Annotated in this window: 37 protein-coding genes and 3 pseudogenes; 17 read left to right on the top strand and 23 right to left on the bottom strand. The window is 64.1% G+C overall.

What is annotated here, in order from left to right:
• Positions 1 to 347: 347 nt before the first annotated feature.
• The 5 genes from AC07UK_RS35715 to AC07UK_RS35695 form a co-directional block, all read right to left on the bottom strand.
• Positions 348 to 1,967 (bottom strand): ABC transporter substrate-binding protein, encoded by a 1,620-nt coding sequence (locus AC07UK_RS35715; RefSeq protein WP_494693911.1) that lies wholly within the window; start codon positions 1,965 to 1,967, stop codon positions 348 to 350.
• Positions 1,968 to 2,038: 71 nt separating this feature from the next.
• Positions 2,039 to 3,328, bottom strand: a complete 1,290-nt coding sequence (locus AC07UK_RS35710) for an NAD(P)/FAD-dependent oxidoreductase (RefSeq protein ID WP_436221682.1) — start codon at positions 3,326 to 3,328, stop codon at positions 2,039 to 2,041.
• A 28-nt stretch (positions 3,329 to 3,356) separates the two neighbouring features.
• The gene (locus AC07UK_RS35705; RefSeq protein WP_013956691.1) at positions 3,357 to 4,022 is read right to left on the bottom strand and encodes a haloacid dehalogenase type II; all 666 of its coding nucleotides are present in this window, start codon (positions 4,020 to 4,022) and stop codon (positions 3,357 to 3,359) included.
• Positions 4,023 to 4,244: 222 nt separating this feature from the next.
• Positions 4,245 to 5,768: an aldehyde dehydrogenase family protein gene (locus tag AC07UK_RS35700; RefSeq protein ID WP_436221681.1), complete on the bottom strand. Its 1,524-nt coding sequence runs from the start codon at positions 5,766 to 5,768 to the stop codon at positions 4,245 to 4,247.
• A 289-nt stretch (positions 5,769 to 6,057) separates the two neighbouring features.
• A complete protein-coding gene (locus AC07UK_RS35695) occupies positions 6,058 to 7,479 on the bottom strand; it encodes an aspartate ammonia-lyase (RefSeq protein WP_494687929.1) in 1,422 nt (473 codons plus the stop codon).
• Between the two features lie 489 nt (positions 7,480 to 7,968).
• Here AC07UK_RS35695 and AC07UK_RS35690 point away from each other — a divergent pair, with 489 nt between their 5' ends.
• On the top strand, positions 7,969 to 9,054 hold the full coding sequence (locus tag AC07UK_RS35690; RefSeq protein WP_436221680.1) for a tartrate dehydrogenase: 1,086 nt from the start codon (positions 7,969 to 7,971) through the stop codon (positions 9,052 to 9,054).
• 1,133 nt (positions 9,055 to 10,187) lie between these two features.
• Here AC07UK_RS35690 and AC07UK_RS35685 read toward each other — a convergent pair.
• The 8 genes from AC07UK_RS35685 to AC07UK_RS35650 all read right to left on the bottom strand — a co-directional run bounded on the left by AC07UK_RS35685 (position 10,188) and on the right by AC07UK_RS35650 (position 20,949).
• Positions 10,188 to 11,183: a 2-hydroxyacid dehydrogenase gene (locus AC07UK_RS35685; RefSeq protein WP_494687928.1), complete on the bottom strand. Its 996-nt coding sequence runs from the start codon at positions 11,181 to 11,183 to the stop codon at positions 10,188 to 10,190.
• 52 nt (positions 11,184 to 11,235) lie between these two features.
• Positions 11,236 to 12,828 (bottom strand): aspartate:alanine exchanger family transporter, encoded by a 1,593-nt coding sequence (locus tag AC07UK_RS35680; protein WP_436221678.1) that lies wholly within the window; start codon positions 12,826 to 12,828, stop codon positions 11,236 to 11,238.
• 332 nt (positions 12,829 to 13,160) lie between these two features.
• Positions 13,161 to 14,351 carry an acetate/propionate family kinase gene (locus AC07UK_RS35675; protein ID WP_494687927.1) on the bottom strand — a complete coding sequence of 397 codons (1,191 nt, stop codon included), beginning with the start codon at positions 14,349 to 14,351 and terminating at the stop codon, positions 13,161 to 13,163.
• A gap of 4 nt (positions 14,352 to 14,355) precedes the next feature.
• Positions 14,356 to 15,318 carry a phosphate acetyltransferase gene (locus AC07UK_RS35670; protein WP_436221676.1) on the bottom strand — a complete coding sequence of 321 codons (963 nt, stop codon included), beginning with the start codon at positions 15,316 to 15,318 and terminating at the stop codon, positions 14,356 to 14,358.
• 39 nt (positions 15,319 to 15,357) lie between these two features.
• Positions 15,358 to 17,679 (bottom strand): DUF3141 domain-containing protein, encoded by a 2,322-nt coding sequence (locus AC07UK_RS35665; RefSeq protein ID WP_494687926.1) that lies wholly within the window; start codon positions 17,677 to 17,679, stop codon positions 15,358 to 15,360.
• 145 nt (positions 17,680 to 17,824) lie between these two features.
• Positions 17,825 to 18,412 (bottom strand): hypothetical protein, encoded by a 588-nt coding sequence (locus AC07UK_RS35660; protein WP_436221674.1) that lies wholly within the window; start codon positions 18,410 to 18,412, stop codon positions 17,825 to 17,827.
• Between the two features lie 58 nt (positions 18,413 to 18,470).
• A complete protein-coding gene (locus AC07UK_RS35655) occupies positions 18,471 to 18,725 on the bottom strand; it encodes an RNA recognition motif domain-containing protein (protein WP_436221673.1) in 255 nt (84 codons plus the stop codon).
• A gap of 1,687 nt (positions 18,726 to 20,412) precedes the next feature.
• Complete coding sequence (locus tag AC07UK_RS35650; RefSeq protein WP_436221672.1) at positions 20,413 to 20,949, bottom strand: GNAT family N-acetyltransferase; 537 nt, start codon at positions 20,947 to 20,949, stop codon at positions 20,413 to 20,415.
• A 697-nt stretch (positions 20,950 to 21,646) separates the two neighbouring features.
• Here AC07UK_RS35650 and AC07UK_RS35645 point away from each other — a divergent pair.
• Positions 21,647 to 22,708: a beta-keto acid cleavage family enzyme gene (locus AC07UK_RS35645; protein WP_202281647.1), complete on the top strand. Its 1,062-nt coding sequence runs from the start codon at positions 21,647 to 21,649 to the stop codon at positions 22,706 to 22,708.
• Positions 22,709 to 23,089: 381 nt separating this feature from the next.
• Positions 23,090 to 24,079, top strand: a complete 990-nt coding sequence (locus AC07UK_RS35640) for a Bug family tripartite tricarboxylate transporter substrate binding protein (protein WP_436221671.1) — start codon at positions 23,090 to 23,092, stop codon at positions 24,077 to 24,079.
• A 307-nt stretch (positions 24,080 to 24,386) separates the two neighbouring features.
• On the opposite strand, the gene AC07UK_RS35635 is transcribed toward AC07UK_RS35640, so the two are convergent.
• The 4 genes from AC07UK_RS35635 to AC07UK_RS35620 all read right to left on the bottom strand — a co-directional run bounded on the left by AC07UK_RS35635 (position 24,387) and on the right by AC07UK_RS35620 (position 28,202).
• Positions 24,387 to 25,442 carry an AraC family transcriptional regulator gene (locus AC07UK_RS35635; protein ID WP_436221670.1) on the bottom strand — a complete coding sequence of 352 codons (1,056 nt, stop codon included), beginning with the start codon at positions 25,440 to 25,442 and terminating at the stop codon, positions 24,387 to 24,389.
• Positions 25,443 to 25,579: 137 nt separating this feature from the next.
• Positions 25,580 to 26,149 (bottom strand): RBBP9/YdeN family alpha/beta hydrolase, encoded by a 570-nt coding sequence (locus AC07UK_RS35630; protein ID WP_436221669.1) that lies wholly within the window; start codon positions 26,147 to 26,149, stop codon positions 25,580 to 25,582.
• Positions 26,150 to 26,300: 151 nt separating this feature from the next.
• Positions 26,301 to 27,296, bottom strand: coding sequence for an NADPH:quinone reductase (locus AC07UK_RS35625; RefSeq protein WP_436221668.1), 996 nt, complete (start codon positions 27,294 to 27,296; stop codon positions 26,301 to 26,303).
• 60 nt (positions 27,297 to 27,356) lie between these two features.
• Entirely contained in the window at positions 27,357 to 28,202 is an 846-nt protein-coding gene (locus AC07UK_RS35620) for a TauD/TfdA dioxygenase family protein (RefSeq protein WP_436221667.1), read from the bottom strand.
• Positions 28,203 to 28,427: 225 nt separating this feature from the next.
• Here AC07UK_RS35620 and kce point away from each other — a divergent pair, with 225 nt between their 5' ends.
• Positions 28,428 to 29,363 (top strand): 3,5-dioxohexanoate:acetyl-CoA acetone transferase, encoded by a 936-nt coding sequence (gene kce / locus AC07UK_RS35615; protein ID WP_436221666.1) that lies wholly within the window; start codon positions 28,428 to 28,430, stop codon positions 29,361 to 29,363.
• Between the two features lie 236 nt (positions 29,364 to 29,599).
• The gene (locus AC07UK_RS35610; RefSeq protein ID WP_436221665.1) at positions 29,600 to 30,346 is read left to right on the top strand and encodes an SDR family NAD(P)-dependent oxidoreductase; all 747 of its coding nucleotides are present in this window, start codon (positions 29,600 to 29,602) and stop codon (positions 30,344 to 30,346) included.
• Between the two features lie 170 nt (positions 30,347 to 30,516).
• Here the strand turns inward: AC07UK_RS35610 and AC07UK_RS35605 are convergent.
• Together AC07UK_RS35605 and AC07UK_RS35600 are read right to left on the bottom strand one after the other, a co-directional pair.
• Positions 30,517 to 30,741, bottom strand: a pseudogene (locus tag AC07UK_RS35605) (hypothetical protein); the annotation flags it as partial.
• Between the two features lie 136 nt (positions 30,742 to 30,877).
• Positions 30,878 to 32,035 carry a porin gene (locus AC07UK_RS35600; RefSeq protein ID WP_436221664.1) on the bottom strand — a complete coding sequence of 386 codons (1,158 nt, stop codon included), beginning with the start codon at positions 32,033 to 32,035 and terminating at the stop codon, positions 30,878 to 30,880.
• A gap of 438 nt (positions 32,036 to 32,473) precedes the next feature.
• Between AC07UK_RS35600 and AC07UK_RS35595 the strand changes: the two are divergent.
• The 7 genes and pseudogenes from AC07UK_RS35595 to tolA all read left to right on the top strand — a co-directional run.
• Positions 32,474 to 32,791, top strand: a pseudogene (locus tag AC07UK_RS35595) (transposase); the annotation flags it as partial.
• Between the two features lie 76 nt (positions 32,792 to 32,867).
• Positions 32,868 to 33,274, top strand: a pseudogene (locus AC07UK_RS35590) (CoA transferase).
• A complete protein-coding gene (locus AC07UK_RS35585) occupies positions 33,271 to 33,864 on the top strand; it encodes a CoA transferase (RefSeq protein WP_494687925.1) in 594 nt (197 codons plus the stop codon). Before AC07UK_RS35590 ends, AC07UK_RS35585 begins: the two are co-directional and overlap by 4 nt.
• Before the next feature lie 489 nt (positions 33,865 to 34,353).
• Positions 34,354 to 34,674, top strand: coding sequence for a high-potential iron-sulfur protein (locus AC07UK_RS35580; RefSeq protein ID WP_436221662.1), 321 nt, complete (start codon positions 34,354 to 34,356; stop codon positions 34,672 to 34,674).
• A 180-nt stretch (positions 34,675 to 34,854) separates the two neighbouring features.
• Complete coding sequence (locus AC07UK_RS35575; RefSeq protein ID WP_436221661.1) at positions 34,855 to 35,223, top strand: VOC family protein; 369 nt, start codon at positions 34,855 to 34,857, stop codon at positions 35,221 to 35,223.
• A gap of 168 nt (positions 35,224 to 35,391) precedes the next feature.
• On the top strand, positions 35,392 to 35,916 hold the full coding sequence (locus AC07UK_RS35570) for a hypothetical protein (RefSeq protein WP_153955773.1): 525 nt from the start codon (positions 35,392 to 35,394) through the stop codon (positions 35,914 to 35,916).
• A 41-nt stretch (positions 35,917 to 35,957) separates the two neighbouring features.
• Positions 35,958 to 36,710, top strand: a complete 753-nt coding sequence (tolA, locus tag AC07UK_RS35565; RefSeq protein WP_436221660.1) for a cell envelope integrity protein TolA — start codon at positions 35,958 to 35,960, stop codon at positions 36,708 to 36,710.
• A gap of 25 nt (positions 36,711 to 36,735) precedes the next feature.
• Here tolA and AC07UK_RS35560 read toward each other — a convergent pair whose 3' ends face one another.
• Together AC07UK_RS35560 and AC07UK_RS35555 are read right to left on the bottom strand one after the other, a co-directional pair.
• Positions 36,736 to 42,258, bottom strand: coding sequence for an AAA domain-containing protein (locus AC07UK_RS35560; RefSeq protein ID WP_494687924.1), 5,523 nt, complete (start codon positions 42,256 to 42,258; stop codon positions 36,736 to 36,738).
• On the bottom strand, positions 42,255 to 43,460 hold the full coding sequence (locus AC07UK_RS35555; protein ID WP_494687923.1) for a M48 family metalloprotease: 1,206 nt from the start codon (positions 43,458 to 43,460) through the stop codon (positions 42,255 to 42,257). The genes AC07UK_RS35560 and AC07UK_RS35555 overlap by 4 nt, the downstream gene beginning before the upstream one ends.
• Before the next feature lie 362 nt (positions 43,461 to 43,822).
• Between AC07UK_RS35555 and AC07UK_RS35550 the strand changes: the two genes are divergently transcribed.
• Positions 43,823 to 44,206, top strand: coding sequence for a hypothetical protein (locus tag AC07UK_RS35550; RefSeq protein ID WP_436221657.1), 384 nt, complete (start codon positions 43,823 to 43,825; stop codon positions 44,204 to 44,206).
• A 107-nt stretch (positions 44,207 to 44,313) separates the two neighbouring features.
• Here the strand turns inward: AC07UK_RS35550 and AC07UK_RS35545 are convergent, their stop codons facing one another.
• Entirely contained in the window at positions 44,314 to 45,423 is a 1,110-nt protein-coding gene (locus AC07UK_RS35545) for an alkene reductase (protein WP_436221656.1), read from the bottom strand.
• Positions 45,424 to 45,430: 7 nt separating this feature from the next.
• Positions 45,431 to 46,075: a TetR/AcrR family transcriptional regulator gene (locus AC07UK_RS35540; protein WP_436221655.1), complete on the bottom strand. Its 645-nt coding sequence runs from the start codon at positions 46,073 to 46,075 to the stop codon at positions 45,431 to 45,433.
• A 200-nt stretch (positions 46,076 to 46,275) separates the two neighbouring features.
• Between AC07UK_RS35540 and AC07UK_RS35535 the strand changes: the two genes are divergently transcribed.
• From AC07UK_RS35535 to AC07UK_RS35520, 4 genes are all read left to right on the top strand, one after another.
• On the top strand, positions 46,276 to 46,728 hold the full coding sequence (locus tag AC07UK_RS35535; protein WP_058698381.1) for an Ohr family peroxiredoxin: 453 nt from the start codon (positions 46,276 to 46,278) through the stop codon (positions 46,726 to 46,728).
• 87 nt (positions 46,729 to 46,815) lie between these two features.
• Positions 46,816 to 47,052, top strand: coding sequence for a hypothetical protein (locus tag AC07UK_RS35530; RefSeq protein ID WP_436221654.1), 237 nt, complete (start codon positions 46,816 to 46,818; stop codon positions 47,050 to 47,052).
• Between the two features lie 176 nt (positions 47,053 to 47,228).
• A complete protein-coding gene (locus AC07UK_RS35525) occupies positions 47,229 to 47,687 on the top strand; it encodes a MarR family winged helix-turn-helix transcriptional regulator (RefSeq protein WP_018314951.1) in 459 nt (152 codons plus the stop codon).
• A 23-nt stretch (positions 47,688 to 47,710) separates the two neighbouring features.
• Positions 47,711 to 47,962: a hypothetical protein gene (locus AC07UK_RS35520; protein ID WP_013956673.1), complete on the top strand. Its 252-nt coding sequence runs from the start codon at positions 47,711 to 47,713 to the stop codon at positions 47,960 to 47,962.
• Positions 47,963 to 48,103 lie beyond the last annotated feature (141 nt).

Here is a 48,103-nt window from a genome sequence, read left to right as displayed (position 1 = left end):
CCCAGGTCGCGCACGCGGACTACGACCGCGGGCCGCACCACCCCTACTACGCGCTGCTGGCACGCTCGGTGCCCGAGCTGCGCCGCGGCTGGATCGATGAAGTCGATCTGCACAGCGAAGGCGAAATCGCGGCTTCGCGATAACGCCAACCGGCCGGCGCGGTGCCAGCAGGCGCCGGCCGGGAACATCCACGCGAATTGCGCCGCCATCGGCGCGCGTGGCTTGTTCGGCAAGCCGCCTGGCGCTCAGGGCGCGCACAGGTGACGGGATTGCCGCGCGGGTTTCAAATGCAAAGCGGCCGGCTTACGCCGGCCCAAAGCTGACAAATCTGAAGCCCCCCTTCCAGGTCAGGCATCCAGCCAGACGTTCTCCGCAAACGAATAGCCCATCAGACCCCCCAGCGGGATCGGTGACAACCCTTTAAGCTTCGACGAATGTCCGTCGATGCTGGCCAGGAACAACGGGATACCGATGCCGGCGTCCTCATGGATCATGGACTGCATGTCGGCATACAGCTGCCTGCGTTTGCCGGTATCGGTCTCGGCCCGCGCCGCCAGCAGCAGCTGGTCGAACTTGGGGTTCTTCCAGCGCGATTCGTTCCACGGCGCATCGGACTTGAAGAACTGTGTGAGGATGGTATCGGCGCTGGGGCGCGGGTTGACGTTGCCGAAGCCCACCGGGCTGTTGAGCCAGTGGCTCGACCAGTAGCCGTCGGCAGGCATGCGCTTGATGTCGAGTTCCAGGCCCACACGCTGCGCAGTCTGCTGCATCACCATCGCGATCTCCACCGAATACATGGCGGCCGGCGAGGTCACCACCGGCACCTTGCCCGTCACGCCGGCTTTGCGGAAATGGAACTTCGCCTTTTCCGGGTCGAAGGGTCGCTGCGGCAGCTCCTTGAAGAAGAACCGGTTGGTGGGGTCGATGGGCTGGTCGTTGCCGACCACCGCATAGCCGAGCGCGATCGCCTTTTTCATCTGCTCGCGGTCCTGCAGGTACTTCATTCCCATCAAGAAGTCCGGGCTCACGCCAGGACCCACGTCCTTGCGCATGATCAGGTCTGAGTATTGCCCCGATTGCGTGACGAGGATGCCGTAGCCAGGCGTACCCTTGACGCGGGCCACGGAGCGCGGGTTGACAGAGGCCACCAGGTCCATCCCGCCGGACAACAGCGCGTTGACACGCGCACTGTCGTCGGCGATTCCGACGAACTCGATTTCGTCGAGATAGGGCTTGCCGGGCTTCCAGTAGGCGCCGTTGCGCACCACGAGCGTGCGCACGCCGGGCCTGAACTCCTTGATCTTGTAAGGTCCGGTACCGATTCCTGCGCTGAAGTCGGTGGTGCCGTCCTTGACGATGAGAAAGTGGAAGGTGCCCAGGATCACCGGCAGGTCGGCATTGGGGCTGGTCAGCACCACCGTGACCTCATTCGGGCCAGTGGCTTTCACGCTCTCGATCTGCTCGGCCAGCACCTTGGCCTTCGAAGCGGTGGCGGGGTCCTTGTGGCGCATGATCGAATACACCACGTCGGCCGGGGACAATGCCTTGCCGTCGTGGAAGGTCACTCCCTTGCGCAGCGTGAAGACCCAGGTCTTGGCGTCGGTGGTGTTGAACGACTCGGCCAGGGCAGCCCGCGGCGTCAGGCTTCTATCGAGCGAGGTCAGCCCGCTGTAGACCATGTTGCAGCGCACGTAGTCGTTCTGGTTCGACTGCTTGGCCGGATCGAGCGTATCGGAGGCAGCTGCCGTGGCGACGGCCACGCGGATACGGCCACCACGCTTCGGTGTCTCTGCATGGGCCTTGACGGCCACGCCGGCCAGGCTGCCGGCCAGCGTGGCCTGCATGCCGCCTGCCAGCAGCATCGCCAGCACGTCACGCCGCGTGGCGCCGCGCTTGAGCAGATCCATCACACGAAGGCTCTCGCCGGGGCCGACAAGGTTCTCGAACTCGTTACCGCTATCGTTCATGGTTGGTGTGCTCCTGATTATTCTGAGTGGGAAACAGAGGGATCGCGGCGAGCTCAGCAGGTGCGCAAAGCTCAGCCAAGCCGGTCCTTGAGCTGGTAGTACAGCCCTACCGCCGGCAGGAACCACGGCGGGCCGAAATGCCCGGGAATGGCGGGCCAGTCGCGCTCGCGCCATGGATTGGCAGCCGCGTCGCCGGCCATCACCGCAGCCATGCGTTCGCCCATGTGCACCGACATCTGCGTGCCGTGGCCGCTGTAGCCCATGGAGTAGAACAGCCCGTCGCGCTCGCCGGCATGCGGCAAGCGGTCCTGCGTCATGTCGACCAGTCCGCCCCAGCAATAGTCGAGCCTGATGTGGCCGAGCTGCGGGAAGATCTCGGCCAGGCCGGCGCGCAGGATCTCCCCGCTGGCAGCATCCTGCTGCGGGCTGGAGACCGCAAAGCGCGCCCTGCCGCCGAACACCAGCCGGTGGTCCGGCGTGAGGCGGAAGTAATGGTGAATGTTCGCCACCGTGACATAGGTGCGGCGTTTGGCCAGCAGCGCCCGCGCCCGTTCGGCGCCCAGCGGCTCCGTGGTCACGATGAAGCTGCCGATTGGCACGATGCGCCGGCGCAGCCAGCCGAAGCTGCCGTAGCCGCCGTGGCGCGAAGCCCCGGTGGCGAGCAGCACCTGCCGGGCCAGCACCGTGCCGCGCGCGGTGTGCAGGCGGTGCACCTGGCCTTGCACGCGCTCGATGCGGCGCACGCAGGTGCCAGTGTGGATCTGTGCGCCGTGGCGCTGCGCGGCCACGGCCAGGCCTTGCGCGAAGCGGCCCATATGCATCTGGCCGCTGCGCTTGTACAGCAGGCCGCCGTGAAAACGCTCGCTCTGCACCTCGGCACGCACGCGCGCCGCGTCGAGAATTTCCACGTCGGTATCCACGCCGTCGGCAACCAGGCGCTCGGCGCTGCGCCGCAGCGCTTCCATCTGGTGAGCCTTGGTGGCGAGCTTGAGCTTGCCGTTGCGCTGGAAGTCGCAGGCAATGCCCTCGTCGCGCACGATGCGCTCCACGGTATCGACCGCGTCGTCATAGGCGTGGTACCAGCCGCGGGCGCGCTCCACGCCCACCCGGGCGGCCAGCTCCGCGTAGTCCACCGCCAGCCCGTTGTTCACATGGCCGCCATTGCGCCCCGAGGCCTCGGGTGCCACGGTGGCCCCAGCCTCCAGCACCACCACGCTTGCCCCACGTCGGGCCAGCGCCAGTGCCGCCGAAAGCCCGGTGAAGCCACCGCCGACGATGGCCACATCGACCTGCGGCGGCAGTTCGTGCGCGTCCAGTGCCAGTATTGGCACCGAATCGTTCCAGTAGGATTCAAGCTTCATGGTGGGGACGGAATTGTGGAAGGTCAGTTCAAAGACCGACGACGCCGGGCAGGCCACCGATATCCTGGATCTCGGTGTAGCGGTACGCCGCGTTGCCCGGGCCGTGACCACGGTTCACGAAAACCTTGTTGACGATGCCGATATCGTCAGCCGACATCAGGTCGTAGCGCAGGCTCGACGACACATGCAGCACATCCTCCGGGTTGCAGCCCAGCGAGTCGAGCATGTACTCGAAGGCCTTCAGGCGCGGCTTGTACGCCTGGGCCTGCTGCGCGGTGTAGACGCGGTGGAACGGCGCGCCGAGCATGGCCACATTCTTCTGGATCTGGGCGTCCGAGGCGTTCGACAGGATCACCAGCGGAATCTCCTTGGCCACCTTGGCCAGGCCGGCGGGCACATCCTCATGCGGGCCCCACGTCGGCACGGCGTCATAGTATTGCTGGCCATCGGTGTCGAAGTACTGGATCTTCCACTTCTTGCACAGGCGGCGCACGGCGTTCTTCAGCACCACTTCGTAGGGCTGCCAGTCGCCGAGCACCTCGTCGAAACGGTAGGCGCTGAAGTCGGCGATGAACTGCTCCATCTGCTCGGCAGGGATGCGATCGGCGAACAGCTCGCGCGTCATTTCGCCCATGCGGAAACGTGTAAGCGTGCCATAGCAGTCGAAGGTCACGTACTTGGGACGGAAGGTCATGGTCTCTGATCCTCAGGGTTTTCCGGTCGGCGACCGGGGTGGAGCCGCGCATTGTCCGGCGCAGGCGACAGAATTATTTCGAAGGGATTAAAGCACGCGGCCGCACCGCGTTTATATGGAAATGAGGCCGGGGCACGCGGCGAAACTGCGGTTTGTCATGGGTCCCGCGGCATGTCATGCGGTGGGCACCGCGGGAGTGCGCAGGCGAGCGATGACGCACCGCTAACGCGCCGCAGCAAAATCGATCAGCACGCTTTTGAAGCGCAAATTCGCCTCTACGGCCTGGCGCCCCAGATCCTTGCCGATGCCCGACTGGTGGTAGCCGCCGGTGGGAATCACGAAATCCGAACTGCGCCCGTAGCGGTTGATCCACACCGTTCCGGCGGCGATGCCGCGCATGGCGCGCAACGCCCTTCCGATATCGGCCGTGTGTACGCCGGCGGCCAGGCCGTAACGCTCGTGCGAGGCCAGCGCCAGGCCCTCTTCTTCGTCGTCGAAGGTTTGCACCGTGAGCACCGGACCGAAGATTTCCTCCTGCACGGCAGGATTGTCCGCGCGCACGCCCTCGATCAGCGTGGGCTGGAAAAATGCGCCGCCCGGGCCGCCGTCGAACAGGCCGCCACCGCTGCGTACCCGCACGCCCGCGCCACGTGCGCGCTCGACGATGTCGAGGATGCGCGCCGCCTGCGCTGCCGAGATGATGGGCGGCAGCGTCGCCGCGTCATCCCAGGTCGCACCGGGCCGCTGCGCGGCAAAGCTTGCCGCGACGCGCTCGACCAGTGCCTCGGCGATGCCGCGCTGCACAATCAGGCGCGAGCCCGCGACGCATACCTGGCCCGCATTGCCGGTGATGGCGCCGGCAATGATGCCGGCCAGCCGATCGAGGTCCGGCGCGTCATCGAATACCAGTTGCGGACTCTTGCCGCCCAGCTCCAGCGTGACTGGTTTGGGGCCATGCAACGCGCAACTGGCCATGATCGCGGCGCCCGTTTGCGTCGATCCCGTAAAGGTCATTTTCGAGATCAGCGGGTGGCGCGTGAGCGCATCGCCCGTGGTCCGCCCATCGCCCTGCACCACGTTGAACAACCCCGGTGGCACGCCCGCCTCGATCGCCAGCTGAGCCAGGCGCACGGCCGAGAACGGCGTCATCTCGGAAGGCTTGAGCACTACTGCGTTGCCGGCGGCAAGCGCCGCGCCCACCTTCCACGACACCATCACCAACGGGAAATTCCACGGGGTGATCGCTCCCACCACGCCATACGGCTCGGCCACCACCATGCCCAGGTTATCGTGCTGCGTGGCCGCCACGTCTCCACCGATCTTGTCGGCGTATTCGGCGAAGAATCGCAGGCCTTCGGCGGTGAAAGGCACATCCCAGGCCGAGGCAGCGCGCACCGGCCGCGTGGAGCACACGGCTTCAAGCGGCGCCAGACACTGCACATCCGCTTCGATCAGATCCGCCCAGCGACGCAGCACGCGCGCCCGCTCGCGCGGGGCACGGCGCGCCCAGTCGCTGGTGCGCCACGCCTTCCATGCGTCCTGCACCGCCGCATCCACGGCGGCGGCGTCAGCCAGCGGCAGCTCGGCATGCACCTGGTTATCGGAGGGGCGCCGCACGGGGATGCGGCCGGCATCAGGTACGAGCCGTCCGCCAATGAAATGGCCCGAGGGAACGGAGACAGTCTGGGGGTCGAATATTTGCACGGAAGGCGGGGCGCCGCGGGTCGGCACCGTTAGTGGATTCATGACTAAATGCTAGACAAGAAGGCTCAGCATTTGTCTTCGTTACGGACCGCGCTACCGCATCGAATTGCGAAACTGCCACCTCAGGCGGACGATTCTTGCATCCTACGTATAAACCCGAGGGCGTTCGGGCTCCGGCGCGGGGAACTGATGCTGCCGCTCTCCCCCACCCCTCTTCCACTTCGCGGGAGAGGGGTGCGTTGCCGTGAGCTCTCGGCGCTGTCAGGTGCGCGAGCAGGCGATGCGTGACGGTTTGTTCCGTGGCATACCGACGCGGGTCACTTCGTTGTTATCAGGCTCTAGCAACCGCACGAGGCGCCACCATGTTCTCCGGGCGCAGGATATCGGCCAGCAGCTCATTGCTGATCAGCTGCTCGGATTGCACCAGCTCCACGACGGTGCGGCCAGTCTCCTGAGCGAGCCTGGCGATGCGCGTGGCATTCTCATATCCGATGTACGGATTCAACGCAGTCACAATGCCAATCGACCGCTGAACCAGTGCGGAACACTGATCCGGGTTGGCGGTAATGCCCTCGATGCACTCATGGTCCAGCATCCGCACCGCCCGATCGAGTAGCCGGATGGAGTCAAAGAGCTTGTAGGCAATCAGCGGCTCCATGGCATTGAGCTGCAACTGACCCGCCTCGGCGGCCAGGGTCAGCGCAGCATCGTTACCTGCTATTTCAAAGGCCACCTGGTTCATCGCTTCCGGAATGACCGGATTGACTTTGCCCGGCATGATGGAGCTACCGGGCTGGCGCGCAGGGAGGTTGATTTCCGCAAGGCCAGCCCGCGGTCCGCTCGACAGCAAACGCAGGTCATTGCTGATCTTCGAGAGCCTCAGCGCGGTTTTCTTGATCAGGCCTGAGAGCAGTACGAAGTCGCCCATGTCCGATGTCGCCGCAATAAGGTTGGCTGCGGATCGGATCGGGAAGCCGGAGAGCGCCGCCAGCTCCTCAATGGCGATCGCCTGATAGCGCGGGTCGGCGTTGATGCCGGTGCCGATCGCCGTACCCCCCAGATTCACGGCGCATAGCGCAGCCGGGATGAGCGTGCGAAGCTGCTCAAGGTCCGCGGATACGGTGTCGGCCATGGCACGGAACTCCTGTCCAAGCGTCATGGGAACCGCATCCTGGAGCTGGGTGCGGCCCATCTTCAGGATGGCGTCGAACTGCTCCCCCTTGCTCGCCAGGGTCGCGGCGAGGTGGCCAAGGCTCTCCGTCAGCGGGAGATGCGCAAGCAGCAGCCCCACGCGGATGGCGCTCGGATACGCATCATTGGTCGATTGCGACATATTGATGTCGTTGTTGGGATGGAGATGCTTGTAATCGCCCTTCTCCTGTCCCAGGTGTTCCAATGCACGGTTGGCCAGCACTTCATTGACATTCATGTTCGAGGAGGTGCCCGCGCCCCCCTGGATCATGTCAACGACAAACTCGTCATGTAACGCCCCGTCAATGACTTCCGCGCATGCCGTTGCAATGGCAGCATGCTTGACGGCGTCCAGCAGGCCGTTCCGGTGATTGGCATTGGCGGCCGCATGCTTGACAAGGGCCAGTGCTTTGACAAATTCGGGATACTCGCCAAGCCGGCGGCCGGAGAGGTGAAAATTCTCCTTTGCCCGCAGCGTCTGCACACCGTAGTACAAGCTGTTATCGAGGTTGCGGACGCCCAGGAAGTCCTTCTCCTGGCGAGTGGATTGCAGTGTGGTCATGGTTTGGCTGAAGTGCTGATGGGTTGGATTAGGGCGCAACAGCACAGTGGCGCAACCATGCTGCATGGCAACAAGCTTAAGAGCAGTCATAACGACGATGGTACCGATCGCAGCGCACCGTGCGGCAGTGAATTGCGTTTTGCCGCAGCGTACAAGCAGATTGTTGGGCCGCCTCGAAAGGCTTGGCCGGCCGCCTGCGTCGTGGGGCACCCTTGCGGTCATCCCAGGGCCAGGACGTCAATTTGTCGTCGGACTGCGATATCAGTTCTGATTTCGGATCGATGCCATCGGCAAGGGATGGCACGTCGACAGCCTGCAAGCCCGCCAGCGCACAGCGTGCCGAACGCGAGCATAAATAAAGAATTTCCTTCCGTTTTCCTGCCGGTTTACGCAAGCTCCCGTTGAATATCCCCGTCTAGAATTGGCCCCATTACCCGCAGCCCTGGTACCGACCATGGCGGAATCTCGTTATCTCTCAGGAAGATCGTCATGACGACCCGGACTTTCAACATCGCCGTGATCCCAGGTGATGGCATCGGCAAGGAAGTAATGCCCGAAGGCTTGCGCGTGCTCGATGCCGCCGCCAGTCGCTTTGGTATCCGCTTGAATTTCACCCATATCCAGTGGGCAAGCTGTGACTACTACGCCGCCACGGGAAAGATGCTGCCGGACGACTGGAAGACGCAACTTTCCAGCATGGATGCCATCTATTTCGGCGCTGTCGGCTGGCCGGATACCGTGCCGGACCATGTCTCGCTATGGGGGTCGCTGCTGAAGTTCCGCCGCGAGTTTGATCAATACATCAACCTGCGTCCCGCACGCTTGTTCGAAGGCGTGCCCTGCCCGCTTGCCGGCCGCAAGCCGGGCGATATCGACGCGATCATCGTGCGCGAGAACACCGAAGGCGAATATTCATCAGTCGGTGGTGTGATGTACGAAGGCACGGATCGGGAAGTGGTGATGCAGCAATCCGTCTATTCGCGGCTTGGGACCGATCGTGCGCTGCGTTTCGCGTTCGAGCTGGCGCGGCAGCGCCAGCGCAAGCACGTCACCGTTGCCACCAAGAGCAACGGCATCGCCATCAGCATGCCATGGTGGGACGGCCGGGCCGCAGCCATGGCCGAGCAGTATCCGGACGTGAGTTGGGACAAACAGCACATCGACATCCTTTGTGCCCGCTTCGTGCTGCAGCCCCAAAGGTTCGACGTGGTGGTGGCTTCCAATCTGTTTGGCGATATTTTGTCGGACCTCGGCCCTGCCTGCACCGGCACGCTCGGACTGGCGCCTTCAGCCAACCTGAATCCGGAGCGCAAGTTCCCGTCGCTGTTTGAGCCGGTGCATGGCTCTGCGCCGGACATCTATGGGAAGAATCTGGCGAACCCCATCGGGATGATCTGGTCAGGCGCCATGATGCTCGATTTCCTCGATGCCGATGCCGGGCGGAAGGCGCACGATGCCATTCTTGCCGCCATTCAGCGTGTGCTGATCCACGGTCCGCACACCGCCGACCTCGGCGGCAATGCGTCGACAACGGAAATGGGAAAGGCCATCGCTGCCGAACTGGAAAACGCTTGACTGTGACGCCAAACAAAACAACTGCATCAGTGGCCCCGGCGGCAACGTCCTGATTCCCTCGGCGTCAGGACAAATGCTCTTGCGGCTCTTTTGCCTGACGCCAATCCACCGTATCAAAGCCCTCCGTTCAATCGAGTTGCGGTGCGCGCTGAGCCTGGCCTGGCTTTGGCATAGCCAGGGCAGGAACCTTGCGGCGCGGCAGATCCCTTCATTGCCGACGAAGCGGGTGCCAAACCGGTCGCCCGCGCATCAGTTCGCCACCGAGGGATCCGTCAGCGCTCCAGAGTCCGTCGTGCAGTGAAGAGACTTTCCCGTCAGAATGCGGTCGGCGACAGATCCAAGCCGCCGCTCGAATCGATCGAAATGCGATAACGGATCGTCGAGGCTGGATTGAGCTTTACCTCCCTCTCCTTCAACCCACCGAGACACATTGCCGAAGTCTGAGCGCCAAGAATGATCGTCCCCGGCTTGGCGTAGAACCGAGCTACTTCACCCGATCTGAGTCGCCCCACTTCCTTCCCTTCAACTGATAGGACTGTATCGCAAGCGCTGCCGTAAAACCCTTGATCTCGGGTCACGACTAACGTCGTAAACTCGCCGGGTGGCGGGCTTTGCAAACCGCTAAGTCTTTCTGAGGGTACCGGCGTCGCCTCACTCGCCGGTATGGGCGTGGTCGAGCATGCGGACGCCAGCATTGTCACCACGCAGACAGAAAGGATTTTTCTTGGTATTAACACGTGGCTCTCCAGAATGTTCCACCGCATTGAGTGTAGGAACAAAGCGATGGTTGCGGGTCGGATTTTCGTATTTCCATGAAAATCCGGTTACCCCGCCGTCGTATCTGCGCCACGAATGGTAGGCCTCTCTCCGCGGCGCGTCGTCGCCCGGATGTTAGGTCCGGTGCTGTGTGCCAGTCCCGACTCGCTAGCCGCGCACGGCACGCCGCACGATCCGTGCTGGCCGGCTGGCCGCAGTTGTTGGCGCCGTGGCGGTGGCCAGATTTGCCGGTGGCGCTGTATTCGTTCCCCCGGCATCTGGCGTCTCATGTGCGCGTGATCGTGGATTGGGCGGCGGGCTTTTCGGGGAGCGGTTCAAGCCATTAGCGGGGCGCGACATGAGGCCGACAGCCGTGTTCAACTGGGGCCGACTTCGTTCGTGAGCGGCTTGCCGCTTTCGAACTCCGTCACGCTGCGCAAGGTTGTTTCGCAAATGGCCGTCACGGCCTCGCGCGTGAGGAAGGCTTGGTGCCCGGTCACGATCACGTTAGGAAAGGTGATTAGCTGCTGCAGCACGGAGTCGTCGACGATGGTGCCGGACAGGTCGCGGAAGAACAGCCCCGCCTCCTGCTCGTACACGTCGATCGCCAGCCCGCCGAGTTGCCCGCTCCTGAGCGCCTCGATGACTGCTTCCGTGTCGATCAGCCCGCCGCGACTGGTGTTGATCAGCAAGGCGCCTGGCTTGGCGCGAGACAGCGTTTCGGCGTTGATGATGTGATGAGTCTCGGGCGTGAGCGGGCAGTGCAGCGAGATGCAGTCCGCGCTTGCGCCGATTTCTCCCTCGTCCGCGTAGCGTCCGCCAAGGGCCTCGAATTCCGGGGATGGGTACTTGTCGTAGCCGATCACGTTGCAACCGAACCCGACCATGATCTTCGCAAACACGCGGCCGATCTTGCCGGTGCCGATCACGGCCACGGTCTTGCCGCACAGGTCGAAGCCCATCAGGCCTTCGAGCGAGAAATTGAAGTCCCGCGTGCGGTTGTAGGCCCGGTGGATCTTGCGGTTGACCGCCATCAGCAGGGCCACCGCGTGCTCGGCAACCGCGTTGGGCGAGTAGTCGACAACGCGCACTACCTTGATCCCGAGCGCCTGCGCGGCTTTCAGGTCGACGTTGTTGAACCCGGTGCAGCGCAGCGCGACCAGCCTGGTGCCACCGCGCCCGAGCGCTTCCAGCACGGTCGCATCGGCCCGGTCATTGACGAAGATGCACACTGCGCCGTGGCCCGCGGCGAGGCCCACCGTCTCACTGTCCAAGGGAACTTCGAAGTACTTGAGCTGATGGCCTTCGGCCGCATTCGCGGCATCGAGATGCTGACGATCGTAGGACTTTGCGCTGAAGACGGCGATTTCCATGATGTGTCTCCGCGGCGAATCGCATGGCGCGCTTCGCCCAGGTTGCCATGCACTATCCGCCAGCCAGTGTGGCGGCGACCTGTACGAACAGGATTTTCACGATGGTCATTGACGGGAAGATCATCGAGTAGCCGAGGTCCGGCCGGTCGGTGGGCGCGACGCGGTTGGCAAAGGCAAGGATGGCGGGATTGCCGGTCGCGCCGCAGATCACGCCCACCGCCAGGTCGAACGGCAGCCTGAAGACCCAGAGGCAGAAAACCGCAGTAATCAGCAGCAGGGCAAGCAGAATCACCACGCCATAGATCAGGAAGGACACCCCGGTCACGCCGATGGTGGCGAAGAACTTCGGCCCGGATGCAATGCCCACCTGTGCGAGGAAGATGGTCAGCCCGAAGTTGCGCAGGACCAGGTTGGCCGACAGCGGCATGGTCCAGACGAACGGCCCGAGACGGCGCACCCGGCCGAGCACGAGGGCGACCAGCAGCAACGCGGCGAGCCCCAGCGCCAGCGTGCCGACGCCGGGAATCGGCACCGGGATCAGCCCCACCAGCAGCCCGAGGGCCGCGCCGATGCCGATCGAGATAAAGCTCAGCTCGGCGGTGCCCTTGATGGAGTCGCCGAACAGCGCGCGAATCGGCTTCATGTGGGCGCGATTGACCAGCAGGCCGACGCGGTCACCGAACTCGAGGGTGAGGTCATCGCGGGGCATCAGGTCCGCATCGCCGCGCCGCACATGGGCGATCGAGCAGACCATGCCTTCGGGAAAACGGATATCGCGCAGCGTGTGCCCGACCACGAGCCGGCTTGAGGCGAACACGCGCATATAGTCCAGGTCTTCGCGATGGCTCGTCATGCGGCCCGGCTGCAGTTCCCCGCACAGCGAGGTGGCTTCACGCAGCACGGCCGGGTCGGTGGCGGTCGCGAGCAGCACGTCGTTGGCCTGCAGGACCAGGTCGTCGGCGGACGGGTGGTTGTGGTGGGCGCGACGCACGGCGGCAATCGCCACCCCGTCCGGTAGGCGCGCTACCACCTCCGACAGCCGCGCGCCGATAAACGCCGGGTTCGTCAGCGCAATCTCGGCGGTCTCGATCAGCTTTGGCGGCGGCCGCACGATATTCGGCTTGAGCAGCGCGGTGAGGGCATACAGAAACAGGATCGGCCCTGCCACGCCGACCGGGTATGCGACGCTGTAGCCCACCGCGGCGCCGTCGCTCTTCATCGCCGCCATCGCGGCCTGCAGGCTTGCCGTGCTGGTGCCCGCGCCGGCGAACATGCCTAGCGACTCGTCTAGCTTCACGCCGACCAGCGGCACCAACGCAACCGCGACCAGTCCGGAGCCAACCACGCCAAGGACCGCAGCGGCGTTGGCCTTGATGCCATCGGGGCTGGTCAGACCCTTAAAAAACTGCTCCCCGTACTGGATCCCAATGCCATAGAGAAAGAGCAGCAGCCCCAGGGTGCCAAGGATGGCAGGCGGCGCGGACTTCGGCGCGAACCCGCCGATCGCCAGCCCCACGAACAGCACCGCGCCCGAACCGAGCGACACGCCCTTGATATTGATCTCGCCGACGACATAGCCCAGTGCAACCGTGAGGAACAGCGTGAGCAGCGGCTGGGTTTCGAGCAATGTCCGGACTGCATCCATGGCAGCTCCTTTCTGATGGGCAGGAGCAAGGGGGCAGCGATAAGCAACTGCGCAGGGTCACGCGCGCACTGCGCGGACGGGGATGACAGCCCTTGTTCCGGGCATGCGTTATCGAGTGCGGCTTGTATGAACCCGATCATCTTGACAGGCACCGGCCGGCACGGCGGCAACCACCGGAATGCCCCTCGAAAATATACGATGCGCCGCACGAATTCAAGAATTGAAGCGGCGCGGCAGCGGGGCTACCAAACTTCCCAACTCTGCCAAACCTGCAATCGGCCCTCCGCCAGCCTGCGGCGGGACGCGCGAGCGGGTCGCTGCGGTTGTGGCGGTCATTGCGTCGGCGCCGCGATCGCCTCCCGGGTATGCCTGGCGATCATCAATTCCTCGTTGGTCGGAATAACCCAGACAGGCACACGTCCAGAGGCCGCGCTGATGCGCGGTCCGTCGCTGGCATTCGTCGCGGGATCGACGCTCACCCCGAGCCATGTTGCCAGCCGGCATACGCGTTCGCGGATTGGCGCAGCATGCTCGCCAATGCCGGCGGTGAAGACCAGCGCATCCAGTCCCTGGGCCGCGGCTGCCAGCGAACCAAGCTCCCGGGCAATACGGTATGCGTACAACTCGACGGCAAAGTGGGCTTGCGGATCGTCGCTGGCGAGCAGCGCGCGCATGTCGCTGGACAGGCCGGAGACACCGAGCAGGCCGGACTTGCGGTAGATAAGGTCCTCGATGGCGCGGGCATCCATCCCGAGTTCGCTGATCAGGTACAGGATCACACCCGGATCAAGGCTGCCGCAGCGCGTTCCCATCGGCAGGCCGTCCACCGCGGTAAAGCCCATGGTGCTGGCCACGCTGCGTCCCGCCACCAGCGCGCACATGCTGCTGCCATTGCCGAGGTGGGCCACAACAGTGCGGCCCGCCGCCGCGCGTGCATCGACCCTTGGCAGGACACTGGCGATGTACTCGTAGGACAGTCCATGGAAGCCGTAGCGCCTGATGCCTCGCGCGGTTACCTCCGCGGGCAATGCGAATGCCTGTGCCACTTCCGGCTGCGCCCGGTGGAAGGCGGTGTCGAAGCAGACCACTTGGGGCAGTTCCGGGCGCCTCTCGGCAAGGATGCGGATCGGTTTGAGATTGTGTGGCTGGTGCAGGGGTGCGAGCGCACATAGCGTGTCCAACTCTGCCAGCAGCGCGTCGGTCACCCTTTCCGGCTGGGTGAAGCGTACCCCGCCGTGCACCACCCGGTGCCCGACCGCGCTCAGCGTATGCCCTTCCCCATGGCCGCGCAGGAAGTCTGCCAGGAAGGCAATGGCACCCTCGTGCCCGAGCGCGGTACCGGCGTCCCACCGCCTGGTCTCGACCTCAGCGCCCACGGCGTCGGTGGCGTGGAATGCCGGTGCCGCGTAGAGCCCTTCGATGCTCCCGCGCAGCACCAGCCTCAGTGAGTCGTCATGGGTATCGTAGGCACAGTACTTGATGCTCGATGAACCCGCATTCAGGACCAGAATCAATTCGGCCATGGCATCACCCCGCCACCTGGCTGGATTCCCGGCGTACCTTGGCCACCAGCACGGCCACCGCGCAGGACGCCAGCCGGGTAGTGACGGAGTCGGCACGGCTGGTCAGGATGATCGGCACCCGCGCGCCCAGCACGATGCCCGCGGCGTCGGCGCCGGCCAGGAAGGTCAGGCTCTTGGCGAGCATATTGCCGGCGTCCAGGTCCGGCACCAGCAGGACATTGGCGCGCCCCGCCACCGGCGAGTCGATCTTCTTGATCCGCGCCGCATCCAGGTTGATCGCGTTGTCCAGGGCAAGCGGTCCGTCGACTACCGCGCCGGTGATCTGGTGGCGGTCGACCATCTTGCACAGGGCAGCTGCATCGAGCGTGGACGGCACCTTCGGGTTGACCGTCTCCATCGCGGACAAAATCGCAACGCGCACCTCCTTGACCCGCAATGCGTGGGCCAGGTCGATCGCGTTCTGCAGGATGTCGGCCTTCTCGGCGAGCGTCGGCGCTATATTGACGGCGGCGTCGGTGACAATCAGAGCGTCCTCATGCCCCGGCACATCCATCACGAAGCAGTGGCTGATGCGCCGGGCGGTGCGCAAGCCGCTGTCGGCCTTGACCACGGCCCCCATCAGCTCATCGGTGTGCAGACTGCCCTTCATCAGGGCCTCGGCCTTGCTTTCGCGCACCAGCTGTACGGCTGCCGCCGCTGCCGCGTGACTGTGCTCGGCGTCGACGATCGGGTAATCGCGGATATCAAGGCCGGCTGCGCGCGCAGCGTCCTCGATGCGGGAACGTGGCCCGACCAGGATCGGCGCGATCAGGCCCAGCCGTGCGGCCTCCACCGCGCCTTCAAGCGAAGACTGGTCGCACGGATGCGCCACCGCGGTAGGCGTGGGCGGGATCGTCTTGCAGTAATCAATCAGACGCTGGTACTTCTCATGCTTGGCGTTCACGGTTTGCTCCTGCGTCAGGGTCATTGGTGTCGGTCGCCCGCGATGCAGGCGACCCAAGGCGCGCTAGGACGCGCGCTTGAGCGCGACGGCCGTGCCGCGCACGCGCTCCGGCTTGGCGCCAAGCACCGTGTGGATCTTTTCGAGCATGGCTGCCTGCTCGGGCGTGGGGGTGGTGCCAAGCAGGCGCTCATCGGTACGCAGCTTCTCCGCCAAGGCCTGCAGCCGCTGCCGGTCGGCATGATTCCTGAGTAGCGTCGGCAGGGTCTCAAGCGCCTGCTCGGGCGCGTACCGCGCGATCAGTTCCTGCTGACCGCGGATCTTGCGCCAGGCGTCGGGCGCCAGTTCCGGCAGCAGATCCGCATAGTCCGTCACCAGTTCCTTGCGCAACTCCAGCCTGGACAGCGGCAGTGGTTCGCCCTTTCGGCTCAGCAGGCAGGCGAGCCGGGCGATGGCCTCGGCGTATCCGCCACGCCCGACTGCGGCCAGCGCCGTCTTGACTTCCGGCAGGTCCTGCGGGGCGGTAGCGGCCGATGTGCCCGCGCGGGCGGGAGGCTCGCTCCCTGACAGGAACGGAAACAGGTTGGCGTACACGTTGAAGAATGTGTACTCAGTCATGGCATCGCGCACGGCCCGGTAGGCGTCCAATCCCGCGCTGAGGATTTCCGCCCCCGCTTGTTCCTGCTGCCGCAGCGGATGGTCCGGGTCCAGCGCCTGCCGGCTGGACCTGGCCGCGTCGGCCGCGGGCTTCAACCATGCCATCCACGGGTTCAGGTCCGAAAATAGCCAGTTCTGCATGCGCAGCGGATGGAATTCGCGCAGCACCCGCGCTGTCATTTCGTTGGACATGGCCTGGACGTAAGGCTGCGCAAACAGCTCGTAGGCGCGCTGCGTGAAGTCCGACAGATTGGCGACTGCCTCGAACGGCTTTTCGTCCACGCGCTCAAAGCGGTTGAGCCTGCTGGCGATCTCCTCGAGCGTGCGCTCCTCGAACTCGACCTCGTACGCCACGCCAGCGCTGCCCTTGCGCTCATGGATCCGCATGGCGTAGAGGCCCGGCGGAAGCAGCTCGATGCTTTTGAGCACCGAGACGATCTGCGCGTGCTCCTTCTGCGCGACCTTGCCGGAGACAAAGATGCCGAGATGGCCGACGCTCCGGTGCATCAAGCCGACGATCACTTGGCCGCGGGCCTTGATCTCCTCGGTGCTGCCGTAGATGTCCACGACCCAGTTAAAGGCCTGCTGCGGGGGGGTGATGTTGTCGCCCATCGAGGCGAACAGCACGATCGGCGAGCGGATTTCGCGCAGATCGAACGCCTTGCCACCGGCCCCCTTGACATCACCGCTCCAGAGTTTGTTGCCGACGAACAAATTGCGAGTGATCCATTCGATCTCCTCGCGGTTCATCAGGTAGTAGCCGCCCCACCAGCGCTCGAATTCCAGGAAGCGCGGCGGCTCGGTATCGACCTTCCTATACAGGTTGTAGTACTTGTCCCAGAGACTGTTGGCTGGATTCAGGTTCTCGAAATTCTGCACCAGCCAAGCGCCATCGAACTTGCCGTTGCCGAGGTCCGCCGTGTACGAGGCCAACCAGGTCCCACCCAGCAGTCCGCCGGAATAGCGCATCGGGTTGTCGCCTTCGCCCTCGCTCCAGGCACCACTCCAGTACGACATGGGCGCGCCGTTGATCACGATGGGCCCGGTGTCATCCGGGTCCGAGGCGCCCAGCATCATCGCGGCCCAGCCGCCCTGGCAATTGCCGATGATGGCTGGCTTGGCGCTGTGCGGATGCAGCGCGCGCACCCGCTTGATGAACTGTTGCTCGGCCTCGCATACGTCCAGCAGGGTCTGTCCCGGCTCGGGATCGCGAAAGAAGATGACGAAATAGACCGGGTGGCCGGCCCGCAAGGCCACTCCCACCTGCGAGTCGTCCTTGAAGCCGCCGATGCCCGGGCCGTGACCGGCGCGCGGATCGATGATGACATAGGGGCGGCGGCTGTCATCGATCGTGACGCCATCGGGCGGAGTGATCTTCAACAGCGCATAGTTGACGGGCCGTTCCAACTGACGCCCATCCGAGACGGTCTCGTAGCCAAAATGCAGGACCGGCTTGAGGCCCTGCATGGTGTTTTCGACAAAGTTGTTGCCCCGTTGCCTTAGCGTGTCCCAGAACAGGATGGCACGCTGCATGCTGTCGATGGCATAGGCATAGCCGCTCATCGGGTCCATGTTGGCCATCGGTTCGGTCGGGCGGGCGTCTGGATTCCCGACCGCTTGCTGCACGCGGCCGCTATATGTCTCCCGCGCATTCTCCAGGCGCTTTTGAAGCACCATGCCGGTCTTGAGGCCGACTTCGCGTGCGTGAACCAGTTGCTTTGCCAAATCCATGCCGTTCTCCGCTAGAAGTTCTGAAACACTGCGGGCGAGGCAAGCGCGACGGGTCACCGCGGCTGCACCGCATTGACCGCGCCCTGGCCGCGGACGCAAGCAAGGGCTGCCAGCATGGCTGGCGGACCCGGCCGGTTCTGAGGCGCTACCTGGCCGCAGCCGGCTGTACGGACACTGCAACGGCCTCGGTATAGACCGCTTCGACCCGGTCGCCCTTCTTGATGCCGTTGAGGCGTGCCGGCTCCCCTACCAGCAGGACCACGGTGCGTCCCTTTGGCCCCTTCAGGGTGACGGTCCTGGCGCTAGTGTCGAAGGCAACGACGTCAGCCGTGACGGTCACTTCCCGGCCGACCATGCCGCCCGGCTTCGCACCCGGCGCAGCGCGCTCTGAGATCTCGCGCTCATGCATGGCAAGCGGTCCACTGCTCTTCTTGAGGCTCATGGTCAGCGCTTCCCTGTACTCGATCGTGACAGTGTCGCCGACCTTGAGCTGCTCGAAGTTCCTGGCCTCCGGCCCCACGACGAGATCCTTGGTCTTGCCGTCGCCGGATTTCAGCCAGACCGTCCGCGTCGGCGCATCGATCTTGGTGATCGTGGCGGTGAGCTTCGCGGTGCCGGTCGCAGTCGCCCCTTCAGGCGACTGCGTGACATCCACGCGGGTTTCGGGTTGCGCCCACGTTGCCGTGGTTGCCACCAGCATTGCCGCCGCGGTCAGTAGTGTCTTGCCTTTCATGCCATCCTCCGTTTGCTAGCCTTGCAGCAGGTCACCAGCCAACGCTTCCGGTCGCGCCTCAACTGAAGCGCTCTCTCATCACAAGCGCACTTAGCTTGTGGCCTCTCCAGAACATGTCGTGGATACGGCCTTTGAGCTTTTCCAGGCTTACGTCGTCGAGCGTGTCGAAGGTCAGCCTGACAGCGGGTCGGGTGCCGTCGCCTTCCATATGCTCAATGCTGTGGTATTCCGGAAATCCGTATTTCACCAGGAAGGCGCGGATTTCCTCATCCGTGGCTTCGGGGTCGAGGTTTCCAAGCAACAAAATAGACATGACTCACCTCCGCAGTTAGGCCAGTCGTCGGTGCCGTCAACAGCATCGACGACGGCAGGCAAGCCGCGTGTCATGGCGTAACCTGGACCGGGCCCGAGTGGAATGACTTGATCGCCGCCCGGTAGCGGTAGCCATGGTAGTGAGCGCAATGGGTGCCACCAGCGCCTCGAGTTTCCATGACCAACCTCCCTCTTCCGATTGGCGAGCATCGTACGGCTGCACGTCATGCCCTCGAGGCAGTCAATGACTGCCGGCGGAAGCGCGGCAGCCAGGCCCCGATGTGCGTCTTGTTCCGAACTCTAACGTTAGCCCCGGACGCAACAGAACTGAATCTTTTCGGATGACGAGATAAGAAAAATTTCGCCCACGGACCGCAGGATGAATGACCAATCCTATCGGACTCTGCGTGCGCTGACCGAGAAAGAAGTCTACGAGGCACTTGCGGGGGCTGGACCAAGCAGGATATTTCGCTTTGGCCTACCGCGCGAGCCCATCCAGAATTTTGACGGACGCGGCGGGCGCGACGGGACCATGATCATCGCCCAGGCCATCGGTGGCGACGCGCGGAGCAGGCCGGCCAACGGATGCTTCTGCCTTGACTAGCTTGACGTCACGTTGGGCGTGTCTCCTGTGCGCGGCTTTACTGAGGCAGTTCACTTGGAACCGCAACGTGAGTACTTCAATTGCACGGAGTACCTGGGAGAGTCGTTCCATCAATGGTTTTCCCATGACATAAATCACTCGGGGTAGCGGCAACGCCCTCCGAGTTCAGCTCTCGGTCGAGGGGCAGTTTGCCGATTTTGGTGCAGCAAGAGCGAAACTCAGTCGAAAGTGCTGGAGTATTCGTCATAGCGGGAGAAGCCACGGCGGGTTGCTGAGGCGTCGGGCCGCTTTTGGCCACCGAGGGCTGGTCGGGTTGTTCAGATGCCGGGCCAATCTTTCTCGCTGGAGCAGTCTTCGCTGGCTGTCCGGTTGCTGGGACACTCCCCGTCGCCGGACGAACCCTTGCAGGTGGCTCGGGTGTCGGGACGATTTTTGTCGCGGAAGATGGTTGGATAGGTCGGTCTGCGTTCGGGCCTGTCGACGCAGGAGAGACGCATTGGCCCATCTGGCAAATGCGCTCGCCTTTGCACTGCATGTCATATTCGCATCCAACTGCACCGGCGTGCGGCGCAGTCCCCACGGCGATTGACAGGGCGAGGAGCAAGCCTGGCGCTTTCATCTCCAGCTTCACCTCCTCCTCTACGTTCGGTGATTGGCAGGCTGCTCGGCCCTAGCGCAAGCCAGACTTGACCTTTCGTAGTCTTAGGGGGCCATGTAAGGTGATGGCACCCTATATCGCAAGACGATGCGACCCCACGAATGCTCATTCCGACGGAGGGCGACACCCCTAGTATGGAATGTTCAAACAGTGAGCGCCACCCGAGCTGCTCGGCTCCATTGCCGGGACGAGAGCAAGCATGCCACTGAGTGCGGTACGCCGGGGTTCCGGCCGGACCATGGCGGCGCCATACCGCATCCGATGTCGTACTGGCAGCAAGGGCTTCAGTGGCAGGCTATCTGCGGCGACACGCCGGACCGACTTTGCAATTCGGGACATGCCACTGGATCAAAGGGAGCGGGAGTGGCATCCGACGGCGCAGGCAAGTTGTCGCCAACGCTGCACCTAGCACCTACTCTCGCTGCCTTAAAGCGCAAGCGTCACCACGCGCAGCGTGGCATCGTCTGGACATGCTAAATCGGCAAATCCAAAACGTTTAGCCAGTCGCCGCATCGCGGTATTCGACGACAAAACATACCCTTCCATGCATCGATAACCGCGGCTTCGAGCGATGTCGATCAGTGTACCCAGCAGTCGGCTAGCCAGGCCGAGCCGATGCCAGTCATCGGCGACAGTCACCGCAAACTCGCAGGTATCGCTGCCCGGCGCCCCGGCGTAGCGTGCTCCACCCACAATAGACGACACCTTGTTTTCCGTGGCAAGCGCTACCAGCGCAAACTCGCGCTCAACCGACGGATGCGTCGCTTGTTCGAGCATCGCTTCCGGCAGTTGTTGCATGGCAGCCATGAATCTGGCGTAGCGCGCATCGGCAGAAAGCCTGTTGAATGCCGCCAACAGGCCGACCTTGTCGTCTTCGGTAATCTCCCGCACCAGCACTTCCCGTCCATCGCACAAGGGCACGTTGAACGGCACGAAGTTTGTCGCGTCAGACTTTTCTTGCATGGCAACGGTGTCGTAAGGAATGAATGCGAGTTCGTTGAATGGCCCCCCGCAACGTTTGATAGTAGCTGATCCGTCGAATCTGCGCGGGTTCCTTCGGAACCTAACGGATCGTGATAAGGCCCCGTTATCGTGCCTTATCCCCTCCTCCCGCGTTGCTGCGTCACCTTCATCCGAACGCCGCTCGCTGAGGCACCCCGTTGCTTGTCCGAGTGGACGGGAAACGCGACGTCGGCATCCGCCAAGAGCCAACCGCTTTGCGGCTGACGGCTCGTTGCCAGCTCCCACGAAAGTCAGCGTGACTTCGGTGGGCGGAGGCGGGTTGGGAGGCGGACAGCGCACCGTGCGCAAAGTTGCCTTGCATTGCTGTGCGATTCGAAGCTGCGGAAGTCGACGATCCAGCGCACCTGCGCCGCTCGGATCCTTGTCATAAAGAGGAAAGTGCGAGGCGTGGAAGGGAAAGCGGAAATCTGCGCCAGGCCAGATGATTCAATCGTCGCGAAGGATACTTTTCGTGATTTGACAGTTTCCCCTCCCTGGGAAGCTCCAGCCGTCAGGCAAGTCCGGGCGTCAATAGCCCAAGGTGGCAGTCGAGTCCGGTTGTTCAGGATCCGCTGCCGCTGCCACTACTGCGCGAAACAGCTTTCTCATCTGGTTCGACTTTCTCAAGATTCACATCTCAACCTGGAGATCCATCAACATGAACTTCCTTGACGGCCACCTGTATCCCGAGAACCAGCAGCCTCTGATCATCACCGCCGCTCCTTACGCGCCGGGCTGGATTCCTTCGGACTTCCCGGAAGATATCCCTGTCACCATGGCGGATCAGATCCAGAAGGCAGTGGATTGCTACGAAGCCGGTGCGCGAGTGCTGCATCTGCATGTGCGCGAAGAAGATGGCAAGGGCAGCAAGCGCCTGTCCAAGTTCAACGAACTGATCGCTGGAGTGCGCGCCGCCTGTCCGGAAATGGTCATCCAGGTGGGAGGTTCAATCAGCTTCGCGCCTGAAGAGGGCCAAGGCGCCAAATGGCTTAGCGATGACACGCGCCATATGCTGGCCGAACTCGATCCGAAGCCCGACCAGGTCACGGTGACCGTCAACACGTCGCAGATGAATGTGACCGAGCATGCTGGTGTTGACGACTTCAAGGGCGTTTCGCGGGGATTCCCGCACCTCTATTCAACCTACAAGGACATGGTCGTGCCCTCGAACCCCAGCTGGTTCGAGGAGCACGTTCGACGTCTGACAGCCGCTGGAATCCAGAGCGAGTTCCAGTGCTACAACATCAACAGCTTTGAAACGATTGAGCGGATGATTCGCCGCGGTGTATACAAGGGCCCGCTGGTGATGAACTGGGTGGCGATCAGCGGAGGCATGGACCAGGCGAACATCTACAACCTGGCAAACATTCTGCGTGCTGTGCCGGACGGAGCCGTGGTAACGGTGGAGAGTTCGGTGCTGAATGTGCTGCCCATCAACATGATCGGCATGGCTTTGGGCCTGCATGTGCGGTGTGGCATCGAGGACGTACTCTGGAACCAGACCCGCACGGGCAAGATGAGCACCGTCGAGCAGATCAAGCAATTGGTGCGTATTGCCGGCGAATTTGGTCGTCCCATTGCGACCGCGCAGCAGACCCGGGAGATCCTGCAGCTTGGGGTGTTCTATGACACGGTGGAAGAGACGCTTCAGAAGAACGGCTTCGCACCCAATCGTAACGGTGGCCACCAGGGCTTCCTGCGCAAGTTCGAATGCATGTGAGAAGCCCCGTGGGGGACTGACAGCGTATGGTGCAAGAGTCGACCAGTATTTTCCGGAGACACACTCAAGCTGAAGCTGCAGTTCCCCCAGTCGGACGGGGTCACGACCTTTCTCAATACAGGAGTCCGTCATGCTCCAAAAGCAAGCGAACTTACCCTCCCGGGGCTAGCAACGGATCGTAGAGCTGGCCAAAGCCGAAGGCTGATCTGGGCCCTCGCTTCAGGCAGTGCTCAGCCAACAGCTCAGGCAGCCATTATCGCGCTGCGCTTCGTGCCAGCGTTGCTCATACCGCCATTGACGTTGCCCTGCTGCCAGGGCGACGCAGGTGGCAAGAGCACAGGTTGACCGATAGTCAACAAAACAAATACATGGAGGTAGACAATGGCATTTCGAATTCAAAAGCTGGTTGGGGCCACGGTGGGCACGGCAGCGCTTCTGGCGTTGTGCGGTTCAGGGCGGGCTCAGGAAGCCTGGCCCGCGCGCCCGGTTCAGATGATCGTAGCCTCGTCGGCAGGATCGGGAACCGATGCCCTCGCACGCGTGATGGCGCAACGCCTGTCGGTCGCTCTGAAGCAACCCGTCGTTATTGAAAACCGGCCGGGTGGCAGTGGAGTCATTGGGACAAACGCTGTCGTCAAGGCGCCAGCCGACGGATACACAATCCTTTACACCACGGCATCGAACCAGGTCATCGCCCCGGCCGTATTGAAGACCATTCCCTACGATCCGAAGAAGAGCCTAGTACCGATCGCCCAGACGGCCGAGGGTGGCGTGGTGTTACTGGTGAGTACGGATCTGCCAGTCAGCAACCTGCCGGAGCTCATTCAGCTGGTGAAGGCGAATCCGGACAAGTACAGCTACGCCACGTGGTCCACCGGATCTTCAGGGCAGCTGACGATGGAGTGGCTCAAGAAGCAGACCGGTATGAAGACCGACCACGTCGCGTATCGGACTTCGAATCAGCTATTGACCGACCTGGCCTCAGGTGTCGTGAAAATTGGTTGGACCGATCCGAGCGCGCCGGTCCCCTTCCTGCGTTCCGGAAAGGTTCGTGCCATTGCCATTGCAGGCAATATGCGCGCACCGCAGCTCGCCGAGGTGAAGACCATGGGCGAACAGGGCTACAAGTTCGATGCGGTGGGCTGGTTCGGCATGTTCGCGCCGGCGGGAACCAACCCGGCGATCGTGAAGAGGCTGGCCGATGAAGTCAACAAGGTCCAGGCGTCCCCTGAGCTCGCAGCCATGATGAAATCCATGAACTTTGGGCCGCCGCCTGTGAAGACCTCGGTGCAGTTCGGCGAAACTGTCGGCCACGATCTGCAGGTCTGGTCGAAGATAGCGGCCGATGCAAAAATCCGGCTCGATGAATGAACCGTACTGTGCACGGGGACGCTGTCAGCTTGCTGGTAACCAGGTAGAGAACTGCAGCAGGTGAGGGGAAGCGGACGGAGCCGGCTCTTGAGGCGCGCACTTTGCCCATCGGGCCATCCGTCAGCATTTCGCTCTGAGGCGACACGCGCTGCGCGCGTTCGCCCTACCGCAAATAGCTCGCTACTCGCTTCTCGGCCTGGCGCGAATTCACCGGACTCCCCCAAATTCCGTCTGCCGCCCTCTGAGCATTGGCCCCGTTAGCCAGGAGCCCGGTTCGCGCTAAGTTGCCAACGCTGGAGGCCTAGAATCATGAAACTTGGCTGGCATCGCTCGCCCGCGAAGGCGCTGTCTGTCGGCGCACGGTGCCGCTTGCGGCCCGGCTCTCCTTGGGGCTGCAACCGAATTGCACGTGATACCAGCGCGAGAATCCGCTTAGCGCGGCAAAACCGAGCAGGGTCGCCACTTCAGTCAACGGACGATCGCTCTCGATGACATGACGCGTCGCGAGCTCCATGCGGATTTCATTAACGATGGACGAGAAGCTCTGCCCCTGTTCCGCCAGTCGGCGCTGAACCGTGCGGCACACCACATTCAGGTTTTCGGCCACGTGTTCCATGCTGCAGCGCCCACTGGGCAACAGTAACAGGATCGTGCGCCGCACATCCTCTAGCATTGTCGCCTGATGCGACCTGGCAGCCTCGTCGATCAGCTTCTGCGCGTAGCGCACCATAGCCGGATCGGCCCCCGGGTTGCGCGCATCGAGATCTGCTTTCGAGCAGATGACGCCGTTGAAATCCCAATCAAATTCGGCGTTAGGGCCAAAAAACCGTTGGTGCGTACTGAGGTCACGTGGCGCCGGGTGCTCGAAGCATACTCGCTGGGGCTGCCAGTCTGGGTTGAGGAGTTGGCGTATCAAGCGCACCATGACGCCTAGCGCTAGCTCAACTCTTTGACGAGTTGGCTGATGTACCTTTCCAGCTATTAGTGCCTCGCGAATAATGACCAGGTCACCACATTCTTCGACTGCCAGCGACTTCGCACCGTTGAGCATCGGTTGGTAGCGCATTAGCATGCCAAGCGAGTCGCGCAGCGTTGCCTGGTCTCGGATCAGCATTCCTACTGCCCCAAGATTGGACAAGAGGCGCGACTCGGCCATACACAACCCGAAACTCTCGTTGCCTGACATGGTTGCGGAGGCCTGGAGAAGGCGTCCGAAACGCTCGACTGGAATCATGAGGTCCGGCTCTCGAAGTACGCTCGGACTTAACCCTGCGTCAAACAGCATCCGCACCGGGTCCAGCCCGGCGGCACGAGCGACCTCGCTGTAGTTGGTCAGGGCTCCTGCGCGGACAAGTAATGACATCGAAAACTGACGCGGAAAAATGACAGATCATGTCGGCTGTGCATCGAGGTCGCAGACGCAAAGCGCAGCAATAGCAGGCTCTGCGACCATCTGCAATGACGCATGCGGCGCCTCGAGGCGAGCTCGCCACACCTCGCTCAGAATTGCTGGATCAGTTCCTCTGCCAGCGGCCACGGCCCATATCCATCTGCCGGTCCGAGATGCCCCACGTTGCCTGCATCGACGAAAAGGCTGCCCCAGGCCTGCGCCAGCTCGCGGATGCGTTCGAACTTCCCGAGCGGATCATTGCGGCTCGCAACCACAATGCTCGGGAATTGCAGACGCCGCCGCGGGACCGGGATCCAGCCCTCGTCTGCCAGCGTCTGCGGATCCTTGTAGCCGGCGGGCAAAGGACTGTCATAGTCGGTCGGCCCGGCAAGCAGGACACCCTGCACGGCGCGCTCTGTCTCCTCTGCCCAGTGAACGGTGATCAGGCAGCCCACACTATGGGCAACAAGGATGACCGGCCCTGCAATGCCGCTTACTACGCGGTCAAGGTTCGCCACCCTGGCACTGCGCAACCTCTTGTCCTGATCGATCTGGGGCACAATGCGCACCGCTCGCCCCTGCTGCTGCAAACGCTCGGCCAGCAGCGATTGCCAGTGCTCCGGCATGTGATCGCGAAAGCCGGGAACAATCACAACCGTTGGCTGATTTCCGGATGTCATGGGATTCATACTCCTCGTTTGGTTTGATGACTCGCCAACGCAGTCTTGTTCGACAGCGAGTACCGCAGATGGTCGCCAATCCCGTACACTCGCACGGCGGCCGATGGCTTTGGTTTGTTTCATGCGCGCCTATTGTTGCCGGCGGCATGACCTATTCCGTATCGCACCGAACAACAACGGTGCCAAGCTTGGTGCCCGCTTCGACAGCCAGATGAGCCTTCACTGTGTCTCGCAAGTCGAACACGCTGTCGACAGCGTGAATTGCATCCGGGACATCTTTCATCCAGCGCGACAATCCCTCCTGGGCGATCCAGCGCATCTCGTAGGTGAACCCCGGCAGGTATAGCCCCTGCAGGCAGAGATTCTTGCGAATCAGCGTGGCCAGAGGAAGTTCCGGCTCGAGGCCGGCGCCGCTGGCATACGAGACCCACAGCGCATGATTGGCGGCGACCTGCAGGCACAGTCTTGAATTGTCGACAGCATTGACATCGACAATATGATCAACGCCTCGTCCCTCGGTGGCATCGAGAATTTGCTGCGCGGCATCTGGTGCGGTGTAGTCGATCACTGCATCGGCGCCGCCGAGTCTGGCGTGGACCGCCTTGGGTTCGGAGCTGGCGGTGGCAATGACATGGGCGCCTCCCCATTTGGCGAGCTGTACCGCGTAGTGCCCGACGGCTCCCGCACCGCCAGTCACAAGGATGTACTTGCCTCTGATCTCTCCACGCTGAAACAGGCTGATATAGGCGGTCATAGCCGGAATTCCCAGGCATGCGCCCTGCGCGAAGTCGAGGTGCTCCGGCAGCGGTGACGTCAACTCGTGCGGAAGGCAGATGTATTCCGCCGCAGTACCAAAAGCACGCCCTCTCTGTCCGAAATGCAGCCAGACTCGCGAGCCGAGCAGCCTGTGGTCGACGCCGTCCCCTAGCCTGTCGATCACACCCGCCCCATCGCTATTCGGAACAATGCGCGGGAACTCCATTCCGCCATGCATGCGTCCCGCGCGCCGGTTTGCATCCGCCGGGTTGACCCCCGACGCGTGGAGTCGCACGCGTACTTCGCCGGGTGCCGGTTGCGGTGTGGGCAGCTCGCCGAATTCCAGCACCTCCGCGGCCGGTCCTTGTTTCTCGTACCAAATCGCCTTCATGATGCCCTAGTCCAATTGCGCAGAGAGAGCAGCAGGTGATCCTGCCGGCCAGCTTGCGAATCAATAGGGGATATCGCCCACGATGCCGGCGCGCTCCAGCTTGCGCGGTGCCGGAAAGTAGTCGTTGACGGCGTAGTGCTGTGTGCTGCGGTTGTCCCAGACCGCAACGTCGCCCTCCTGCCATGCCCAGCGCACCTGATATTCGGGAATGGTGGCGCGGCTGGTCAGGTAGTTGAGCAGCAGAGAGGCGCCGGGCGACTTGTCGATGCCGTAGCGCACATTGTCCGGCGTGCTGTAGTTGGTGAAGTGCGTCGTGAACGAGGCGCCGACGAACAGGATCTTTTCCCCGGTCTCCGGATGGGTGCGTACCACCGGATGCTCCACGGAAGGATGATCCTGGGCCAGCTTTGCGCGGTTTTCCGGCGTCATGACCGCGCCGAAGCTGTGTTCGATGCTGGCCCTGGCGCGCAGGCCGTCAATCTTCTTCTTGATCTCTTCCGGCAGCTCCTCGTACGCCCTCACCATGTTGACCCAGATAGTGTCGCCGCCGATCTCGGGACATTCGATGCAGCGCAGCACTGCCCCCATGGCCGGATTGGGGCGCCACAGGCCGTCGCAGTGATAGCTGTTCTCGAAGCTGTGCGGGTTGTCGCTGCGGTAGACCTTCACCAGGCCCGGATGCTCGGGAACACTGCCGACAACCGGATGGTCTTCCAGCTTGCCGAAGCCGCTCGCGAAGGCCACGTGATCGGCGCGCGTGATCTCCTGCTTGCGAAAGAAGAGGACCCTGTGCTTGAGCAGCGCCGCCCGGATCTCGGCGAAGAGCGCCGGATCGCGCGCCGCCTCGCCGAGGTTGACGCCAGAAATCTCGGCCCCGATGGCGGGGGTGATTTGCCTGATCTTCATGTTTCCGTCTCCTGCGGCTTGGTGAATTTACGGACCGTTCAGTGTCCGGCTTCTTGTGGGCAAGTATCTGGCGTCCCCGGCCTCCCTGCTTACTTTGCTGGGACATTTGCTTACCAATTCGCGACATTCAGGGCACGGCCGCAGCCAGCTACGGCAAAGTTTCCTAACATTGCGTCGTCGCACAAAGCAGTTCATTCCCCAGCCAGAGAACGAAGGACATCTACCATGGCAGCACCCCAGAGCAAGGTTATCGTCACGTGCGCCGTGACCGGCGGCATCCACACTCCCACGATGTCGCCTTATCTCCCCATTAGCGCGCAGGAAATTGAAGAAGCGGCTGTTGCCGCGGCCGAGGCCGGCGCCTCGATCGTCCATCTCCATGCCCGCAAGCCGGAAAATGGCCAGCCCTCCCAAGACCCCGCGCTCTTTCGTGAATTCCTTCCGCGCATTGCGGCTCGCTCCGACGTGGTGATCAACCTCACGACGGGCGGCGCCCCCAACATGCTCGTCGACGAGCGCCTGCAGCCGGCGCTGCAGCTCAAGCCCGAGGTTGCCTCGTTGAACATGGGGTCAATGAATTTCGGGCTGTATCCGATGCTCGCCCGGCACAAGGAGTTCAAGTACGACTGGGAGCGTCCCTATCTGGAGGGTTCTGAGGACCGCGTCTTCCGCAACACGTTCAAGGAGATCCGCTACATCCTGGAGTCGTGCGCTGACAATGGCACCCGGTTCGAGGTTGAATGCTACGACACCAGCCATCTCTATACCGCTGCGCACTTCGCTGACCGCGGCATCCTCAAGGCGCCGTTCTTCATCCAGTCGGTGTTCGGGCTGCTCGGTGGCATCGGCACGCATCCGGAGGACGTCATGCATATGCGCCGCACCGCCGAGCGCCTGTTCGGCAAGGACTACTACTGGTCCGTGCTCGGCGCCGGTCGCAGCCAGATGCCGATTGCGTCGATGGCGGCTGCCATGGGCGGAAACGTCCGCGTGGGACTGGAGGACTCGCTGTGGGAGGGTCCGGGCCGGCTGTCCACCAGCAATGCGGAGCAGGTCACGCGCGTCGTTGGTGTCTTGAAATCCCTGAACCTTGAAGTTGCCACGCCGGACGAGGCGCGTGACATGCTTCAACTGAAGGGCAAGAACGCTGTCGCGTTTTGACGAGGCCAAGGTCCCCTGGCGGCCAGTGGTCCTGGTTGCGGGGGCCAGTCGCGGCATCTGTCACGGTGCCGTCCTTGAGCAGCACCCCCCTGCTCAAATCCAGGCCTATGTGAGCTTGCTTCACTCACGCGTTTTGCCTGGCAAGACTTCGGCTGAGCATTCTGGCATGTGCGTTTTTTCAGCATCTTCCCCCAGGCTTACGAATGGCTTCTCTTAAATTGTCCAAGGAGATTCTCATGCCTCATCCTGTTGTCTTGATTACCGGTGCGACGGCTGGCATCGGCCGCGCAACGGCGCTTGCCTTTGCGGCCAAAGGCGCGCGACTGGTCTGTTCGGGGCGGAACGCTGCTGCCGGAGAAGCCCTCATCTCGGAACTGCGGCAGCTCGGCGCGGAAGCGGACTTCCTGGCGGCCGATATCAGTCATGAAGACGATGTCATCCGTCTTGTCGGGCATGCCATCGAGCGCTTTGGATGCCTCGATATCGCAGTGAACAGCGCCGGAACGGAAGGAACACCGGGATCGATCGTCGAACAGACGGTCGAGTCATACATGACGACCTTCGACGCCAATGTCCTTGGAACGTTCCTCTGCATGAAGCACCAGTTGCGCGCGATGATCTCGCAAAAGCGTGGGGCGGTTGTCAATCTCTCATCCACGATGGGCAGCCGCGGCAACCCGCGAAATCCGATGTATGTGGCAAGCAAGCATGCGATCGAGGGCCTCACCAAGTCCGCGGCGCTCGACGCCATCAATTCGAATGTTCGCGTCAACGCCGTGGCGCCAGGGCCGATTGAAACGGGCATGCTCGGACGCATTGCCGGCGGCGACGATCGGATCGCGGCGGTCGCCGCAACGATCCCCGCAGGACGCGTCGGCACGCCGGAAGAAGTCGCCGATGCGATCATCTTCCTGGCATCCGACCAGTCCACATACATCACGGGCCAGATCCTTCACGTGAATGGTGGGAAGACTGCCGCGTAGTATTCGTGGCGTTCTTACGCTCTCCCAGGCGCGGCCTCCGACTGGACTGGAAGCCGGTTGGGGACTATAGCGGTGACGTAGCAGGGTCCGCAACGCGCCTGAGGGGCTGTCAAAATCATCTGGCGAGCTACGTCCCGCGGCCTAGACGGGCGGCGGGGCTATTGGCGTCATCAAACTTGACGCGGTCGACCTGAACTGGTGGCTACCGTGCCCATTGCCCGGAAAGCGCCAGACGGATTCTTGGTGAGTTCGGTGAGTTCACGCCGGGCCAGGAAGCGAGCGGCGAGTTGTTTGCGGTAGCGCGAAGTGCGCAACAGGTGTCGCTTCAGGGCGAAGTGCTGACGGATTGGCCCGAAGCGCGAGCGGAAGGCCGGGGTGCATTTCCGTTCGCGGAAATGCGCGGCGTGCGGCGGCCAACGCCTGAACATCGGATTCGTAGTCCGAGATCCGAACGCCGCACTCGACGTGCCACCCCCAACTTCGGGAGAAGCGTGACACGTCGTCACTTTGCAGTCTCTGGACTGTAGACTCTTAGAACACGTGACGGATGCCCGCAGCAACGCCAAACATCGAGTTCTGGCCATTGGGGAGCGCGTAGCTGTTCAATGTAAGACTGGTGGCGAAATTGCTTGCCGCCGATTCCATGGCCAAGCCAGCGTTCTTTGAATAGGCCGTGGTCAGGTAGATGTCGGTACGTTTCGAGAATGCGTAGTCTGCAATCAGGGCGATCTGCCAGGGATTGGCAACGTGGGTGTTCCCTCCCAGGTTCTTTACGTTCTGGTAGTCGTACTCGAGCGTGAAATCGAGAGCCGGCGAGAATCGGTATTGACCGCCAACCCAGTAAAAATCGTCACGTTGAATCAACGTGCCGTTTTGATTCTTGTTCTGACCCCAGCGGTAACCGCCCATTACCTTCGCTGTGCCGTTGAGGGCGTAGCTGGCCATGACAGCAGCCTTCTTGAAGGTGCCGTTGCCAGTGCCGATCGTCGGATTCCACTGGTCATAGCCGATGCCTACCCCGAAAGGCCCGGCAATATAGTTCAGCCCTGCACCATAGCTCGTGTCGCGGCGGAACTGCCCAGGCACTTCACCGCTGCCACCAGCAGTCGGGAGGCTGGCAGCGACTTGCGGAAGTGTCGTGCCCACGCCAAACGACCAGTTGGCCATTGCCGTGAGCCCGCCGAACACGCCGGTGTACTTCACTGCGTTGTCTTGACGGAAGTTGCCACCGGCCATTATGCCGGTAGGCTCATACTGGCTGGCATATCGAGCCGGGATAAAGTTGGCTAGCGTGGAGAACAACGAATGGTATTGCCGACCGAAAGTGATCTGACCGTATTGCGAGCTAAGGCCAACAAAGGCCTGGCGACCAAACAAACGGCCACCCTGTTGCATGGTGCCGGTATCGCTGTTAAAGCCGCTCTCCAGAACGAAAACCGATTTCAGCCCGTTGCCGAGGTCTTCCGTGCCGCGAAGACCCCAACGCGAGCCGGAGTATCCACCGGCGTCCTGGCGAAATACTTTGCCGCCCTGGCCCGGGTTGAATCCGTTACTCGCCGACGGCACCGCACCAACGTGATTAACGTACTCGACGTTTACGTCCACCACGCCATAGAGCGTTACGTTGGATTGTGCTTCGGCTGCGCCACACGCACAGATAGCGGCGAGGGCAAAAATTGTTCTTTTCATCTACTCGTTCCTCCTTGATCTATATTCTGGTTTCATTCTTGTGATGCTCGGCCACCATGACATGCAGCGTCAGCGTGCTGGGCGAGTGTCTGATGCCTCCGGCTTGTCCTGCTTGTTTTGCCGTGACTTCGAATTGCTGATCCGCGACACGTTGGGGCATACCCTGCTCAGCATGCGAGCGGAACGCCGCGCATGCCAACTTTCAGAGGTTCTTGACTCATCGCTATGCAAATCGCTGGGCGCCTTGTGCGCAGCGTCAGCGTGAACGGCTATATCGACCTGACAGAGTCACTCGGGCACGAGCCCACAGGCTTCTCAGAGCGGCTGGACTATCGGCGCGGCTGCTTCGAGGAAATATGCTTGAGGGTTCAAGGTGTTGGCGTTGTGGGACTTCGGCCAAACGCGTCCATGCTGGGCAGTTCTTTAGCCTCCAAGAACTCGCTTGCCGAACGAGAGGAGATCTCCCGCGCAGTCATCGCCGGCCGGTCGATTCGATCCGTAGCAGCGCGGTTAGGACGTGCTCCATCTACTATCAGCCGCGAGGTACGGCGAAATGGCGGAAGGCAGTGCTATCAAGCGAGCCAGACCGACCAGCTCGCCTGGGAGCGCGCATGGCGCCCAAAGGCATGTAAGCTCGTCAGGAATCGGGCACTCGCCCAGGTGGTGGCAAGCAAGCTTCGATTGCAGTGGTCGCCAGAGCAGATTGCGGGTTGGCTTAAGCACGTGTATGCGGTCAACAAGGACTATCGCGCCTCACCAAGATCTTCGAAGGCACCTCGGAAATCCAGATGCGGATCATCTCCGACGCGCTCCTCGGCAAGGCGGCCGCGTAATGAAAACCCCTGCGACCGCAATGGCGGCCCCCTTGGACCGACGCATGCAGCCCCCGAGTAATGCCACCGGCGCCCTCGCCGGCCTCCGCGTGGTCGACCTCACGCAGATGCTGGCGGGCCCGTTCTGCACGCAGATCCTGGCTGACCACGGCGCCGACGTCATCAAGGTCGAGGCCATGACCGGCGATGGCACCCGCATCACCGGCCATTCCGCGATGACGACACCCTGCGTGAATTCGGCGGCTATTTCCAGAGCGTCAACCGCAACAAGCGCTCGATCGCCGTGGACCTCAGTACGGAAGCGGGCCGCGAGATCGTGCGCAAGCTGATTGACCACGCCGACATCGTCGTCGAGAACTTCCGCGCCGGCGTGATGGAGCGGCTTGGCCTGTCGTTCGAAACATGACCGACGCGGTGCTGGCCATGTACGAGCGCATCGTCTACCAGACCTCCTACACCGGCACGGTCCCTACGCCAGAGGGCAACCGCCACCCGCTGCTGTGCCCGTTCGGGGTGTTCCGCGCGCGCGATGGCTACGTCTCCATCGCCTGTGCGACCGACGCCTTCTGGGAAAAGCTGGCAATCGCCATCGCCCCCCCGGAAATGGGCACTGACGACGCGTTCGCCACCAACGCCGCCCGCGTGCAGAACGCGCAGCGTGTGATTGACGCCATCGAAGCTTTCACTGCACAACGCACCAAGGAAGAGCTTGCGCAGTGCCTGGGCGGGAAGGTGCCGTTCGGCCCGGTCTCCACCTCGGCCGAGATCTTCGAGGATGAGCACTACCGCGTGCGCGACATGCTGGTCGACGTGGGGCAGCCGGGCTCGGCCGTGCCGGTCAAGATCGCCGGGGTGCCGATCAAGCTCGGCAGCACGCCTGGCAGCATCCGCCAGCGCGCGCCGATGCTGGGCGAGCACACAGAAGAGATCCTGCTGGCAACCGGCTATGGGAAGCACGAGATTGAATCGATGCGCGGCGCGGGCGCCATTCGCTAGCGCCCTCTTCAAATCACCCCGGCTATGGCCCCTGCACTGCATCGGCGTTGATGCAGTCGCGTGAGGCCGTGGTGTCGGCGTGACTACGCCGCGCATGCCCATCAATGCAGTGCAACCCGCCCTTCGATGACCGCGGTAGCCAGCGCCAGGTCGCCGCGCTCGACGGCGTGCATCCACGACGTCAGATTCTGTAGCGGTGCAGTGCCGGGCAGGCGTACGGTATTGACCGTACGCCTGCCGCTAGCCTGTGCAATCAGGGGTCGCCTCAGTAAACGAAAGATATCGCACGCCAAGCGGAGACACTGACGCAGGAATTCGTCATGGAGGGCTTGTAGTCCGCGTAGACGTGTGCGCAGTCGCCCGTCGGTATTGTCTTGCTCGAGCAGAACCCGACGGTTTGACGACATTGCCTCTCCCCCGCAATCCGCAGTAACCTCTGCCCCATGCGGCAGGCACATGCCGCCCACCGCCCACGGAGAAATCCCCGCCATGCCGCGCAGACGACAGTTCCTTGGCTACCTTCCGCTCGCGCTCACTACCGGGATGGTTGCCGCAGTGGTCCTTGGGAGTCGGCCGGCCCGCGCCGCGGCCATGCTGGGTGAGCAGGAGCCGCAAGCGCTCAAGGTCGGCTACAAGGCCGACTCCACCAAGGTCGACCCACAGAAATACCCTGGCCATAAGCCATCCCAGACTTGCGCCAACTGCCAGCTTTACCAGGGTGACGAGGGCAGCACTGGCGGCGGTTGTGCGCTGTTCGGCGGCAAAGATGTCGCGGCGAAGGGATGGTGCAGCGCTTGGGAGCAGGGCTGACATCGTGCCTTGCACGCTTTCGCCCGTAGCCAGTCCGTCATCTCACCCTGCCCGTCCTGGCTCATCCGCCGGCGTTGCGGCAGCAGACTCGTGTCGCTTCTGCGTAACGGCCGGTTGGCCGTCCCCGGCCGGCTGCTCGCCGTTCCTTGCATATATCCTGTCCTTCCCGGAGATCGCGACATGGCCATCCAGCTCAACCACACCATCGTCTTTTCTCATGACAAGAAGGTCTCCGCCGACTTCCTCTGCGAAGTCCTCGGACGTCCCCCGGCCGAGCCGTTCGGGCCGTTTCTCGGCGTCCGGCTGGACAATGGCGTGACCCTGGACTTCATGGACGCGGAAGGTGATGTTGCGATGCAGCACTACGCTTTCCTGGTCAGCGACGCCGAATTCGATCAGGGCTTTGCCCGCATCCGCGCGCGCAACCTGACCTACTGGGCGGACCCGTACCGCCGCCGCCCCGGCGAGGTCAACACCGACGATGGCGGCCGCCGGATCTACTTCGAGGATCCGAGCAAGCACTTTCTGGAAATTTTCACGAAGGGCTAGGACGCAAGCACCCGCTGCCGTGAGCCTTTGAAGAGACACTGGCGCCCTGCCACGCCCGCTCAAGGTTTTGCAGCGTTGACTGCGCTTGGTTGATGCGGTTGCACCCCATAGAATGAAGTTGCGCCTTGGAAAGCGGCTCTGGTTTCTGCCGCATCAAAGGAGGATGTCATGGAACTTCATATGCAATCGCATCGCTACACGCACCGGTGGCCGGACTGGCGTGCGGCGGCGCTGGCGGGCCTTGTCGCCGGGGTGGTATTCCTGGTGCTCGACTTGCTGGCGGCCATGTTGATGGGGGCCAGCGTCTGGAAGCCGCTGACCATGATCGCGGCCATCATGCTGGGCCCGGATGTGCTGGCGCAAGCTGCCACCTTCCAGATGAGCGTGCTGGTAGCGGCCGTGGTGGTCCACTTCGTACTCTCTGTCGTGTTTGCGGTGATCCTGGCAACGATCATGGCGCCGTTCCGTTTTGATTCGAGCGTCGGCATGGCCTCGGTGGTGGGGGCGCTGTTCGGCCTGGTCCTGTACCTGGTCAATTTCCACGGCATGACTGCCGCGTTCCCATGGTTTGCTGAAGCGCGAGGCTGGGTGACCGCCATTGCCCACATCGTGTTCGGCCTGGTCGCGGCTGATTCGTACCTGAAACTGGAGCGGCACGCGGATGCCTCCGCCGGCGGAACTGGCGGTACCTAGGAGAGCAAGCGCAAAACGAGCAGCGGCAGGGCGCGTGATCCATGCAGACCGTCGCCTATCCCTATCAGCCAGCGCCTGAACGGGGCACCCTGACGTGCTTCCTGCTGGCCTTGTTCATGCACCTGCTGCTGGGTGTCCTGCTTTACTATGGCGTGCGCTGGCGCAGCGCGGCACCGGAGGGCGTCGCGGCCGAACTGTGGGACGCGATCCCGGAAGCCGCAACGCCAGCGCCTGCAATCACGCCGGTGCCAAGCCCTAAGCCGGTCGAAGAGGAAGAGGCCGACATCTCGCTGCAGGAAAAGCAGCGCAAGGCCCAGCAGGCCGCGCGCGACGAAGCACAAGCGCGGCAGCGCGAGAGCCAGGCCCGTGCCGAAGCCGCCCGCAAGGAGGCTCAGCGCAAGGCGACGGAAGCGCAGCGCCAGTCCGACAATGCCCAGCGCCAGGGAGAACTGGCGCGATTGCGGGCGCAGGCGGGCAATACGGGCACGCGGGCCGGCTCCGGCTCCGGCACGAAGCCTTCGTCCGGTTATGCCGAGCGGGTCCGGCAGCGGGTCAAGCCGAACATCATCTTCAATGAAGACGTCAGCGGCAATCCGGCGGCGGTAGTGGCCGTGGCCATGGCGCCGGATGGCTCAGTGCTGTCGGCGCGGCTCGCCAAGTCAAGCGGCAATGCGGCCTGGGACAACGCCGTGCTGCGCGCGGTGCAGCGGTCCGACCCGCTGCCGCGCGACGAGAACGGCGTCGCGCCCTCCAATATCCTCATTACCTTCTGGCCCAGGGACGAGGGCCGCTAGTACCGCCGGCCGCCCTGTCCAGGCGCTACGCCTCCACGTAGCCCTTGCGTAGTTTCTCCGCCACCAGCTTGTCCGCCTCGCGTCGCGCCCGTTCAGCGCTGTCGAACACCTTCACGCTGGTCTGCCCTGCGCTGCCAATGCGGCCGTAGGTAACGGAGAGTTCAACCCCGCGCACGCTGGCACGCCAGAACTTGCGCGACGTGCCCTGCTCGAAGCGCAGCGTCCGCACCAGCTCCGCTTGCGCAGCCGATGCCGTCGCCGCGTCCGTCCGGCCCTCGCCCGTTGACGGCGCATCCTGCACCGCGGCCGGCTTCGCCAACGGCACCGGCATCTCGACCTCCACGTCCAACGCGCGATCCTCGCCATCGGCCAGCATGGCCTCGATGCGGGCCAGCACCGCTTCCGCATCGTCGAGCCAGTCCTTGCCGGGGATGTCCAGCACCCGCCAGCCGAAGCTGCGCAGGATGCCGGGGCGGAATACATAGCGCTCGGCGGTGTCCGATACCGCCTCGGACGGCGTATCGAGCAGGATCGCCAGCGCGTAGCCTTGACCCGACGGATCGGCGATGGCCAGGTCGCAGCGGAATTGCGAGCGGCCGACGTTGGCGTGCACCTGGTGGCCGCGCGCACGCAGCGCCTCGGCCAGTGCGTCGCGGATGCTGTCCGGCGTGGGTTCGCGCGTAAAGGCGTCGCGCGCGCCGGGGTTCAGTGCGCCCAGCACCGACTGGGCGCGCTCGAACTGGCCGCGCGCGCTGGCCTGTGCGAACTGCAGGAACGCGCGCAGCGCGGCCGCGCCGTCGTTGTGCACATTGGTGATCGCCTCGGCCTGGATCGTCGACACCACCGCCATCCGATGGCGCGCGCGGCTGAAGATCACGTTCAGGCGCTTCTCGCCGCCGCGCTGGTTGATCGGGCCGAAGTTCATCATCATCTTGCCGTCCGGCCCGGGCGCGTAGCAGATGCTCAGGATGATGACGTCGCGCTCGTCGCCCTGCACGTTCTCCAGGTTCTTGACGAACAGCCCGTTGAACTGGTCGTCGTCCTCGCGCACGTACTCGCGCTCGAGGCGCATCGCGAAGTCCGTGTCCTCGGCGGCCAGCGCCTCGAGCGCGGCCTCGATGGCGCCCTGCTGCGCCTCGGAAAACGCCACGATGCCCAGGCTCAGCCCGGTCTCGCGCCGCAGCAACTCGCGCACGGTCCGGGCGATGTAGCCCGCCTCGGGCGCATTGCGGCGCTCGGCGTAGACGCCGTCTGCCAGCCGGTGGAAGCTGACCGGCCGCGCCAGCAGCGCGTCGGCGCCCGCGATGCCGGCATCCTCCTGGTCCGAGCGCAGCGCAGGCGCCTCGTCCTCGGCCTGCTCCAGCAAACGGTCGGGAATAGTGACCAGGCGCCCGTCGTAGAACGCCGCGTTGGAAAAGCTGATCAGCGATTCGTGACGGCTGCGGTAGTGCCACGCCAGCAGCGTGGCAGGCAGGTTGCGCGCGGCCTGGTTCAGCAGGCTGTCCGAATCGAGGTTGATGGCGATGCGATCGCCCTCCTCTTCCACCACGATCTCGTCGTCGCCCTCGGCGCCGCCGGCCGTGAAGAAGCTTGTCGGCGGCAGCTGCATCTCGTCGCCGACCACCACCACCTGACGCGCGCGGCTCAGCGCGGGCACGGCCTCTTCGGTCGGGATCTGGCTGGCCTCGTCGAAGATCACCACGTCGAACAGGTCCGGCGACAGCGGCAGTGTGTCGGATACCGACAGCGGGCTCATCAGCCAGATCGGCTTCAGGTCGTTGATGACGATGCCGGTCTCGTCGTCGGAGAGATCGCGGATCGAACGGTGGCGCATGCTCTTGCCGAACTCGTGCTCCAGTTCACGGCGGCCCGTTGCGTATTGTTTCTTGAACGCCTTGCCGTCGGCGTCCAGCATCGTGGCCGACAGCGAGGACACGCGTACGTTCTCGGCGAACTGCCTGTGCCGCGTGGCGCGCACCACTTGCGCGTTCAGCGTGAGCAGTTCGCGCTGCCCTTGCGCCACGGCGCGCGCGGCCTGCGCCAGCGCCGCGCCGCCAAAGCGCGCCAGCACCGGGTTCTCACGCGCGAGACGGCGCAGCGCCTCGTCAGCCACCAGCGCCTCGAGCTGTGCCGGTGCATGATCGAGCCACTGCAGCGTGGTGGCGCAGGCGGGGTCACCCGCATGCACCGCGCGCAACAGCGGCAACAGGTCTGGCAGGTCATCGAGTGCCTCGCGCAGGTCGCGCAGCAGTTCGGCGATGTCGCCGAGGCGTGCGTCGGCGGCCAGCGCCAGCCCGTCGCGCACACGCTGCGCGAGCTTCTCCAGCGCCTCGCGCGCACCGGCTTCGGCGCGCGCCGCGGCGACCGGGTCGACGGCCTGGCGCAAGTGCGCGACCAGTTCGCGCGGGCCTGCGCCCGCCTGCAGGCGCTGCTCGAGTTCGCCAAGCGCGCGCAGGAAGGCCTGCATCTCGCTCACGCCGTAGCGGCGGCGGCTGTCGGCATCGGCCGCTGCCAGCGCGGCGCTTGCGGCATGCTCGGCGGCCAGCGCTTCCAGCACCTTGCCGTAGCCCGGGTGGACGGCGTGCTTGCCAAAGTCATAGCGGCGCTTCAGTTCGCCGCGCAGGCGCCACCATGCTGGCTGCAGCCAGCGCGCGAATGACGGCTCCAGCCGCCGCGTGAGTGCCAGTGCCGATTCGGTATCGCCGGGGCTCAGCTTGTCTTGCCAGTTCGAGGTTGCGGCTTGCGCGTCGGCGAGTGCCTGCGCGCACCGCTCCAGGTCTGCGCGAACCTCGCGCAGCGCTCCTTGCGCCGGCGAGGCCGGATCGAGCAGGTCCAGGTGGGCGGCGAGGCCGGTGTCGAGCAGCCACTGGCTGTCGGCGGCAATCGCGCGTGCCTGTTCCAGCGCGGTGTCCTGGCCGGTCAGGCTTGCGGTGCTGTCCAGCAGCGGGTCGAGCGCATCGAACAGCGCCTCGGCGTCATGGCACAGCTGCTCGGCGCGGCCATAGGCGCGCTCGTCGGCCAGCAGTTGCGGGGACAGGCGCGCGAACGGATGCGCGGCCAGGCTGTCGAGACTGAAGCGCTCGCGCATCGCGCGGTGCACGCGGTGCGCGAGATCGCGCTGACGGTCCCAGGCGGCCAGCGCCGGCAGGCACTCGCGCAGCGCAGGCCCCGCGTCCGGTACCGTCGGCAGCGCCGCCAGTCGGCGCAGCAGTGCACGCACGCTGTCGCCGAGTGCCTCGGGCACTGCCGCCATCGCGACCTCGAACGCGTCGATACGCTGCTGGTGCGCGGCCAGCGCCTCGGCCACCTGCGTGCGGCGCGCAGCCAGCGCGTCGCCGTCATGCGGCTGCGCGATCCACTGCTCGTAGCAGGCGCGCAGGTCGGCAATGAAGGCTTTCTTGTCGGTCTGCGAGTCATGGATCAGGCAGCACAGCGAGTCCAGCCCGCTTTGCTTGAGCCGATGGAACACCACGTCGAGCGCGGCGCGCTTTTCGCAGACGAACAGCACGCGCTTGCCGCGGCCGGCGTAGTCGGCAATCAGGTTGGTGATGGTCTGCGACTTGCCCGTGCCCGGCGGGCCCTGGATGATAAAGCTGCGCTGGCTGCGCGCCAGGCCAACCGCTGCGTTCTGGGTCGCGTCGGCCGCCACCACGTTCCACTGCTCGGCCGGTGCGAGCGGTGCGGGCGCCTGGGTCTCCACGTCGCGCGGATCGATCGAGAATACGCGGTCGAACGCCCGATTGGCGCCGGGCTCGTCCAGCAACTGCGCGTAGTCGCGCACCAGCGACATCTTGCGGTAGTTGAAGTTGGCGAGCGTCACCTGCGTCAGGTCCAGGTCCCAGGCATAACGGTGGCCTTCGGACTCCTCCAGCACGTAGCCCTGGCGCTCTTCGCTTTGCGCGGCGGCGGGGCTGCTCATGTGGGGCTGGCGCGGACCGGCGGCGGGTGCGGCGCCCGCTTCGAAGCGCTGCGGCAGTTCGCTCGGCCGCACCCAATGCTCGAACAGCGCGCGGCCCAGCGGCCGGTAGTCGTCCTGCGCATAGCTGTACGGCGGCAACCAGCCGCCGCTGCGCGCGGCGGCCGTGCCCGGCCTGCGGCGCTGGAACTGCTGCATCCGCTGCAGCGCCTTCTGCCGCACCAGCCGCACCGCGGCCTTGTCGACCAGGCGCAACTCGACCGAGGGCTCGGAGCGGCGAATTTGCGCGAGGATGCCCGCATGGATCTCCGCGATCGAGGTCTTGTCGAGATCCACGGTCTCGTCCAGCCGGATGTCGTACAGCTGGTGCAGGTAATGGCGCAGCACCGGGTTGAACTCGGCCTCGCCGCCCGCGCACTGGATCACATACTGGTCGCGTACGCCCTTGCGTTTGACCAGCTCCACCGGCAGCCACAGCAGCGGCGTCACGATGCGCTCGTCCGGCGCCTCCTTCAGGTTGTGCCAGCGCAGGAACGCCACCACCAGGCGCAGGTTGCTGAAGCCGTATTCGGCGCGGTCGCGGCGGGTCTCGGCGATCAGGCGGTCGAGCGACGCCGGCAGGTAGGGCTGGTCGTCGAAGCGCAGCCATTGCTGCAGCGATACCGGCTTGCCCGCCACCAGGTCGGCCGCGAACGGTCCGCCCCAGGTGCAGATGTGCTCGGGCCGCACGCTTTCGATCTGCAGCATCAGCGGCACGCTGGCCACGGTGACGTTGACGGTGGCCGCGGTCGGCCGGAAGTGCAGCAGGCGGTTGCGCCGCGAGAGATCGAACAGGCGGTCGCGCAGGTGCGTGAGCACGGCGGCGCGGCGCGGCGTGGCGCCGGTCGTGCCGGCCAGTGCGCGTTCAACGTCCAGTCCCAGCGGCTGCTCGCGCCACGTGCGCAGCCGGGTCGCCAGCGCGGCGACATCGGTGGCGCGGTCGTGGCGGTTGATCTCGGTCATCTCGACGATCACCGCCGCGACGATCGGATGCAGGCGCTCGTGCAGCAGGAACAGGTTGCGGCGCTGCGCGACGAAACTGCGCAGGTCGTCCTCATCGGCAAAGTCCAGGCCGCAGGCGAGGCTCGCGAGCACCATGCCGAGCAGGAACACGTCGCCGATCTCGTCGTGGTGGCCAAGCAGGCGTTCCCAGCTGGCCGGGCCGCGTAGATAGACCGGGCGTTCGACCGGCGCCGTAGCGTCAAGCTGCAGCGCCAGGTCGGCCTGGTCGCGCTGTCCGTCATCGGCGTGGCCGAGCTGCAGCGCGCCGACGATGTTCAGGCCCGAGGCCGGATGCGGCTGCACGCGATGCACCGCGCCGATGTCCATGACGGGAGCTTCGCCATCGGGCCGGCGCAGGCGCAGCCCGCCGTCCTCGTCCACCAGGATGCTGTCGGGATCGAGCGCTGCCACCCTGCCCTGCGCGTGCAGCGCGGCGACCTGCGCGAACAGCGGCAGCACCAGCACCAGGACGTCGTCGGTGGGCAGCGCCGCGCCCGCCTGCGCGTCGATCAGTGCGCGCAGCGTGCGCGGCTCGCTGCTGCCGTTCATATCCGGAATGGTGTTGGTGCCGTGGGTCGTGCTGTCAGTCATGCCCGGCCCTCCCTGGCCAGTTCGCGTTGGAGTTGGCGCTGGAAGCGGTCCAGCTCGCGCTTGCCGAAGCCGGCGTCGCGGCGCAGGTTCCCTTGCAGCGCGTCCAGGCTGCCGAGCGCCTGCGCCACCTGGCCGGCGCGCAGCAGCGCGGTGTCCTGCTGGTCGGAGTCGGCGAGTGCCAGGTCCATCATCAGTGCGTTGAGGTAGCCGCGTACGCTGTCGTCGGCCACGTCCGGCCCCAACCCCTCGGGGCCGGTCGCCGGTTCGTCGTCGCGCCAGTCGGGGAACATCATCCGCACCTGCGCGAGCACTGCCTCGCTCGCCAGATCCGTGCCGGCGAGGAAGTGTGCGATGAAGCCGCGAGACAGCGCCTGCAGGCGGACCTGTCCCGGCAGGTCCAGCTTCTCCAGTGCCAGCGGGCCGTGCAGCCGGGTTTCGATCCATGGATCGAGATCGGCCGCGCCTTCCCACCACAGCGCCAGCGCGCGCGCCCGGATAAAGGTCTCGGGATGGCTGTGGGCGGCGCTTGCGCCCGCCTCGTTGGATTCGATCTCGGCCGCCTGGCGCAGGTAGGCGGCTGCGTCCACGCTGCCGATGCCGGTCTGCACCTTGACCAGCGTCGACACGGCAGGCGCTACCGCGCCCGCGGCCACGGCACCGCCGCGGTCGGCGAACAGTTCGGTATGCAGCGCGTAGCGGCGCCAGGTCTCGCGATGGCTGGCGCTGGCGCCGGGCGCGGCCAGCGCGTCGTTCAGGATGCGGTCGGCCACCAGGAACTGGCCGTCGTCGCGCGACCACAGCAGGTAGTGGGCCAGCTCATGGCCGAACACCGCCAGCAGCTCCTGCGGCGACAGCCGATCCAGCAGCGGCCCCTGCAGGACGATGTGGACCTCGCCGGGCACGTAGACCAGCGAGGCGTTCATGTCCTGGCCCGGGGACTGGTAGAGCGTCGCGGGCGCGCCGATGCCGAGCCGCGCCATCGCCTCGGCCAGCGCCGCGTGCACGCCGGCATGCGCGTCCGCCTCGATGCGGTAGGTGTCGCGCAGCAGCATCGAGCGCAGTGCCTCGCGTTGATCGGCGCCGGTCGCGCGGGCGCCGGCCCAGCGCCAGACCTCGGGCTCATGGCGGCGCAGGTAGTCGACCACCGTTGCGTGATAGGCCAGCGGCACCAGCGCGCCGCGATCCGGGGCGTGAGAGTCCATGCGGGACGTTCCAGGGTTGCGTGGAGGCCGATTCTACAGGGGGAACATGACGCAGGCGCGGTCCATCAGCACGGGCAATGCCCGCATTGGCATGGCCAGCCTGATGCTGTCGGGACTAGTCGGAGGCGGGGGATGCCGGCGCGGGAAGCGGCTGACGGCTGAAGCTGTTGGTTTGTGTGGGCGGCTGATACGCCGCAAGTTTGTTTCTGCCCAACATTTGCTGCGCCAACCGGGCGGAATTCGCTGATGACGGGGCTGCGGCTCCATTTCTGCCGGTCCGCATCCGGTGGCATGGCTTCTGCGTATAAGCGAGAGGACGCCCGCAGCGTTCTGCCCTTCTTACCGCAAATCGGAGTACCGCCATGATCCGCCAGCTCGCCAACACGATTTTCGCCACCGCCACGATTGCAGTCGCCTGCACTGCCGGCATTGCCCATGCCGCCGCCCGCGACAGCGCTCCTGCCGGCGACAAGTCCGGCTACACCTTCCGCGTCGACATGCGCGACGTCTATAGCGACGGTGCGCGGGCCAGCCGCTTCGACGTCTTCATCGACGGTACCCGCGTTGAGGCTCCCGCCGTCAACGAGCTGTCCGTCTCTGGCCTGGACCGCGGTGGCGTGTCGGCCGATCCTGCCCGCAAATTCGACATCTACACCGACGGCGCCCTGGCCGGCATGGACCGCAGCGGTCCTTCAGCCGATCCCGCGCGCAAGTTCGACGTCTATACCGACGGCGCCCTGGCATAAGCCTGTGCACAGCTAGCCTGCCTCAGGCAGGCAGCCATCTTCAAACGCGCTTGTGCGCCCTTTGGAACGAATTTCTCCCGGCTCCAAAGGGCGCTTTTTTGCTGGCGTCAGCCCAGTTCCGGGTAGTCGACGTAGCCGTGCGCACCATTGCCGCCATACAGCGAAGCGTCTTCAAAGGGACGGTTCAGCGGCTTGTTTTCGCGGAAGCGGCGCGGCAGGTCGGGGTTGGTGATCATCTTGCGGCCGAACGAGACCATGTCGGCACTGCCACGACGAATCGCTTCTTCGGCCATCTCCTTGGAGTAGCCGTTGTTGACCATCCATACGCCGGTGTAAAGGCGGTGCAGCGCTTCATAGTCGAAGGGGGCGTTGTCGCGCGGGCCGCCCGTGTGGCCTTCCACGACGTGGATATACACCGGATGCAGCTTCTCCAGTTCACGCACGACATGTTCGAACAGCGGCTGCGGATTGCTCTCCAGTGCGTCGTTGACGGGCGACACCGGTGCCAGGCGAACGCCGACCCGGTCGGCACCGATCTCTTTGACCACGGCAGCCATGACTTCGAGCAGGAAGCGCGCGCGGTTTTCGATGCTGCCGCCATACGCGTCGGTGCGCTTGTTGGTGCCGTCGCGCAGGAAAGCGTCAAGCAGGTAGCCGTGCGCACCATGGACTTCGACGCCGTCGAAGCCGGCCTGAACGGCGTTGGCCGCAGCAATGCGGAAGTCGTCCACGATGCCAGCGATCTCTGCAGCCTCAAGCTCACGCGGGACCGAGCATTCGACGTAGCCCTTGCCGTTGATGTAGGTCTTGGCATTGGCGGCGATGGCCGACGGGGCGACCGGGGGCTGATTATCCGGCTGGAAGTGCGTGTGCGACATGCGGCCGGTGTGCCAGATCTGCAGGAAGATCCTGCCGCCCTTCGCGTGGACCGCGTCGGTCACCTTCTTCCAGGCGGCGATCTGCTCGGGGGTGTAGATGCCCGGCGTATTGGTGTAGCCCTGGGCAGTGGTTGAGACCTGCGTGGCTTCAGCGATGATCAGGCCCACGCTGGCGCGCTGGCTGTAGTACTCGACCACCATGTCGGTCGGCACCAGGTTGTCGTCGGCCCGGCTGCGCGTGAGCGGCGCCATGGCCATGCGGTTGGCAAGTTCGAGCTTGCCCAGCTTGATCGGCTGGAACAAAACATCCGCGAGAAAGGCTTCTTTCTGTGCGCCCATGAATGGCTTACTCCGTGGTTGGTCTAAGGCTTGCAGCGGCCACAACGTGCGTAGCGGCCGGCTGGAACAGGTGGTCGAACATCAGGTCGATGCTGCCGCGCAGCGGCTCGACCGAGCGCTCGAGCTTCATGCGCAGCAAGGCGCCCTCCCAGACATCCCAGACCAGCCCGGACAGTTCTGCAGGCGCAATATCCGTACGGATTGCGCCCTGCGCCTGGGCCTGGCTGATCATCCCGGCCAGGCGTTCGCGCCAGGCCATCTGGGCTGCCTGCAGGGCTGACCGGCAGGTGTCGCTCGACAAGGCGATTTCCGCCGCAAAGTTACCGATCAGGCACCCCGCCTGCACCGTCCTGGAGAGGTGGTAGGCAATCATCTGGGTGAAGACGTAACGGATTGCCGCCATCGGCTCTGGCGGCGCGGCTTCCATCATGGCTTCCCACGACCGCTGCAGGTAGTCCGCATACTGCGCGACGATGACCGCGGCAAAAGCTTCCTTGCTCTCAAAATGGTTGTAGAACGAGCCCTTCGGCACGCCCGCGTGATCGGTGATCTGCTGGATGCCGGTGGCGTTGTAGCCGTGGCGCGAAAACAGTTCGCGCCCTGCCTTCGTCAGGCGGCTGGGGATGTCGGTCTTGTCTGCAGTGCGTGCCATGGCCGAATAATATGACCAGTCGTCTTAAGATGTCAAACGGCACTGCGCAAGCGTAGGCAAGGACGCATTTCCGGCCCTCTTCCGGGCACACGATATTTTTCCTTGACAAGGGAAGACCCATGTTCCAATATGCATTCCATCGCATGCGATCTAAACGGATGCGATTTAAATACAACTGACAACCAGCAGAGATCCATTCCATGAGCAAGATCGAAAAAGTCCTCGCCACCGGCAAGACCCACACCATGCACAGCAGCGCCGGCGTTACCTCGCGTGGCCACAACGGCACGCTAGACATCGCGCTGTCGCCCGGCAACAGCACCACTCCGGCGCACGTGTTCACGACCGTCCAGCCCCACCCGACCGCGGAACAACTGTTCGCGGGCGCCTGGTCGGCGTGCTACATCGCCGCGGTCGGCCTGGTGGCCAAGGAGATGAAGCTGGAACTGCCGTCCGACCTGGCCGTGGACATCGAAGTCGACCTGGGCCAGACCGGGGCGGAATACTTCCTGCAGGCACGCCTGAACCTGCGCGCGCCGGGCCTGCCGCAGGATGTCGCTACGCAACTCGCTCACGCCGCCGATGCGATCTGCCCCTACTCGAAGGCAACGCGCGGCAATATCGAGGTGGCGCTGAACGTGTTTACGTCGTAACTCCCTTGAGCTTTTCGTTATTTCAAATTAGTCGTATGCGATATAGTCTCATACGACTAAAAATCACCTGATACAAGGATGCATACCATGACCACGCTCACCTCCATCGCCCGCTACACCGTTGTCGCCGCCGCCCTGTTGACCGCCGCCGCCGCGCAAGCCGCCGGTTCGGCGCGCGACCCTTTCACCGAGGGCGCCCGCTCGGTCACCAGCGCAGCCGATCCGTACACCGACGGCGCACGCTCGGTACACGGCACGCGCAGCCCGTACTACGACGGCGCCCGCGGCGAGGTCGACCCTTACCTCGACGGCGCACGGGCCTGAGACCGCGTAGCGCCGCGGAGGCCAGATCGTGCGCATGATTCTCCGCCGGTTCCTGGCGCCCTTTCCTCGGGCTCCAGGAACCGCCGCCGCGGAAAGTTATAGCACCTGCGATCAAATCGCACACGATCTATAATCGACACTTGCGATCCATCCGTCTTTGGCCAACGAGGCAGCAAATGAAACCCACCGACAAGCCCGCCGCAACCCCGACGCTCTCGGACTTCCTGTGCTTCGCGGTCTATTCCGCGAACCTCGCCTTCGGCAAGGCCTACAAACCGGTCCTTGAGCAACTGGGGCTGACCTATACGCAATACATCACCATCGTTGCGCTATGGGAGCAGGACGACCAGACCGTCGGCAGCCTGGGAGAGAAGCTGTTTCTCGAATCGAACACCCTGACGCCGATCCTGAAGAAGCTGGAGGCGATGGGCTATGTGGAGCGGCAGCGCGACCCCGAAGACGAGCGCCAGGTACGCGTGCGCCTGACCAAGGCCGGCCGCAAGCTGCGCGAGCGGCGCCTGGAATCCAGCCTCGCCGGAGCGACCGGCCTGGCCCCGGACGAATTCGCCCGGATCCAGAAGGCAGTTGCGTCGCTGCGCAACAACCTGATCCAGTCGGTGAAAGACAGCGAATGAACCAGCACACAGGATCCATGGCCATGACCAGCACAGCCGCCCAGTACAGCCCGATCAGCTGCGAGTTCCACGACCGCCTGGAAGACCTCGCCACCGTGCGCAGGCCCACGCAGATCCACTACCGCGACGCCGATGGCTTGCTCCAGCAGCGCACCGCGACCATTGCCGACGTGTACAGCCGGGGCGGCGCCGAGTATCTGACGCTCAAGACTGGCGAGACCCTGCGCCTGGACCAGCTCCTGGAAGTCGACGGCGAGAAGCTGGCGGACTACTGAGTCCGCAAGATTCCGAGCCGGAAAAGACAAAACCCCTCGCAGCACACGCTGTCGAGGGGTTTTGGGAATAAGAGCCTGGCGATGACCTACTTTCACACGGGTATCCGCACTATCATCGGCGCGGAGCTGTTTCACGGACCT

This window comes from Cupriavidus sp. GW821-FHT07C08 (assembly GCF_059419025.1).
The sequence above is the reverse complement of the archived record's forward strand: the minus strand, read 5'-3'. Positions and strand labels throughout refer to the sequence as shown.

Coding starts and splice junctions, on each gene's coding strand:
- AC07UK_RS35715 (WP_494693911.1), bottom strand. CDS start 1,967: ATGAACGATAGCGGTAACGAGTTCGAGAACCTTGTCGGCCCCGGCGAG.
- AC07UK_RS35710 (WP_436221682.1), bottom strand. CDS start 3,328: ATGAAGCTTGAATCCTACTGGAACGATTCGGTGCCAATACTGGCACTG.
- AC07UK_RS35705 (WP_013956691.1), bottom strand. CDS start 4,022: ATGACCTTCCGTCCCAAGTACGTGACCTTCGACTGCTATGGCACGCTT.
- AC07UK_RS35700 (WP_436221681.1), bottom strand. CDS start 5,768: ATGAATCCACTAACGGTGCCGACCCGCGGCGCCCCGCCTTCCGTGCAA.
- AC07UK_RS35695 (WP_494687929.1), bottom strand. CDS start 7,479: ATGACCACACTGCAATCCACTCGCCAGGAGAAGGACTTCCTGGGCGTC.
- AC07UK_RS35690 (WP_436221680.1), top strand. CDS start 7,969: ATGACGACCCGGACTTTCAACATCGCCGTGATCCCAGGTGATGGCATC.
- AC07UK_RS35685 (WP_494687928.1), bottom strand. CDS start 11,183: ATGGAAATCGCCGTCTTCAGCGCAAAGTCCTACGATCGTCAGCATCTC.
- AC07UK_RS35680 (WP_436221678.1), bottom strand. CDS start 12,828: ATGGATGCAGTCCGGACATTGCTCGAAACCCAGCCGCTGCTCACGCTG.
- AC07UK_RS35675 (WP_494687927.1), bottom strand. CDS start 14,351: ATGGCCGAATTGATTCTGGTCCTGAATGCGGGTTCATCGAGCATCAAG.
- AC07UK_RS35670 (WP_436221676.1), bottom strand. CDS start 15,318: ATGACCCTGACGCAGGAGCAAACCGTGAACGCCAAGCATGAGAAGTAC.
- AC07UK_RS35665 (WP_494687926.1), bottom strand. CDS start 17,679: ATGGATTTGGCAAAGCAACTGGTTCACGCACGCGAAGTCGGCCTCAAG.
- AC07UK_RS35660 (WP_436221674.1), bottom strand. CDS start 18,412: ATGAAAGGCAAGACACTACTGACCGCGGCGGCAATGCTGGTGGCAACC.
- AC07UK_RS35655 (WP_436221673.1), bottom strand. CDS start 18,725: ATGTCTATTTTGTTGCTTGGAAACCTCGACCCCGAAGCCACGGATGAG.
- AC07UK_RS35650 (WP_436221672.1), bottom strand. CDS start 20,949: ATGCAAGAAAAGTCTGACGCGACAAACTTCGTGCCGTTCAACGTGCCC.
- AC07UK_RS35645 (WP_202281647.1), top strand. CDS start 21,647: ATGAACTTCCTTGACGGCCACCTGTATCCCGAGAACCAGCAGCCTCTG.
- AC07UK_RS35640 (WP_436221671.1), top strand. CDS start 23,090: ATGGCATTTCGAATTCAAAAGCTGGTTGGGGCCACGGTGGGCACGGCA.
- AC07UK_RS35635 (WP_436221670.1), bottom strand. CDS start 25,442: ATGTCATTACTTGTCCGCGCAGGAGCCCTGACCAACTACAGCGAGGTC.
- AC07UK_RS35630 (WP_436221669.1), bottom strand. CDS start 26,149: ATGACATCCGGAAATCAGCCAACGGTTGTGATTGTTCCCGGCTTTCGC.
- AC07UK_RS35625 (WP_436221668.1), bottom strand. CDS start 27,296: ATGAAGGCGATTTGGTACGAGAAACAAGGACCGGCCGCGGAGGTGCTG.
- AC07UK_RS35620 (WP_436221667.1), bottom strand. CDS start 28,202: ATGAAGATCAGGCAAATCACCCCCGCCATCGGGGCCGAGATTTCTGGC.
- kce (WP_436221666.1), top strand. CDS start 28,428: ATGGCAGCACCCCAGAGCAAGGTTATCGTCACGTGCGCCGTGACCGGC.
- AC07UK_RS35610 (WP_436221665.1), top strand. CDS start 29,600: ATGCCTCATCCTGTTGTCTTGATTACCGGTGCGACGGCTGGCATCGGC.
- AC07UK_RS35600 (WP_436221664.1), bottom strand. CDS start 32,035: ATGAAAAGAACAATTTTTGCCCTCGCCGCTATCTGTGCGTGTGGCGCA.
- AC07UK_RS35585 (WP_494687925.1), top strand. CDS start 33,271: ATGACCGACGCGGTGCTGGCCATGTACGAGCGCATCGTCTACCAGACC.
- AC07UK_RS35580 (WP_436221662.1), top strand. CDS start 34,354: ATGCCGCGCAGACGACAGTTCCTTGGCTACCTTCCGCTCGCGCTCACT.
- AC07UK_RS35575 (WP_436221661.1), top strand. CDS start 34,855: ATGGCCATCCAGCTCAACCACACCATCGTCTTTTCTCATGACAAGAAG.
- AC07UK_RS35570 (WP_153955773.1), top strand. CDS start 35,392: ATGGAACTTCATATGCAATCGCATCGCTACACGCACCGGTGGCCGGAC.
- tolA (WP_436221660.1), top strand. CDS start 35,958: ATGCAGACCGTCGCCTATCCCTATCAGCCAGCGCCTGAACGGGGCACC.
- AC07UK_RS35560 (WP_494687924.1), bottom strand. CDS start 42,258: ATGACTGACAGCACGACCCACGGCACCAACACCATTCCGGATATGAAC.
- AC07UK_RS35555 (WP_494687923.1), bottom strand. CDS start 43,460: ATGGACTCTCACGCCCCGGATCGCGGCGCGCTGGTGCCGCTGGCCTAT.
- AC07UK_RS35550 (WP_436221657.1), top strand. CDS start 43,823: ATGATCCGCCAGCTCGCCAACACGATTTTCGCCACCGCCACGATTGCA.
- AC07UK_RS35545 (WP_436221656.1), bottom strand. CDS start 45,423: ATGGGCGCACAGAAAGAAGCCTTTCTCGCGGATGTTTTGTTCCAGCCG.
- AC07UK_RS35540 (WP_436221655.1), bottom strand. CDS start 46,075: ATGGCACGCACTGCAGACAAGACCGACATCCCCAGCCGCCTGACGAAG.
- AC07UK_RS35535 (WP_058698381.1), top strand. CDS start 46,276: ATGAGCAAGATCGAAAAAGTCCTCGCCACCGGCAAGACCCACACCATG.
- AC07UK_RS35530 (WP_436221654.1), top strand. CDS start 46,816: ATGACCACGCTCACCTCCATCGCCCGCTACACCGTTGTCGCCGCCGCC.
- AC07UK_RS35525 (WP_018314951.1), top strand. CDS start 47,229: ATGAAACCCACCGACAAGCCCGCCGCAACCCCGACGCTCTCGGACTTC.
- AC07UK_RS35520 (WP_013956673.1), top strand. CDS start 47,711: ATGACCAGCACAGCCGCCCAGTACAGCCCGATCAGCTGCGAGTTCCAC.